A 57,229-nucleotide genomic window follows, 5' to 3' on the forward strand; every position below is an offset into this window, starting at 1 on the left:
TGAACATCTCGTACGTGACCGGGTGGGGCGAGCACGCGGCGGAGAACCAGCACAGCCGGATCTTCGGCCACCAGCTCGACCCGGACCTGCCGAAGCCGCCCGCCGGCTCGCTGGCCGGTGGCCCGAACGCCGCCCTCCAGGACCCGTTCGCCGCGAAGCTGCTCGCCGGCTGCAAGCCGATGTTCTGCTACGTCGACGACATCAACTCGTACGCCACCAACGAGGTCGCCATCAACTGGAACTCGGCGCTGGCCTGGATCGCCTCGTTCCTGGCCGACCAGGGTGACTCGGCGGCGGTGCCGGCGCCGACCTGCGCGGCCACGTACACCAACCACGGCGCCTGGCAGGGCGGCACCGGATTCACCGCCCAGGTGACCATCCGCAACACCGGCACCAGCACCGTCGACGGGTGGACGGCCCGCTTCGCCTTCACCGGCGACCAGAAGGTACGCGAGGCGTGGCTGGCCAGGGCGACACAGGCGGGGGCCACGGTCACCGCGAAGAACGAGTCGTACAACGCCAGGATCGCCCCGGGCGGCACCGTCACCTTCGGCTTCAACGCGGTGACCGGCGGCGGCGCCAACCCGGCACCCGGCCTGATCACCGTGAACGGCGCGGCCTGCACGCTCTCCTGACGGTCCGGTCCGGGCGGTCCGCCGCCCCGGGCCGGCGAACACCCTCGCGAGCCGGGGGAGGCGGGCCGCCGCCTCCCCCGGCGAGCGGTCGCCTCGACCGCACCCGTCCGGATCGTCCCGGTGCCGCCGCGCCGCTCGCATGGTGGCCTCCCCGGGTCCGGGGAGGCCACCACCCCGGTCGGACCTCGTCGCGCGGGACGGGCCGCGCGGCCGGCAGCCTCCCAATCCCGGTGGACGGCGTCCCGGGACGTACGACAGGGTGGCCGGCATGGACGACGCGGAGCGGCGGGTCTGGTCGCGACTGCCCGACGGCACCCGGAGCGCCCTGGCCGACCTGCCCCCGGCGGACCTGCGCACGCTGCTGCTGGCGGTGGCCCGGGACCGGGCGGCGGCGGTACGCCCCGCGGACCTGGTCCGCCGCTGGCGCACTGACCGCTTCACCCGGCCGGCGGCGGCCGACCCCCGCGCGCTGGCCGCCGTCGAGGCCCGCCTGTGGCAGCTGCTGCCCGCCGAGTTCGCCGGCGTCGACCTCTCCCCCGTCGCGCCGCTCGGCACCTGCTCGGCCGTCACGCCGATGAGCCAGAACCGCGTCGTCACCACTTTTCGCGCCACCGAGGTGCTCAGCGACCCCACCAACGCGCTCGCGATCGAGGCCGCGGTACGCCGCCGGGAACAGCCGGCCGGCGGCGCCGTGCACCTGGCCGCCTGCCACCGGGTGCTGCGGGCGCAGGACTTCGGGCCGGGCTGGTCGGCGCGCTTCCGGCTCTTCACGCTGATCTCCAGCGCCCGCGACGGCGGCTCGGGGCGCACCGAGGCACGGCTGCTCACCCTGCCCCTGGCGTACTGGCGGACGGTGCTCGCCACCCTGCTGCCGCAGTCGGCGGCGGCCCGGGTGCGCCTGACCGTGCTCGACAACCCCGTCGTCGGGGAACGGATCGAGGACACCGTCCGGCCGGCGCTGGGCCCGTCGGGCGTACCGCTGGTGGACGAACCGGAGCGCCGACGCGGCCGGGGCTACTACGTCAGCGCGGCGCTGCGGATCACCGCCGGGCACGGCGCGGACGAGGTCCCACTCGGCGACGGCGGCTTCACGAACTGGACCGCCCGGTTCACCAGCGACGCCAAGGAACGCTGCCTGACCTCCTGCCTGGCCACGGAACGCCTGACCCCCCTCACCCCCTAACCCGCCCCGCCCCCCTCCCCCGTCCCGCCCCCGCCCCCCACCCCCCAGCGCGGTCGATCATGCAGTTGTGGTGGGCGGCGCGCCCTGGATCGCACCTTTTGCGGGGCACCACAACTGCATGATCGACGGGGCGGGCGGGTGGGTGGGGGCGGGCGGGGCAGGCGGGTGGGGGCGGGTGTAGCAGCATGTTCGTCATGAGCGATCAGCGGAGCCCCGGCGTGCGGCCCGGCGGGTTGACGGACGCGCCCGCCGTGCTGCGGCTGCTCGACGACGCCACCGCCTGGCTGGTGGCGCGGGGTCGCACCGGCCAGTGGGGCACCGAAGCGGCCTCGACCGACCCGCGGCGGATCGCGCAGGCCGAGGCCTGGGCGACCGGCGGCGGGCTGTGGCTGGCGACGCTCGCCGAGCGCCCCGTCGGCGCGCTCGTGGTGGGGACGGCGACGGAGTACGTGCCGCCCGCCACCGAGCCCGAGCTGTACGTGAACCTGCTGGTCACCGACCGCGCACACGCCGGGTCGGGCATCGGCGGCCGGCTGCTGGCGCACGCCGCCGAGCTGGCCCGGGAGCGTGGGCTCGGCCTGCTCCGGGTGGACTGCTACGCGGGCGGCGACGGCGCGCTGGTCCGCTGGTACGAGCGGCAGGGCTTCACCGCCACCGACCCGTTCACGGTCGAGCGCCCCGGCCGTGACCCGTGGCCCGGGCAGGTCCTCGTCCGCCGCCTGACCTGACCCACCCGCCCGTCGACACGGCACGTCCCGACGGCGGGCGAGGGCGCCACCGCTCAGCCGGCGCTGCGCAGCTTCGGCAGCACCTCGGCGCCGAACGCGTCGATGAAGTCCCGCTGCTCCTGCCCGACGTGGTGCAGGGCGATCTGGTCGAAGCCCAGCTCCAGGTACTCCTCCAGCCAGCCGACGTGCCGGCCGAGGTCGGCGGAGACGTTCACGACGTCGTGGACCTTCTCCATCGGCACGTCCTGCGAGACCGCGTCGAAGTGCTCCGGGGTCTCCAGGTCCCAGCAGATCGGCGGGGCGAAGACGTTGCTGCGCCACTGCTCGTACGCGAGCCGCTCGGCCTCGGCCTGCTCCGGCGCCCAGCTCACGTGCACCTGGAGGTGCAGCGGGCCGCGCCCGCCGGCGTCCCGGTACGCGTCGATCACCTGCCGCAGGTGCGCGGTCGGGGCGTTCACGGTGATCAGCCCGTCCGCCCACTCGGCGCACCAGTGGGCGGTGGCCACGCTGACCGCCGCCCCGATCAGCGCCGGCGGCTGCTCCGGTCGGGTCCACAGCTTCGCCCGGTCCACCCGGACCAGGCCGTCGTGGCTGACCTCCTCGCCGGCCAGCAGCGCGCGGATCACGTCCACGCACTCGCGCAGCCGGGCGGCCCGGATGTCCTTGCGCGGCCAGCCGTCGCCGGTGATGTGCTCGTTGCTCGCCTCGCCGGTGCCCAGCGCGGCCCAGAACCGGCCCGGGTACATCGCCCCCAGCGTGCCGATCGCCTGCGCGATGATCGCCGGGTGGTAGCGCTGCCCGGGGGCGTTGACCACCCCGAACGGCAGCTCGGTGGCCTGGAGCGCCGCGCCGAGCCAGGACCAGGCGAAGCCGGACTGGCCCTGCCGCTCACTCCAGGGCGCGAAGTGGTCCGAGGACATGGCGGCGTCGAAACCGGCCCGCTCGGCGTGGATCACCGCCTCCAGCAGGGCGCGGGGATGGATCTGCTCGTGGGACGCGTGGAAGCCGAACACCGTCATGACGTCACTCCGTACCCATGACGGCGTCCGGCTACGCCGACGAGGCCGGACGGGGCTACTCCGCGTGCGCCCCGGCGCCGGCCGAGGCGGCCCCCTCACCCACCCAGACGGTCTTGGTGTTGCAGAACTCCCGCATGCCGAGCGCGGAGAGCTCGCGGCCGTAGCCGGAGTTCTTCACCCCGCCGAAGGGCAGTTCCGGGTAGGACGTGGTCATCCCGTTGACGAAGACGTTCCCGGCGTCGAGATCGGCGGCGAAGCGCTCCTGCTCCTGCGGGTCGCGGGTCCAGGCGTTGGAACCCAGGCCGAAGGAGGTGCCGTTGGCCACCTCGATCGCCTCGTCGTACGACGACACCCGGTAGAGGCCCGCGACGGGCCCGAAGACCTCCTCGGACCACATCCGCATCTCCGGCCTCAGGTCGGTGACCACGGTCGGCGGGTAGAACCAGCCCGGGCCGGCGGGCGGCTCGCCGCCGCAGAGCAGCGCGGCGCCCTTGTCGACCGCGTCCCGCACCTGGGCGTGGATCTCGTCGCGCCCGCCCTCACTGGCCAGCGGGCCGACGTCGGTGTCGGGGTCCATCGGGTCGCCGACCCGCAGGGCCGACATGTTCGCGGCGAACCTCTCGGCGAAGGCGTCGAAGACGTCGGCGTGCACGATGAACCGCTTGGCGGCGATGCAGGACTGGCCGTTGTTCTGGCAGCGGGCGGTGGTCGCGACCTCGGCGGCCCGGTCCAGGTCCGCCGAGGGCATCACCACGAACGGGTCGCTGCCCCCGAGCTCCAGCACGGTCTTCTTCAGCTCCCGACCGGCGATCTGGGCGATCGACCGGCCGGCGCCCTCACTGCCCGTCAGCGTCGCCGCGCGCACCCGCGGGTCGCTGAGCACCCGGTCGACCTCGGCCGAGCCGACCAGCAGGGTGGTGAACGCCCCCTCCGGGAAGCCGGCGCGGCGGAACAGGTCCTCCAGCAGCAGCGCGGTCTGCGGCACGTTGGAGGCGTGCTTGAGCAGGCCGGTGTTGCCGGCCATCAGGGCCGGCGCGGCGAAGCGCAGCACCTGCCACAGCGGGAAGTTCCAGGGCATCACCGCGAGCACCGGCCCGATCGGCTGGTAGCGGACGAAGGCCCGGGTGGCCTTGACCGCCCCCGCGTCGGCGGGCTCGTCGGCGAGGAAGTCGGCCGCCTTCGCCGCGTAGAAGCGGCAGGCGCTGGCGCACTTGGTGACCTCGGCCTTGGCCGACGCGTACGTCTTGCCCATCTCGGTGGTCATCAGCCGGGCGATCTCGTCGCGCTCGGCCTCCAGCAGGTCGGCCGCCGCGTTCAGCCAGCGCCCGCGCTGCTCGACCGTGGTGCCGCGCAACTGTCGGTACGCCAGGTCGGTCCGCTCGATCGCGGCGTCGATCTGCTCCGGCGACATCGGGTCGTAGGTCTTGAGCGTATGTCCGGTGGCGGGATTGGTGGTCGCGATGGGCATCTCGTACTCCTGTCACTCGAAGAGTGAGTGGCGGGCTCCCGGCTCCTCCCGGCGGCGGGCGGCGCGGCGGCGCTGGATGATGACCAGGTCGACCACGGCGACCACCGCGAAGACCACGCAGAGGACCCCCAGCCACACCAGGTCGGCGTTGAACGCCAGCACCGCGAAGACGGTCATGGTCACCAGCCCGAACCCGGCCAGCAGGAGCCGCATGTTGAGCGCGCTGTAGGCGTGGCCGACCGTGCCACGGGCACGCCGGGGCTGCGATCTCGTCATTGCACCGACCTACCCCCGATCGCCCCGCTTAACCCGCCCCGGGCGGTCGGCTCCCCTGGGCGCCCTCGTCGGTGCGCCAGGCGCCCCGGGCCGCCGCGTCGGCGGCGTACGCCGTGAAGTCCTTCGGCGCCCGCCCCGTGACCTGCCGGACGGTGTCGGTCGGCTCGGCGTCGCCGAGTTCCCGCAGGGCGGCGAAGGCGCGGATCTCCGCCTCGATCTGCGCGGGCGGGAGGCCCAGCGGGGTCATCGCGGCCCGGTAGTCCTCGGCGGTGCCCAGGTGGCGGACCGGGCGCCCGGCGGCCCGGGCGACGATGTCGACCGCCTCGCCGAAGGAGAGGGCGCGGGGCCCGGTGATCTCGTGGACCCGGCCGTGGTGGCCCTCTCCGGTGAGCGCCGCCACGGCCACCGCCGCGATGTCGTCGGCGTCGACGAAGCCCTGGCGGACCTCGCCCACCGGCACGGCCACGGTGCCGGCGAGGACGGCGTCGCGGAAGACGCCCTCGTCGAAGTTCTGGTCGAACCAGTCCGGCCGGAGGATCGTCCACTCGACGCCGCAGTCGCGCACCAGCGCCTCGGCGGCCAGCAGCCGCTCGTCACGCATCGCCTCGATCGCCCGGCTGGACAGCAGGACGACGCGTCGCACGCCACCCTCCACGGCGAGTCGGACGAACGCCGGGTCGACCGGCACGTCGTGCGGGGCCATCAGGTAGAGGCGGGAGGCGCCGGCCACGGCCGGCTCCCAGGTCGCCGGCAGGGCCCAGTCGAAGCGGACGGCGCCCCGGCGCGACGCGGCCCGGACCGGCAGGCCGGCGTCCGACAGCCGGCGCGCCACCCGCCGGCCGGTCGAGCCGGTGGCGCCGAGCACGAGGATGTCGTCTGCACTCATGGACCCAGTCGACCACCGACGTCCGACAGTTTCCGCGCGCGCGAACCGGTCGACCGCCACCCTGCCGGTCGACCCCGTCGTCCGCCCGCATCGGCTCCGTGGGTGCGCTGCCGTCAGCCCTACCGGTCGACCCCCGTCGGCCCCCGCCGGCGCACCGCCGTCGGCCCTGCCGGTGGGCCGCGTCACGCCGCTGGTGGGGTGCGTTACACCGGCCGCCGGTGAGCCGGTCGAACCGGCTCCGACCGGAGAGGATGACCGGTATGACGATGACCCACGCGCTGCCGGTGACCGTCGCCGTCGCCCGGCGCACCGACCCCGCCCGGACCAGCGAGATGGTGGCCTGGATGCGGGCCGGCACGGCGCTGGCCGAGGCGTTCCCGGGGTTCCTCGGGTCCGGCTGGGTACGCAGCGCGCCCGGCTCCGGGGAGTGGCACATCATCTACCGCTTCGCGGACCACGACACGCTGCGCCGCTGGGAGGAGTCCCCGCAGCGGCACTGGTGGCTCTCCTCCGCGCAGGGCATCGTCGAGCACACCCGGGTCGAGCGGCGTACCGGCGTCGAGGGCTGGTTCGACCCGTCGCGGGAGCACGTCGTGCAGACCGTGCCGGTCAGCGCCGAGCCGACGGTCCCGCCGCCCTCCCCACCGCGCTGGAAGCAGGCGGTGACCATCTGGCTGGCGTTCTTTCCGCTCAGCCTGACCGCGACGTTGCTCACCAGCCGGTTCCTCCCGGACGTGCCGCTGGCCGCCCGGGTGCTGATGATGACCCTCACGCTGACCCCGCTGATGACGTACCTGGTGCTGCCCCGGATCACCCGGACCCTGCACTGGTGGCTGCACGGCCAGCCCGCGCCCTGGCGCCTGGCGCGCTGACCGCCGCCTGCCGCGCCGACCGCCGCTCTGACACACTGGTCCCGCCCGGCGCGCCGACCGCTGCCTGGCGCGGGATCCGCGCCTAGCACGCGGAGCCGCGCCGGAACAGACCTCTGCCACATAGTCGACAGCGGCGGGCTGCCCCACCGGGCCCGCGCTTAGAGTTACCGCGCTGTCGCTCTCCGCTGCGGGACTGGGGATGGTATGCCTCGACGTTGGGTCACCGTGGCCGCCTGCCTGCTGGCGCTGGTCGCGCTCGCCTGCGAGGGCGGCGGGGAGCCCGGCTCCCGCCCGCCACGGGAGACGCCGTCGCCCGGCTCGCCCGGCGGCATCGCGGCCCTCGGTGACTCGATCAGCACCGGCTTCGGCTCCTGCCTGGTGCTCGTCTCGTGCCAGCGCAACTCCTGGTCCACGGGGGACGGGCTGCGCGTCGACAGCCTCTACCGGCGGCTGCTCGACCGGAATCCGGCGATCCGGGGCAAGGTCCACAACCACGCCAGCCCCGGGGCCCGCGCGGCGTCGCTGGAAGGGCAGGCCCAGCGGGCGGTACGCGACCGCGTCGACCACGTCACCGTGCTGATCGGCGCCAACGACGTGTGCCGGGGCGGCATCGAGGCGATGACCCCGGTGAGGCAGTTCCGCGCCGAGGTCGACCGCGGCCTGCGGGCGCTGCGGCAGGGGCGACCGAAGGCCAGGGTGCTGGTGGTGAGCGTGCCGAACCTGCACCGGCTCTGGGAGGTCGGGCACACCGACGCACGGGCGGTGCGGGCCTGGAAGCGGGGCGTCTGCCCGGCGCTGCTGGCCAACCCCACCTCGACGGATCCGCTCGACCGGGCCCGCCGGGCGGCCGTCCGGGAGCGGATCGCCGACTACAACGCCCAGCTCGCCGCCGCCTGCAAGGCCTACGGCTCACGCTGCCGGTACGACGGCGGGGCGGTGCACCGGGTGCGGTTCGACCTGGAACTGGTCAACCCGCTGGACTGGTTCCACCCCAACGCCGCGGGGCAGGACCGGCTGGCCGACGTGGCGTGGCGCGCCTCGGGCCTCGGCTCCTGACCCGCCGACCGACCGCACCGGCTCCTGGCCAGCCGACCGACCGCCTCCGCTCCTGAGCCGCCGACCGACCGCACCGGCCCACAGGGACCGGGCGGCGGGATCGGCGTACGGCGGCCGGCGTCAGGGCCGGCGGGGCTCGGGGACGGTCGGTCCGCCGTACTGGCGGTAGAGGGCGTGGGAGCGCACGGCGAGATCCTTGGTGGCCGACGAGTTGGCCCAGGTGCCGAGGACGATCGCCGCGCCGGGCACCACCTTGGCGAAGACCCGCTTCGCCGCGCGCACCCCGGCCATCTGGGCCAGGCGTACGCCGAGGCGCAGCATGACCTTGCCGAGCGGGTTCTGCCCGCCGCTGCCGAAGAGGGCCCCGGCGCGTTCCCGGCCGGCGGCCACCCCGAGCGCGAGCCGGGCGCTCTCGGCGACCTTGTGCACCTTCTGCAGCACCAGCAGGTCGGTGGCCCGGTCGCCGTGCAGCGGGTCGACGCCGTACGCGGCGGCGACGTGCAGCACCATCCGGGCCTGGGTCCAGGCCAGCACGCCCACGTCGATCACGGCGCCGGGCAGCCCGGCGGCGCCCGACACCGCCCCCGAGAGCCGGGCGTGGTTGACGAACTTGCGTACCGCCTGCTCCGCCAGGGCCTCGGCGGAGACGCCGGGCTGCTCGGCCCGGGCCCGCGCGGCCCACTGCGCCGCCTCCGGCCCCAGCCGGCGTACGGCCTCCAGGGCGAGGTGCTCCGGGGCGTACTGCGGGTCCTCCCGCATCCGGTCCCAGAGCTTCAGCGGCGGCGCCTCGGTGGCCTCCTGCGTCGGTGCCGGAACCACGGCCGGCGGCTGCGGTCCTCCGGCGACGTGCTGGTCGTCGGCGGGCGCGGAATCGGTCACAGGGTCTCCCGGGGGTCGGAGAGGTCGGCGGTGACGGGTCAGCGGCGGTTCTGGAACTTGGCCGCGAGACCCCGGAGCTTCTGCTGGGTGCCGGGCTTGGCCAGCTCGCGACGGCCACGGTCGACCATCTGCTGACCCTTGGGCGAGCGCAGGAAGGTGCTGATCCGCTGCATCAGTGACATGTCGTCCTCCAGTCGGTGGTGCCTGTTCCATGTGTACCTCGGAGCGACAACACATGTACCCCGGATGCCCGAACCGCAACCGTCCACTGTGGCTGGTGCAAGCCTACTGCCCGGCCTCCAGGCACGCGGCGACGACCTTGGTGGCGCGCCACTCGTGCTTGGCGTAGTGCTCCGGGTAGGCGGAGATCTGCACCGCCTGGGCGGCGTCGGTGAGCCGCATCCGCTGCCAGCCCGGCACCTGGGCCAGCGCCGAGAGGAACTGCCGGGTGGCGAACTCCGGGTCCATCAGCTCACCGACCTCGCCCCAGCCGCTGCTGGAGCGCTGCTGGAACAGCCCGACCGAGTCGTGGTCCCACCCGATGCCCTGGTGCGGGTACTCGCGGGACTCGGGAAGCACCCCGCTGGCGACGTTGTAGAGGTTGCTCTCCTGCATCGCGGTGGCGACCGCGATCACCAGCGCCCGCCGGGGCATCCCCATCTCGCGCCCGGTCCGCACGATCTCCTCGGCGTTCTCCAGCTGGGCGTCGTCGAGCCCGACGACCGGGGCGGGATCGACCGGCTTGCGGGTGGTCTTCTTCGGCGCCGGGGTGGTGGTGTCCGGGTCGGCGGCGCGGGTGGGGCTGGCGGAGGCGGCGACGCGCTCCACCCTGCGGGAGGCCGGGTCCGGCTCGGCACGCTCGGCGAGCGCGGAGGGGGCGGCGGCGGGGGCCGGGTCGGCGGAGCCGTCGCGCGCGCCCTGGGCGACGGCGGTCAGTCCGAGGCAGCACAGCACGCCGGTGGCGAGGGCGATCCGGGCCCGGACCGGCCCGCGCGTCAGCAGGTGGGCGTACGCCCCGGCGGCGCGGAGGACGGTTGACCGAACGTACGAGGGGGTATCGTTCGAACGGTCAATCGGGTCACCGGGGGCGGTCTGGTCGTCGAGGGTGGGGTCGTCACGCATCAGCCGAGGCTAGGCAGGCCCACCCGCCGATCACCCGGGGTGATCTCGTGGCTTTCCTCACGATATGGGCTGGGCCGGGTGGACGCCCCCGCCGCCCGGGCAGCCGCCGGCACACACCTCGCGGACCGGTCAGACCTCCGGGTCGACCCGGGCCGCCCCTGTGCGGCCGGAACGCGGACAAACCCCCGAGGTCCGGCCCATGATCCCCAAACTCCCCCGTTCGACCGATAGCCTGGTCGTACCGACGGTCATCCTTCGCCGTCCGACGGCGGGCTTGCGGGCATACGCCCGATTACTGGTCAGGTGACGACCCGCGGCGGGGCGCGGCGAGGAATGCACGAGGATGGCGGGTACGTTCCCCGAACCGGGTGCCGTCGCGCGCGGCGACCCGTACGCACGACCAGGGAGGTCCGCACCGGTGCTCGACCCACACGAGCTCTACGAGCTCACCGACGATCTGCCCGACCTCGGTCAGCCGGTGCTGATCCAGACCCTCACCGGCTTCGTCGACGCCGGCAGCGCCACCCGACTGGCCAGGGAGCAGCTGCTCACCTCCCTGGACGCCCGCCCCATCGCCCGGTTCGACGTCGACCAGCTCTTCGACTACCGCTCGCGCCGCCCGGTGATGACCTTCGTCGAGGACCACTGGGAGGCGTACGACGCCCCGGCGCTGGAGCTGCACCTGCTCCGCGACGACGACGAGACCCCCTTCCTGCTGCTCACCGGCCCGGAGCCGGACCTGCAGTGGGAGCGCTTCGTGGCCGCGGTGGCCGGGATCTCCGCACGGCTGGACGTCCGGCTCACCGTCGGGCTCAACTCGATCCCGATGGCCGTGCCGCACACCCGGCCCGCCGGCGTGACCGCACACGCCACCCGCCGTGAGCTGATCGCCGGCTACGAGCCGTGGTTGCAGCGGGTGCAGGTGCCGGGCAGCGTCGGGCACCTGCTGGAGTACCGCCTCGGCGAGCTGGGCCGCGACGCCCTCGGCTTCGCCGCCCACGTGCCGCACTACGTGGCGCAGACGGAGTACCCGGCCGCCGCCGAGGTGCTGCTCGCCTCCGTGTCCCGCAGCACCGGGCTGCTGCTGCCCCGCGACGGGCTGCGTTCGGCGGCCGAGGTGGTCCGCGTGGAGATCGACCGGCAGGTCGCCCAGACCGACGACGCCGCCCAGCTGGTGCAGGCCCTGGAGGAGCAGTACGACGCGTTCGCGCGCGGCCGGGGCGAAAAGAACCTGCTGGCCGCCGAGGCCGGGCCGCTGCCCACCGCCGACGAGCTGGGCGCCGAACTGGAGCGGTTCCTGGCCGAGCAGACCCGCCCGGGCGACACCCCGGGCAGCTGAACCGGCGCGGCGCGCGGGGATGGGGCAGGCTGGTCACATGCGTCTGGCGACCTGGAACGTGAACTCGGTGAAGGCCCGCCTGCCCCGGCTGCTGGACTGGTTGGCCGGCACCGGGCCGGACGTCGTCTGCCTCCAGGAGACCAAGTGCCCGGACGGCGCCTTCCCGGTGGCCGAGGTGGGCGAGCTGGGCTACACGGTGGCCAGCCACAGCGACGGCCGGTGGAACGGGGTGGCCATCCTGTCCCGGGTCGGCCTGGCCGACGTGACGGTGGGATTCCCCGGCGAACCGGGCTTCCCCGATCCCGAGGCCCGGGCCATCTCGGCGACCTGCGACGGGGTCCGGGTCTGGTCGGTGTACGTGCCGAACGGTCGGGCGCCGGACGACCCGCACTACGCGTACAAGCTCGCCTGGTTCGCGGCGCTGCGGGACGCGGTGGAGGCGGAGCTGACCGGCGGCCTGCCGCTGGCGGTCTGCGGCGACTTCAACGTGGCGCCCACCGACGCCGACGTCTGGGACCCGGCGGTGTTCACCCACTCCACGCACGTCACCCCGGCGGAGCGGGCGGCCCTCGCGGCGCTGCGCGACCTCGGGCTCTCCGACGTGGTGCCCACGCCGATGAAGGGCCCGCACCCGTTCACCTACTGGGACTACCGGGCGGGCATGTTCCACCAGAACAAGGGCATGCGGATCGACCTCGTGTACGCCTCGGCGCCATTCGCCCGGGCGGTCCGCTCCGCGTACGTGGACCGGGAGGCGCGCAAGGGCAAGGGGCCCTCCGACCACGCGCCGATCGTGGTCGACGCCGACCTGGTTCCGGCCGTCGAATCGTTCTGAGCCCCGACCCCGTCGCTAGGGTGGAGCCATGGCAGTCGTGAAGATCAACGCGATCGACGTCCCTCCCGGCGCGGGCGAGGAGCTGGAGAAGCGGTTCGCCGCCCGGGCCGGGGCCGTGGAGAACTCCCCCGGCTTCCTCGGCTTCGAGCTGCTGCGCCCGGTGGCCGGGGAGAACCGCTACTTCGTCTACACCCGCTGGGAGACCGAGGAGGCCTATCAGGCCTGGGCCGCCGGCCCCTCCCGCGCCGCCCACGCCGGCGAGAAGCGTCCCCCGGTCGCCTCCGGCGCCACCCTCCTGGAGTTCGAGGTCGTCCAACAGGTCCCGGGCCGATCCTGACCCGCCCACCCCTCCCGCCCGCCCTCTCCGAAGGCGTCGATCATGAGGTTGGCGGCGAAGTGGATCTCCCTGACCGCCGCCAACCTCATGATCGACGGAACGGGCGCACCGGAGGGGCCGGGGGCAGGGAGCGGGGTGGGGTGGAGTCAGGGGCCCAACAAAACCAGGACAGGCCCCCGGCACTCGCCAGTGGCCTGTTCGTGCCGCCGCAGTCAGCCGACCGCGCCGATCTCTTTCGCCAACGTCACGAAACCGCGCCACGCATTCCGACCGAAGGTGAGGGTCCCGCCGTCGCGGTCCTTCGTGTCGCGAACCAGCACGACATCGCGCAGGTTGTCCGCGACCTCGACACATGATCCGCCGTTGTTGCCGCTCTTCGTGCTCTTACGCCACTGCGCGCCGGCCAGATCCATGATGCTCTGCTGCTTTCGTGATGAGGTCTAGTGACTGTGCCCGCGAGAGGGCCTCGCCCCGAATTCGTTCCCACCGGACAACGAGCTTAGCAACGTCCGCGGTCTCGGAAATGACCTCTGCTCGCGCCTGGCTGTCGACGTGGGCGACCTGTTCGCCCTCGGGTAGCTCGGCGAGAATCAGCGGCCCACCGAGACCCGGGTACATCCCCACCGACGAAGGAACCACAAATACCTGCACGGACGGCAGCCGCGCGCACGCCGCAAGGTGTTCGCACTGTTCGCGCATCAGGTCACGATCGCCGTCGACGGCTCGCCAGAGGACCGCTTCGTCAATGACTGCGATCAGCAGCGGTGGCCGCTCGCGGTGCAGCACGGTTTGTCGACTCAGACGCGCCTCGACCAACTCATCCACCTCGCTGGTGGACAAGGGTTCACCGGCCAACGTCGCTCGCGCGTACGCCTTGGTCTGAAACAGACCCGGCACCCAGGCCAGCTCGAACCACCTCAGCGCGACCGCAGCGCGTTCCCAGTCCACCCACTGTCGGAGCCACACCGGTTCCCGCCGCTTCAAACGCTTGGCCAGAGGTCCAGCACTTCGCGGCCGAGAAGATCAGCGACCTTCGCCCGATGACGGGAGTGCGGGATATGTCCCGGGTTTGCCCACCGGGCCGCCGTCTTCGGATCAACGCCTTTCTCGGCTGCGAGGTTGTCGGCAGTGAGACCGGCCGCAGTCATCGCCTCGATCACCGCATAGTTCATCCAGCGTCCTTTCCGGACATTTCGCTGCACCGTCGGTTCATCTTGCTACGCAGTGTTATTCGCTGGCAACTGTCTGGAGAGTTCCGGGTGACATGGGCGCCCAGACCAGCGGCGAGCGGGCCGCCACCGGCAGGAGAGCTGTCAGGGGCAGATATGTCGGTCGGTGAGAAACCGCAGCGCGGCCCTGCGCCCACCGACCCGGGCCCGCGCCAAACCGGCCCGCCGTCCTGAGGCCGGTCCCGTACGACCCGCCGATGGCAACCTGACGAGAGTGGGAGCCTGCGCTCAGGCGGGACGGGAGGAGAGCAGGGTGGCGAAGGCGATGATGTTGTCGGCGTAGCCCGTCCGGCCGCCGAGCCAGTCGCCGCCGCAGGTGATCAGGCGCAGGCCCGGCGGGCCCTCGTCGCCGTAGACCCGCTCCGCCGGCAGCCGCTCCTTGGGGAAGTGCTCCACGGAGTCGACCCGGAACACCACGACCGAGCCGTCCGCCCGGGCCACCTCGACGGTGTCGCCCGGGCGCAGCTTGTGCAGGTCGTAGAAGACCGACGGGCCACGCTTGGTGTCCACGTGCCCGACGATGACCGACGGGCCCGGCTCGCCCGGGGTGGGCCCCCGGTCGTACCAGCCGGTCTCGTCGGCCCGCTCGAGCGGCGGGACGGCGATCGAACCGTCCCGGGCCTGACCGACGGGAGCCACCGGGGCGGACACCTTGATCGCGGGAATCGACAGGCGCACCGGCCGGCTGGCCGCCAGCGCGCCGCTCTCGCTGCGCGCCGGCCGGTCCCGTCCCCCGCCGGCGGCCCAGTCGAACGGACCGGCGGTGCGCCCCAGGCCCGCGCCGGTGGCGAAGACCCCGGCCAGCACCAGCACCACGGCCAGCGGCACCGACCAGGGGCGACGTCCGGGCGGCCGGGGGCTCCGGGCCGCTGCGGCGGCCGGCTGCGGGGCGGGCGTCGTGGCCATGACCGGGCTCAGCGTCGGGCGGCGCCACGGACGGTACGCGGGCGGCGCGCCGCCCGGACCGCGAGCACGATGCCGGTCACGATCAACGCGAGGCCACCCGGCAGCAGCAGCCCGCCCGGGACGCCACCGGCGCCCCCGCCGAACCCGGTCGCCGGACCGCGACTCGGCTTCACGGCCTTGACGACCTGGAGCATGGTCGAGGCGGTCTCACCGTCGCGGCACTCCAGCTTGATCCGGTAGTTGCCGGGCCGGGTGCGCTCCCGCACCATCGGCGCGGCGGTCAGCGTGCCGTTCTGCGGCTGCACCTGCACCCGGCCGAAGGCGTCCGAGACCACGGTGGCGGGGACGGAGTTATCCCGGCAGTTGGCCCGGATCCCCACCAAGAAGCCGGGCTCGACAGTGCTCGGGCTGACCTCGACGAAGACGTGCGGCCCCGGCGGCCCTGGCTGTGGCGCGCCGGCCCGGACCAGCGAGGCGACGCCGGACTCCAGGACGACGCCGGACGACAGGGCGGCCGTGGGCGGCAGAGCGGCGAGGGGCGGCACGGCGGCGAGGGCCGGCGGGGCCGCGAGCAGGGGACCGGCGAGCACGGTCGCGATCGCCAGCGCCACACCGCCGCGGTGCACCGACACGACGCCCCCTCCCGGCGCGTTGGGGCAGTGCCGGGCAACACCAGGCACCCGGTCTGCCGTACGGGATGGATCCTCTCATCCCCGGGCGAACATCACATCCGATTCGGCGCGGTCGTCGCGTACCCTCGGGTCGTTGTGACCTTCACCGACTCCCCCGCCGCCGTCCCCGCGCCCGCCGCCCGGACGATTCGGACCTTCCATCCGCGCCGTGGCCGGATGAGCAGCCGCCAGACGGACGCCCTCGACCGGCTCTGGCCGGTCTACGGCCTGCACGTGCCGGAGCGGCCCGGCACGGCGGTGGATCTCGCCGGCCTGTTCGGCCGTCGGGCCCCGCTGGTGCTGGAGATCGGTTCCGGGATGGGCGACACCACGGCCGAGATGGCCGCCGCCGACCCCGGTCGAGACTATCTGGCGGTCGAGGTGCACACGCCCGGAATCGCCAACCTGCTGGACCTGGTGGACCGGCATGGCCTGCGCAACGTACGGGTGGCGCAGGGCGACGCCCTGGACCTGGTCGCGGGCCTGCCGGCAGGGACGCTGGACGCCGTGCACGTCTTCTTCCCCGACCCCTGGCCCAAGTCCCGGCACCACAAGCGGCGGATCATCCAGCCGGCCCACGTCGCGCTGCTGCGCTCCCGGCTGGCGCCCGGCGGCACCCTGCACTGCGCGACCGACTGGGCCGAGTACGCCGAGGCGATGCGCCAGACCCTGGACGCCGACCCGGGGCTGGTCGACGCGCACGACGGCTTCGCCCCCCGCCCCGCCCACCGCCCGGTCACCAAGTTCGAGCGCCGGGCCCTGCGGGCGGGCCGCCCGATCTTCGACCTGATCCACCGCCGGTCGTGAGAGGAAGGGCCCGGTCGACGGATCCCGTTGCCCGCAGGGCCCTTCCCACACCTCGCCCGGCCGGGCCGGTTGGCGCTCGGGGGTCTGATCCAGGCACCATGGACGCGCTATGACGCTCACCGCCGCGCTGCCGACAAGCGCCGACCCCGACACCCTCTTCGACGCGTTCGCCGGCTGGGCGAAGGAGCGCGGCCTCGACCTCTACCCCCACCAGGAGGAGGCGGTCATCGAGATCGTCTCCGGCGCCAACGTGATCATGAACACGCCGACCGGGTCCGGCAAGAGCCTGGTCGCGATCGCGGCGCACTTCGCGGCCCTGGCCGACGACCGGACGACCTTCTACACCGCCCCGATCAAGGCGCTGGTGTCGGAGAAGTTCTTCGCCCTCTGCGAGGTCTTCGGCGCCGACAACGTCGGCATGCTGACCGGCGACGCCAGCGTCAACGCCGACGCGCCGATCATCTGCTGCACCGCCGAGATCCTCGCCAACCTCGCGCTGCGCGAGGGCGAACGCGCCGACGTCGGCCAGGTGGTCATGGACGAGTTCCACTTCTACGCCGAGCCGGACCGGGGCTGGGCGTGGCAGGTGCCGCTGATCGAGCTGCCGCAGGCCCAGTTCGTCCTGATGTCCGCCACGCTGGGCGACACCACCCGCTTCGTCGACGACCTGGCCCGGCGCACCGGCCGGTCCACCGCCGTCGTCCGCTCCGCCGAGCGGCCGGTCCCGCTGATCTTCTCGTACGCGATGACGCCGCTGCACGAGACCCTCGAGGAGCTGCTGGAGACGAAGCAGGCACCCGTCTACGTCGTGCACTTCACCCAGGCCGCCGCCCTGGAACGCGCCCAGGCCCTGATGAGCGTCAACGTCTGCACCCGCGCCGAGAAGGACATGATCGCCACCGCGATCGGCAACTTCCGGTTCACCTCCGGGTTCGGCAAGACCCTGTCCCGGCTGGTCCGGCACGGCATCGGCGTGCACCACGCCGGGATGCTGCCCAAGTACCGCCGGCTGGTCGAGACCCTGGCCCAGGCCGGCCTGCTCAAGGTCATCTGTGGCACCGACACCCTCGGCGTCGGGATCAACGTGCCGATCCGCACCGTGCTGTTCACCGGCCTGTCCAAGTACGACGGGGTGCGTACCCGGCTGCTCAAGGCCCGCGAGTTCCACCAGATCGCCGGTCGCGCCGGGCGGGCCGGGTTCGACACCGTCGGCCGGGTGGTCGTGCAGGCGCCCGAGCACGTCATCGAGAACGAGAAGGCGCTCGCCAAGGCCGGCGACGACCCGAAGAAGCGGCGCAAGGTGGTGCGCAAGAAGCCGCCGGAGGGGTCGATCGGCTGGGGCCAGCCCACCTTCGACCGCCTGGTCGAGGCCGAGCCGGAGCCGCTCACCTCCAGCTTCCACGTCAGCCACTCGATGCTGCTCAACGTCATCGGCCGCCCCGGCGACGCGTTCGCCGCGATGCGGCACCTGCTCACCGACAACCACGAGGACCGCGCCGCCCAGCGCCGGCACATCCGGCGCGCCATCGCCATCTACCGGGCGCTGCGCGCGGGCGGGGTCGTCGAGCAGCTCGACGAGCCCGACGAGGCCGGGCGGCGGGTCCGCCTCACCGTCGACCTCCAGCTCGACTTCGCCCTCAACCAGCCCCTCTCCCCGCTGGCGCTGGCCACGATCGAGCTGCTCGACGTCGAGTCCCCCTCGTACGCCCTCGACGTGCTCTCGGTGGTCGAGTCGATCCTGGACGACCCGCGCCAGGTGCTCTCCGCGCAGCAGTTCAAGGCCCGCGGCGAGGCGGTCGCCGCGATGAAGGCAGAGGGCATCGAGTACGAGGCCCGCCTCGAACTCCTCGACGGCGTGACCCACCCGAAGCCGCTGGCGGAGCTGCTGGACTCGGCGTACGAGATGTACCGGCAGGGGCACCCGTGGGTGGCCGACCACCAGCTCTCCCCCAAGTCCGTCGTCCGGGACATGTACGAGCGGGCGATGACCTTCACCGAGTACGTGCAGTTCTACGGGCTGACCCGCTCCGAGGGACTCGTGCTGCGCTACCTCGCGGACGCGTACAAGACGCTGCGGCAGACGGTGCCCGAGGACGCCAAGACCGAGGAGCTGGTCGACCTCATCGAGTGGCTCGGCGAGTTGGTCCGGCAGGTGGACTCCAGCCTCATCGACGAGTGGGAGCGGCTGCGCAACCCCACCGACGCCGCCGAGGCCGCGGAGGCGCTGGACGACCGCGTCCCCGCGGTCACCCGCAACGCCCGGGCCTTCCGGGTGCTGGTGCGCAACGCCCTGTTCCGCCGGGTCGAGCTGGCCGCCCTGCGCCGCTGGTACGACCTCGGCGAGCTGGACGGCGCGTCGGGCTGGGACGCGGACGCCTGGGCCGACGCGCTGGAGCCGTACTTCGAGGCGTACGGGGAGATCGGGGTGGGCCCGGACGCGCGCGGGCCGGCGCTGCTGATGATCGAGCAGGGTCGGGAGCGGTGGACGGTCCGGCAGATCCTCGACGACCCCGACGAGGACCACGACTGGGGCATCAGCGCCGAGGTCGACCTCGCGGCCTCCGACGAGGCGGGCGCGGCGGTCGTCCGGATCACCTCGGTCGGCCAGCTCTAGCCACCGCCGCGACCGTGGGGGCCGGCTCCGGTCGGCCCCGCCGCGCTGCTCCGGGTGCCCGCACCCAGGTATCGCGTTGCCGGGGTGAGCCGCCCTGGACTAGGTTCACCCCGTGCCCGCCTCGGACAGGGTGCGCCGCCCGTAGCGGCGGCGCGAAACCCCAGACCCTCGAACGCTCTGCGTTTCCGCTCCGCCGCATCAGCGACCCTTCGCCGGTGTGGCCGTCCGGGCTGCCCGGTTCCGTCTGCGATGTCCGGAGCCCTTCGTGCACAGTTCTGCATTCACCTGTCCCGTCCCCTGTGACGCCCCCTGCTCCCGTCTCCTCGCGACCGTCGCCGTCCCCGGTGGGTGGTCGCGGTGAACGCGCGCGCCCGCACCCTGACGGCGGTGCTGTTGTCGTCGCTGTCGTTCCCGCTGACCATCACCGGGGCGTCCGTCGCGCTGCCCGGCATCCAGCACGACCTCGACACGCCGCTCACGACGGCGCAGTGGGTCGTCAACGGCTACAACCTCTGCTTCGCGGCGTTCCTGGCCTTCGGCGGCTCGCTCGCGGACCTGCTCGGCAAGCGCCGCCTCTTCGCCGCCGGGGTCGCGGTCTTCTTCGCCGGCAGCGTGCTGTGCGTGCTGGCCGGGGACGCCACGGTCCTGAACCTCGCACGCGTCCTCGCCGGCACGGGTGCGGCAGCGGCGACGGCGACCGGTCAGTCGATCCTCGCGGCGTCCTTCGCCGGAACGGCCCGGACCCGGGTGTTCGGCGCGCTCGGCGCGGCCCTCGGCGTCGGCCTCGCGTTCGGACCCACGATCTCCGGCCTGCTCGTGGACGCGCTCGGGTGGCGCGCCGTCTTCGCGGTCCCCGCCGCGCTGGCGGGAGTCGTGCTGCTGCTGTGCCCCTTCCTGCCCGTCCTGCCCGGTGCCGGGAGGCGGATCGACTGGGGCGGCGGCGCGCTGTTCACCGCCGCGCTCGCGCTCCTCATCTGGGCCTTCGTCGAGGCACCCGCCCTGGGCGCCGCGCATCCGTCGGTGATCGCCGCGCTGCTCGCCCTCGTGGTCTGCGGGACCGGGTTCGTACGGGTCGAGAAGCGCGTCACCGACCCGATGTTCGACCTCGGCCTCCTGCGCAACCGGCGCTTCGTCGGGTACTCCCTGGTCGCCGCGACCATGATGGGACTGCTCGTACCCCTGCTGGTCTACCTGCCCTCCTACCTCATCGACGTCGCCGGCCTCGACGCCGGTCGAGCCGGGCTGTGGATGCTCATGCTCACCCTGCCCTCGGTCGCCCTGCCCCCGGTCGGAGCGGCGGTCGCGCGTCGCTCGCCCCGCCTGCTGTCGGTCGGGGCGATCACCCTCGGCGCGGCCGGCATGTTCGCCCTCACCACCGTCGGACCCGGCAGCACACCCCGTTCCCTCCTGCTGCCGCTGCTGCTGATCGGGACCGGTGTCGGCGCCACCACGGGCGTGATCGACGGGCTCGCCATCTCCAGCGCACCCGTCCGCCAGGCCGGCGCCGTGGCCGGGCTGTTCAACACGGGCCGGCTCGTCACCGAGACCATCGCGCTCGCGCTCGTCGGCTCCACCCTCGCCGTCGTCAGCGGCGGACACCTCGCCGGCGACGGCTTCACCAGCGCGCTGCACGTCGTCGCGGTGGCGCTCGGCTGCTTCGGCGGCGTCTGCGCCGTCGCCGCCGGTCTGCTCCTGCGGCGACCCGATGCCGGGCGGCCGCAGGCGTGCCGCGTCAGGAGGTGGTGAGGACGACGAGCTGCTGGGTCGCCCGGGTCATCGCGACGTAGCGGTCGACCGCGCCTTCGACGCCGTCGCCGAACGCCTCCGGGTCGACGAGGACGACCAGGTCGAACTCGAGCCCCTTCGACAGCTCCGGGGTCAGCGACCGGACGCGGGGCGTCGCCCGGAACGTGGGGTCGCCGATGACGCAGGCGACCCCCTCGGCGTGGGCGGCGAGCCAGGTGTCGAGGATCGCGTCCCGGTCAGCGGCGGATCCGCGTACGACGGGAACGCCGCCGCTGCGGATGGAGGTCGGCACGTTGGCGTCCGGGAGAACGGCCCGGATGACCGGCTCGGCCTCCGTCATGACCTCCTGCGGCGTCCGGTAGTTGATGCTCAGGGAGGCCAGGGTGATCCGGTCGAGCCCGATCCGCTCCAGCCGTTCCTGCCACGACTCGGGGAAACCGTGCCGGGCCTGGGCGCGGTCGCCGACGATGGTGAAGCTGCGGGACGGGCAGCGGAGCAGCAGCATCTGCCACTCGGCGTCGGTCAGCTCCTGCGCCTCGTCCACGACGATGTGCGCGAACGGGCCGGCGAGCAGGTCCGGCTCGACGTGGGACAGGGCGGTCTCGTCGACCAGGGCGTCCTGGAGGTCCAGTTGGCGCAGGCTCGACAGCACACCCTCGCCGTCGTCGTAGGCATCGGCCGCGATGAGGTCGTCCACGACCGTCGCCATGCGGGCGCGTTCGACGGCGACGACGGCCTCGTGCCGGCGTCTGCGCCCGGACGCCTCCGGGTCGCCGAGCCGCTGCCGTGCCGCGTCCAGGAGCGGCAGGTCGGACACCGTCCAGGCCTGGGCGTCGCGGCGCTGCAACCTGCGGACCTCGTCGCCGCTGAGCCAGGGGGCGCACGTGCGCAGGTAGGCGGGCACCGACCACAGGTCGCCGACGAGGTCGGTCGCCTCGATCAGCGGCCAGGCGCGGTTGAAGGTCGTACGCAGCTCCCTGTTGCGCAGCAGCGACCTGCGGACCAGGTCGTCCGGCTCGTCGCCGTCGTACCTGTCCGTCAGGATCGTGAGCAGCTCCTCCCAGACCTCGTCACGCGCCTCGTTGTGCGGGGTACCGGCCCCCGGTGCCTCGAACGCCGCGGCCCAGTCGTCGGCGCTGAGCCAGATGTCGGACTCGTCGGTCGCTACCGTCATCCCCTTCGTCGGCGGCTCCTCGTAGAACCTGACCGCCGCCTCGATCGCCCGCACCAGTTCCGCGGACGACTTCAGGCGGGCCACCTCCGGGTCGGTCTCGACGGTCGCCGCGGCACCCTCCGGTACGAGGTCCCGCAGGGTGCACGTCTGCACGTCCTCCTCGCCGAGGCTGGGAAGGACGTCGGCGACGTAGGCCAGGTAGGGCTGGTGCGGCCCGACGAACAGCACGCCGCCCCGGCGGTGACCGAGGCGGGGGTCGGCGTAGAGCAGGTACGCGGTGCGGTGCAGAGCGACGACCGTCTTCCCCGTACCGGGACCGCCGTCGACGACGAGCGCGCCGCGCGAGCCCGCGCGGATGATGGCGTCCTGGTCGGCCTGGATCGTGCTGAGCACGTCGCGCATCCGGCTCGACCGGCTGCCACCCAGGCTGGCGATGAAGGCGGACTGGTCGTCGAGCGCGGCGGCGTGCCCCTCGAACCCGTCCGGGGTGAACACCTCGTCCCAGTAGTCGGTGATCCGGCCACGGGTCCAGCGGTACCTGCGACGGCTCGCCAGACCCATCGGGTTGGCATGGGTCGCGCCGAAGAACGGCTCGGCCGCGGGGGAACGCCAGTCGAGCAGCAGCCGACGCCCCGCGCCGTCCGTCAGGCCACGCCGTCCGACGTACACGGGCTCGGGGTCGTCCGCACCGACCATGTGTCCGAGGCACAGGTCCATCCCGAAGCGACGCAGTGTGCGCAGTCGGGCGGTCAGCCGACGGATCTCCGTGTCCCGGTCGACCGCCTGCCGGCCCTTGCCGCCGGGCGCCCTGCGCTCGGCGTCGAGGCGGTCGGACAACTCGGTGGTCAACTGACCGAGGCTCTCCGCGATGGCCGCGAAGTGCCGCTCGTCGCCGGCGATCAGCGTCGGGTCCGCCTTGGCGGAGAGATGGTCGGGAAGGTCGAACGCACTGGTGGTCAGAGGGCTCACGCGGTCAGCTCCGATCTCGTTCTGATTATGGCTCGGCGACACCGGTCAGCCGCGCCGGGAACTGCTCGTCCGAGACGCGTACGGCCGCTTTCGCGCGCCGGATGCCCGCGGTCGTGCCGCGAGTTCCACCAGCGGTTCGACGTCCCCCGTTCGACGACGACACACGCGTTCAGTGAGTTGTCGTTTCCGCTGGTCCTGGCCTCGGCAGGTGATTCTGCGGCACGACCCGGGTCTTGCCGCAAGCCCCCCGGTGCGCTATATGTTGAGAAGGGAAAGGAGCGGATGCTCCTTTCCCTTCGTCGTTTCCGGGGCGAATAACATTCGCGGACCGAACGCCGTCGACAGCGCCGCCGCACACCGCACGGTAGGTCCGCTTCTCCTCGAAGCCCGCCGGTGTGTCGACCGGTCCCAGCCGGAGCAGCGGTGCCGTGGCAAGGGTCTCGCAGTCGAGGAAGCTCGACCGCAGTGCCGCCTCATCCGGCAACCGGCCACCGCCGAGCTGTTGTATGCGATCTCGGCGCCGCTTCGATCGCTCGGCACCAGCCGGGTGAGCGACACCGGATCCGTGCGCGTGACCCGGCTGAAGGACGCACAGCTCAGCCAGCGAGGGTCTTCAGCCCTCCAAACCGCGGCGAACAGGCCCACCGTCACGAATTCCTGGTCGCGTAGGAACTCTTCGGAGAAGGATGCCCTCGGGTCGGGGTAGCGACGAAGGCCTCACAAACCCTGGGAGATGTCACACCCGTCGATTAGAATGTATGTACTAATAGAGGTCCTGACCTGGGAGGACGCCCGTGACCACGCCCGCCTCCGCGCCACCCACCCCCTACGCCACCCTGCTCGGCTTCACCCGCTACGTCGACCGCACCGGCCCGACGAAGGCCACCTTCGTCGGGGGCCTGCGCAAGCAGCGGGTCAGCCGCTCCGGCTTCAACCCGCACGGCCAGTTCGTCAAGGCGCTCAAGGCCGACATCGCCTTCCACACCGGCGGCACCCACCTCGACCAGGTGGTCGACGTGGTCAAGCCCCGCTGGCGACCGCTCTACCAGGCCCTCGTCCCCGGCGCGACGGCCTGGCTGCGCTCCCTCGGCGAGCCGAGGGACGTCGACCTGGCCCAGACCCGCGACGCGCTCGCGATGCTGGGCGACCTGCCCGTCAAGGTCAACCCCCAGTTCGGCGTACGGCACGCCGACGGTCGCGTCGAGGCCGTCCGACTGCACTTCGACGAGGCGCCGCCCAGCGAGGAGGCGACGCTCGCCACCCTGCACCTGATGGCCCGGCACATGGACGCGGTGCTCCCGCACGCCGAGCCGGTCCTGGTCGACGTCCGTCGCGGCGAGGCCCACCGCATGCCCACCGACGCCCGCCCGGAGCACATCGAGCGCTGGCTGGCCGGCGAGGCGGCGGCCTTCCGGGCCATCTGGGCCACCGCCGCCTGATCCCTTCCCACCACCCGATCCGCTCGCCCGGTCCGGCCGACACGGCCGGGCCGGGCGCCGACGAAAGCCCACATCCCGGGCGGCGGATCGACACGGCGCCCAGCATCGTGAATCATCTATCTTCATGACCACCGGGTCCACGGACGCCCGTCCGCCCGCCGAGATCGCCGACCACGACCAGGTTTCCGCTCCCAGGGACCCCGGCCGGCGGGAGCGGTGGAGCTGGCTGCGCCACGAATGGACGCTGGCGGTGCTCGGCGGGCTGCTGCTCGCGGTGGTGCTGACCTGGCCGACGATGCGGCATCCGGCGAGCACCATTCCCGGCGACATCGGCGACCCCACGTTGCAGGCGTGGCAGATGGCCTGGGCCGGGCACGCCGTGCTCAACAACCCGGCCGGTCTCTGGCACTCGAACACGTTCTTCCCCGAGACCCACACGTACGCCTACAGCGACACCCTGCTCGGATACGCCCCGTTCGGGATGCTCGGCTCGGGCTTCGAGGCCGCCCTGGTCCGCTACAACGTGATGTACGTGCTGGTGCACGCGCTGGCCTTCGTCGGGGCGTACGCGCTGGTCCGGCAGCTCGGCGCGGGCCGGCTGGGCGGGGCGGTCGCCGGGATCGCGTGGGCGTACGCGCCCTGGCGGCTGGCGCACTCCGGTCACCTGAACATCCTGTCCAGCGGCGGGATCGCGTTGTGCCTGGCGATGCTGGCCCGCGGGCACGGCTGGTCGCTGCGGCACGGCTACCGGCCGGAGCGACGGCGTCCGGGCTGGGCCCTGGCGGGGTGGCTCGTCGCCGCCTGGCAGATCAGCCTGGGCTTCGGCATCGGGCTGCCGCTGGTCTACTTCCTGCTGGCCGCGGTGCTGGTCGGGGCCGGCGGATACGGCTGGTCGTGGTGGCGGCGCGGGCGACGTCCCGCGTTCGGCCGGCGGCTGCTGGTCGCCGACCTGGCCGGCGGGGCCGTCTTCGGCGCGGTGACGCTGCTGCTGGGCCTGGTCTACCTGCGGGTCGTCGACCTCAACCCGCAGGCCGAGCGGTCGCTGGCCTGGACGGAGATGTTCTCGCCGCCGCTGATCGGCTTCGTCACCGCCCCGGCGGACTCGTGGTGGTGGGGCGAGCGGCACGCGGCGGCCCGGGAACAGCTGTCCTGGCCGCCGGAGATGGCGTTGCTGCCCGGGATGGTCCTGCTCGCGTTGGCCGCGGCGGGGCTGTTCGTCTCGGTGTTTCCGGCCCGGCACCGGGTCGCGTTGGGGCTCGGCGTGCTCGGCACGGTGCTGCTGGGCCTGGGTGTCACCCTCGGCGGCGACGGGGACCCGGGCTACCTGACGCTGTCGAAGCACCTGCCGGGCTGGGACGCGTTGCGCACGCCGGGCCGGATGATGCACTGGACCAGCCTGCTGCTGGCGGTGCTGGCGGCGGGCACGGTGACGGTGTTCGCCACGGCGGTGCGGCGGTGGTCGTCCCGGGGCTGGGCCAGGTTCCTCGCACCCGTGCTCCTGCTGGTGCCGCTGGCCCTGGTCGGGTTGGAGGGGGTCAACCGGACGGCGCATCCGGTGGTGCCGACGCCGCCGGCCGCGATGCGTACGGCGGGGGAACCGATGCTGGTGCTGCCCGCCGGTGGCGCGGTCGACCTGATCTTCATGTTGTGGACGACGGACGGGTTCCCCCGGGTGACGAACGGGCTGGCCGGGTTCGAGCCGGTCACCCAGGCGCAGACCCGGGCCGCGACGGCCGCCTTCCCCGATCCGGGCAGCGTGGCGTACCTGCGGGGCATCGGGGTGCGGTCCGTGGTGGCCCTGCCGGGCTGGACCGCCGGGACGCCCTGGGAGGGCATCGCGGACCGACCGTTCGACGGGCTCGGCGTCACCCGGGAGGAGATCGATGGTGTGCTGGTCTACCGCCTCTGACCGGGGTGGCGCGGGGCCGCGCGGCGCGGGCCGGGGATCCTCGGGCACCGGCCGGGCGGGGTGACGGAGGTGCTCCTGTCGCTGGTGGTGCCCTGCTTCAACGAGGAAGCCTCGGTGGAGCGGCTGCACACCGCGGTGACCGCCGCGGTCGCGGAGCTGTCCGACGTCGACATCGAGGTGGTGTACGTCGACGACGGCAGCTCCGACGGCACCCTCGTGGCGCTGCGCCGGCTCGCCGCCGCCGATCCCACCGTGCGCTACACGTCGCTGAGCCGCAACTTCGGCAAGGAGGCGGCGATGCTGGCCGGGCTGGAGCGGGCCACCGGGGACGCGGTGGTCATCATGGACGCCGACCTCCAGCATCCGCCACGGCTGCTGCCCGACATGGTGGCGTTGTACCGGCAGGGTTTCGACCAGGTGATCGCGCGCCGGGACCGGCGTGGTGACCGGTTCGTCCGGATGCTGGCCTCGCGGTCCTTCTACCGGGTGGTCAACTGGTGGATCGACGTGCGGCTGCTGGACGGGGCGGGTGACTTCCGGCTGCTGTCCCGGCTCGCGGTGGACGCGGTGCTGGCGATGCCGGAGTACAACCGCTTCTCGAAGGGGCTGTTCTCCTGGATCGGCTTCCGGACGGTGGTGGTCGCGCACGGCAACGAGACCCGGCAGACGGGCCGGAGCAGGTGGACGTTCGGCAAGCTGTTCAACTACGCCTTCGACGGGCTGCTGTCGTTCAACAACCGGCCGCTGCGGCTGGCGATCTACGGCGGCCTGTTCCTCACCCTGATCGCGGTGGTCTACATGGCCTGGGTGGTCGCGGACGCCGTCGACAAGGGGATCGACGTTCCCGGCTACACCACCATCATCGTCAGCGTGATCGGCCTCGGCGGCATCCAGATGACGATCCTGGGCGTGATCGGCGAGTACATCGGCCGGATCTACTACGAGACCAAACGGCGGCCGCACTACCTCGTCCAGGAGACCGAGGACCTGGTCACGGAGAGCGGGGAGGCGCCCCGGGTGCCGGACCAGCCGGCGGTGCGCCCGGCCGAGCGGGTCCGGCGGGGCGGGCCGGCCCGCGAGGACCTCCCCCGCTACCGCTCGCTGCGGCGCGCCGCCGGCGAGTCCGTGGCGGGTGACGCGCGGCAGCCGTAGCGGCTGCCGCGCGCGGCCGCGTCAGGCGGTGAGGTACTTCTCCAGGTCGTCGAGGATCTTGTCGGCGGCGCCGATACCGATGCCGGTCATCCAGATCTCGTCGGAGACGACGTGCGACTTGCCCGCCTTGACCGCCGACAGCCCCTTCCAGAGCGTCCCGCCGGTGACCTTGGCCTGCTCGGCGGCGGCCTTCTCGCCGTACGCGGTCACGAAGATGACGTCACCGTCGACCTCGCCGATCCGCTCCGGGCTGACCCGGTCCATCCGCCGGTCCTCCTTGCCGGTGAGCTGCTGGCGCTCGGGGCGGCCCAGCCCGGTGTCGCCGATGACGATGCCGGAGAACGAGTCCGGCCCGTACACCCGGATCTCGGTGGGCATGAAGCGGACGATGGAGACCTCGCGCGTGGCGGCGTCGCCGAGCTTGGCGCCGAACTCCCTGGCCCGCGTCTCGTACGTGGCCAGCAGGTCCTTGGCCTGCTGCTCCTTGCCGAGCGCGGCGCCGTCGAAGAGGAAGTTCTCCTTCCAGGTGATGCCGACCTTCTCGGTGAAGACGGTCGGCGCGATGGCGGCCAGCTCGTCGTAGAACTTCTCCTGGCGGAACTTGCTGCCCAGGATCAGGTCCGGCTTGAGGGCGTTGATGGCCTCCAGGTCGGGCTCGGTGAGCACCCCGACCTCCTTGATGCCGGCGAGCTTCTCCTCGCCGAAGTAGGTCGGCCAGCTCCGCGCCTCGCCGGCGGTGGCGGCGCCGACCGGCGTGACGCCGAGGGTCAGCGCGGTGTCGATCTTGTCGGTGTCGAGCACGACGACGCGCTTCGGTTCCGTCGGCACCTTCGTGGTGCCCATGGCGTGGGTGATCTCCCGGGTCTCCCCGGTGGTGGTGCCGGCGACCGGGTCGCTCTCACCGCAGGCGGTGAGACCGACGCCGAGGGCCAGCGCGGTGAGGGCGGCGGCGAGACGACGCATCAGATTCCTTTCGAAGGGTGCGAGCCGGTCAGCGGCGTCGCCGCGTCCCCGGCGGGCAGGCGGGTCAGGGAGGGGCTGGTGAGCGCGGGCACCACCAGGGGCGCCCCGGTCACCGGGCAGGGCACGACCACGCAGTCGAGGCCGAAGACGTCCCGGACCAGGTCGGCGGTGAGGATCTCCCGGGGCGGCCCGGCGGCCACCACGGCGCCGGAGCGCATGGCGATCAGGTGGTCGGCGTACCGGGCGGCCTGGTTGAGGTCGTGCAGTACGGCGACGACCGTACGGCCCCGCTCGACGCGCAGCCGGTGCAGCAGGTCCAGCACCTCCACCTGGTGGGCGAGGTCCAGGAAGGTGGTCGGCTCGTCCAGCAGCAGCGCCTCGGTGTCCTGGGCGAGAATCATGGCGATCCAGACGCGCTGGCGCTGGCCGCCGGAGAGGGTGTCGACCGGCCGGTCCGCCAGCGCCGTCACGTCGGCGAGCGCCATGGCCCGGTCGACGGCGGCGCCGTCGGACTCCGACCACTGCCGCCACCACCGCTGGTACGGCTGCCGGCCCCGCCCGACCAGGTCGGCGACGGTCACCCCCTCCGGCACCAGCGGGCTCTGCGGCAGCACGCCGAGGCGGCGGGCGACCTCGCGGGTCGGCAGGTCCCGGATGGCGGTGCCGTCCAGCAGCACGGCGCCACTGCGGGGGGTGAGCAGGCGGGCCATGGTGCGCAGCAGCGTGGACTTGCCGCAGGCGTTCGGCCCGACGATCACCGTGAACGCGTCGCCGGGCAGCTCCAGGTCGAGCCCGTCCAGCACGGTCCGCTCGTCGTAGCCGACGACCAGGTCGCGGGTGGAGAGCATCACGCCTCCTTGCCAGGGTGGGACATCACGAGGACCGCCGCCGGCCACGGAGCAGCAGGAAGATCAGGTACGGGCCGCCGATGGCGGCGGTCAGCACGCCGGCCGGCAGCTGGGTGGGGGCGAACAGCCGCCGGCCACCCAGGTCGGCCAGCACCAGCAGCAGCGCCCCGAGCAACGCGGCGCAGACCAGCGGCGGGCGCTCGGCGCGGACCAGCCGGCGGGCCAGCTGCGGGGCGACCAGGGCGACGAAGTCCACCGCGCCCACCTGCGCGGTGACCATCGCGGCGGCCAGCACCCCGGTGCCGGCGAGGCCGACCCGGCGGGCCACCGGGCGCAGGCCGATCCCCCGGGCGGTGTCGTCGTCCAGGGCGGTGCTGTTCAGCGCCCAGCCGGCCCAGGCCAGCACCGGCAGGAGCGCGACCAGGGTGAGGGCGATCCACAGGCTCTCGGTCCAGCCCTTGCCGGCGAGCGTGCCGATCAGCCAGATCTGCGCGCGCAGCCCGTCGATCGGGTCGGCGGTGAGCATGACGACCTCGGTCAGGGCCCGCAGTGCGAAGGCGACCGCCACGCCGGCGAGCACGAACCGCTGGGCGGCCAGCCCGTGCCGGGCGCCGAGGACGAACAGCAGCACGGCGGCGACCAGCCCGCCGACCAGCGCCGCCGGCGCCACGAGGACGGCGGCGACGCCGCCGGTCAGGGCCACCGTCGCGGCGAGACCGGCGCCCTGGGTGATGCCGACGACGTCGGGGCTGGCCAGCGGGTTGCGGGCCACGCTCTGGATCAGCGTGCCGGCCACCCCGAAGGCCGCGCCGGCCACCGCTGCCAGCACCAGCCGGGGCAGTCGCAGGTCGAGGACCACCAGGTCGTACGGGGTGCCGGCGCCGGAGAGGGCGCGCAGCACGTCGGCCGGGGCGACGTACGGGGTGCCCAGCGAGAGGCTGAGCACCCCCGCGCCGAGCAGCAGCACGACCAGCGCGGCGGCGACCAGCACCGAGCGGCGGCGGACCTGCACGCTGACCGGACCGATCCGCACCAGCGACCGCCCGGGCAGCGCGGTGACGCCCAGCCGGGGGCGGCCCGCCGACCGCCCGACGGCCGGGGTCGCGGGGGCGGTCACGCCGTCACGACCTTCGCGCGGCGGACCAGGAAGGCCAGCAGCGGGGCGCCGATCAGCGCGGTGACGATGCCCGCGGGCACCTCCCCGGGCGGCGCGACGAGCCGGCCGACGACGTCGGCGCCGAGCAGCAGCGCGGGCCCGAGCAGCGCCGAGACCGCGAGGGTCCAGCGGTGGTCCGCGCCGACCAGGGCGCGGGCCAGGTGCGGCACCGCGAGCCCGACGAACGCGATCGGCCCGGCGGCGGCGACGGCCGCCCCGGTGAGCAGCACCGCGGCGACGCCGCCGCCGAGGCGGACCAGCCCGATCCGGTGCCCTAGGCCCCGGGCCACGTCGTCGCCGAGGGCGAGCGCGTCCAGGCCCCGGGCGACGAGCGCGGCCAGGACCAGCCCGGCGAGCACGAACGGCAGCACCTGGGCGGCCACCGTGAGGTCCCGGCCGGTCAGCCCGCCGACCACCCAGAAGCGGTACTCCTCGAAGGTGCGGGCGTCCATGCTGAGCAGCGCGTACACCACGGAGGCGAGGCTGGCGTCGAGGGCCGCGCCGACCAGCGCGAGGGTGACCGGGCTGGCGCCCTCGCGGGCCTTGGCCGCGACGGCGAAGACCAGCACACCGGCCCCGAGCGCGCCGGCGATGCCGAACCAGACGTACCCGGCGAGGGTGCCCACGCCGAAGACGGAGATGGCCAGCACCACGCCGAACGAGGCGCCGGCGCTGATGCCGAGGATCCGCGGTTCGGCCAGCGGGTTGCGGGTGAGGGCCTGGAAGAGGACCCCGGCGACCGCGAGCGCCAGCCCGACGGCGAGGCCGAGCGCGGTGCGCGGCATCCGCAGTTCCCGCACGATGGTGGCGGCCTCGCCGCCGTCCGGGGCGACCAGTGCGCGCCACACCTCGTCGACGGCCAGCGCCCGGCTGCCGAGCGCGAAGCTCGCCAGCACGGCCAGCAGCAGCACCGACGCGGCGGCGACCGTGACCGCGAGCCGACGGCCGCCACGCGCCCGGGGCCGGGTGCCGGCCGGGGCCGGTCGGGTGGCGAGGGTGGTCACGAGGCTCCTGCACGTTCGCGCTTAGGGTCGCCTTACCGTAGCGGAACGCCCTGGCCCGGCCTAACTCGCCGTCGTCGATCCGGGCGGCGCTGACCAGGGCGGACAGCGCCGGATCCGGTCGGTCGGCGGCCCCGGCCGCCCTAGGGTGTGGGCATGCGATTCGACCAGCACACCGTGGTGCTCCTGGTCCGGCCGTCGGACGCGCCGGAACTGCCGCTGGACGGCTGCGCGGATTCGTCGTGCTCTCCGTCTCCGCGCAGGAGGCCCGCGAGCTCTACCACAACGACCCGGCCGTGCGGGCGGGGCGGCTGAGCGTGCAGGTGATGAGTTGGATGGTGCCAGAGGGCATCGTGCGGTTCGAGAGCGTGCCGCTGCCCCGGTCGATCCTGGAGGCCGCCGCCGGCGACTGACGGGCCGTGCCGTCGGCACCGCCGACGGGTGTCGGGGCGGGGCCGACGGCGTCGGGCCGGGCCGCCGACCGGCGCCGGGGGCGGGGGTGCCCGGGGTCGCTACCGTCGCGGTCATGGCGGGTGGGAGAAGCGATGGCCGGAGGTACCGGGTCGCCGCGCTGCTGACCGGCGCGGTGGCGCTGGGGCTGGTGGCGCTGGGCTGGTGGCTGCGCGACGGGGAGTACCGCGCCGACCGGGGACGGTTCCTCGACCCGGGCTGGTGGATCGGCGTCGCCACCAGCGGCCTGGGCCACCTCGCCTTCGGCCGGACCGGCTTCAAGATCGCCCTGGTGGCGCTCGGACTCATGGCCGCCGGGCTGGTCGGCCTACGTCGACGGCGCGCGGCCGGGGCGGCACCGCCGGAGGAGCGGGGGCCCGGCTCCGACGCTCCGGACTGACCGGCCGGCGGGTCGGCGGCCCGCACGGGCGGGCGGCCGGTCGTTGACGCCCGGGCCGGCGCGGCGTGGAGTCGGCCGGTCGACGACCGGGACGTCAGTCGGCCGGTCGCGGCGTGGGGACCGGGCCGGCCGGCCCGTCGAGCTGCTGGTCGGCCCAGACGTAGGTCTCCGGCAGCAGCTCGGCCACGTGCACCACCCGCAGCGCGTCCATCGGCCCGACGATGACCCGGATGGTGGGGAAGTAGTCGCGCAGCACCTGCCGGCAGCGCCCGCAGGGCGGGATCACCCCGCGCCCCCGGTCGCCCACCGCGACGATCGTCTCCAGCTCGGTGACGCCCTGGGTGGCGGCGGCGCCGACCGCGACCACCTCGGCGCAGGGGCCGCCGGTGAAGTGGTAGACGTTGACCCCGGTGAAGACCCGGCCGTCGGGGGTGCGCGCGGCGGCGGCGACCGTGTGGTTCTCGCTGCGGCAGCGCAGCTTGGCGACCGCCGTGGCGGCCTGCACCAGGGCCCGGTCGGTGTCGCGCATCGTCATCCCATCCCCCGTGGCCAAGGTCGGTCGGCGTCCCACTCTAGACCGGCGGGCCGCCCGCGCGCTGGCCCTGACCGCAGCCGTCGGCGGGCGCGACCGGGGGCGGGCGCGGGCGGGCCGGGGCGGTGCGGCGGTAACCCGGGGGCGGTCCGGCCGTCGGCTGCCTATCCTTGGCGACGACATGCAGAATCCAGCCGCACCCGCCGCGACCGACCCCGTCCGCGAGCTGCACCGCCGCCTCCGTCCCCTGATGTTCCGCGACCAGCGCCGCCTGCAACGACGCCTGGACGGGGTACGCCGGCTGCGCGACCCGCAGCGCCGGGAGTCAACGCTCGGCGAGATCGCCGCCGACGTGGCGCGGGCCGAGGCCGTGTTGGAGACCCGGCGCGCCGCCGTGCCGGTGGTCACCTACCCGGCCCAGCTGCCGGTCAGCGAACGCAAGGACGACATCGCCGCCGCGATCCGCGACCACCAGGTGGTGATCGTGGCCGGCGAGACCGGCTCCGGCAAGACCACCCAGCTGCCGAAGATCTGCCTGGAGCTGGGGCGCGGGATCACCGGGCTGATCGGGCACACCCAGCCGCGCCGGCTGGCCGCCCGTACGGTGGCGGACCGCATCGCCGAGGAACTCGGCACCGAGCTGGGCGACGTGGTCGGCTACAAGGTGCGCTTCAGTGACCAGGTGAGTGACCGTAGCCTGGTCAAGCTGATGACCGACGGCATCCTGCTCGCCGAGTTGCAGACCGACCGGATGCTGCGCCAGTACGACACGCTGATCATCGACGAGGCGCACGAGCGCAGCCTCAACATCGACTTCATCCTCGGCTACCTCCGGCAGCTCCTCCCCCGCCGGCCCGACCTCAAGGTGATCATCACCTCGGCGACCATCGAGACCGAGCGGTTCGCCCGGCACTTCGCCGGGCCGCCCACCGCCGACGAGCCGGAGGGCGTACCGGCGCCGGTGGTCGAGGTCTCCGGGCGCACGTACCCGGTCGAGGTGCGTTACCGCCCCCTGGTCGAGGTGGCCGAGGGTGAGGACGACGGGGAGGACGAGGAGAACGTCCGCGACCAGGTCCAGGCCATCGGCGACGCCGTCGAGGAACTGGCCGCCGAGGGCCCCGGGGACGTCCTGGTCTTCCTCAGCGGCGAGCGGGAGATCCGCGACACCGCCGACGCGCTGGGCAAGCTGGTGGAGAAGAAGCGGGCGCTGCGCGGCACCGAGATCCTGCCGCTGTACGCCCGGCTCTCCACCGCCGAGCAGCACCGGGTCTTCGCCCCGCACGCCGGGCGCCGGGTGGTGCTCGCGACCAACGTCGCGGAGACCTCGCTCACCGTGCCCGGCATCAAGTACGTGGTGGACCCGGGCACGGCCCGCATCTCCCGCTACAGCAGCCGGCTCAAGGTGCAGCGGCTGCCCATCGAGCCGGTCTCCCAGGCGTCGGCCAACCAGCGCAAGGGGCGCTGCGGGCGCACCTCGGACGGCATCTGCATCCGCCTCTACGACGAGCAGGACTTCCTGTCCCGCCCGGAGTTCACCGACCCGGAGATCCTGCGTACCAACCTCGCCTCGGTCATCCTCCAGATGACCTCCATCGGGCTGGGCGACATCGCCGCGTTCCCGTTCATCGACCCGCCGGACCGGCGCAACGTCGCCGACGGCGTCAACCTGCTGCACGAGCTCGGCGCGCTGGACCCGGCCGAGGCCGACCCGGCGAAGCGGCTCACCCCGCTGGGCCGGCGGCTGGCCCAGCTCCCCGTCGACCCGCGGCTGGCCCGGATGGTCGTGGAGGGCGAGCGTAACGGCTGCGCCACCGAGGTGATGGTGATCGCCGCCGCGCTGTCGATCCAGGACCCCCGGGAGCGGCCCGCCGAGAAGCAGGCCCAGGCCGACCAGGCGCACGCCCGGTTCACCGACCGCGAGTCGGACTTCGTGACACTGCTCAACCTGTGGCGGCACCTGCGCGAGCAGCAGCGTGAGCTCTCCTCCAGCGCGTTCCGCCGGATGTGCAAGGCCGAGTACCTCAACTACCTGCGGGTACGCGAGTGGCAGGACATCGTCAGCCAGCTGCGCCAGGTGCTGCGTACCCCCGAGGAGGGGCGACCGGCGCGCGACGGCGACGGCGGCCGGCGCCGGGGCGGCGCGGACCTGCCGGAGGAGATCGACACCCCGAAGGTGCACCAGTCGCTGCTGCCCGGCCTGCTGTCCCACGTCGGGCTCAAGGACGCGCAGAAGCACGAGTACCTGGGCGCCCGGGGCGCGAAGTTCGCCCTCTTCCCCGGCTCGGCGCTGTTCAAGAAGCCACCGCGCTGGGTGATGGCGGCCGAGCTGGTGGAGACCTCCCGCCTCTGGGGCCGGGTCGCCGGCCGGGTCGAGCCCGAGTGGGTCGAGCCCCTCGCGACGCACCTGGTCAAGCGCAGCTACAGCGAGCCGCACTGGGAGAAGAAGCAGGCGGCCGTGATGGCCTACGAGAAGGTGACCCTCTACGGCATCCCGCTGGTCACCTCGCGCAAGGTCAACTTCGGCCGGATCGACCCGACGCTGTCCCGCGAGCTGTTCATCCGGCACGCCCTCGTCGAGGGCGACTGGCAGACCCACCACCGGTTCTGGGCCGACAACCAGCGGCTGCTGGCGGAGATCGAGGAGCTGGAGCACCGGGCCCGACGCCGCGACATCCTCGTCGACGACCAGACCGTCTTCGACTTCTACGACGCCCGCATCCCGGCCGACGTGGTCTCCGGACGGCACTTCGACGCCTGGTGGAAGAAGACCCGCCGGGAGCAGCCCGACCTGCTCACCTTCACCCGGGAGCTGCTGGTCAACGCCGGCCGCACCGGCGTGGACGAGGCCGACTACCCCGACGAGTGGTCCGCCGACGGGGTGACCCTGCCGCTGACCTACCGGTTCGAGCCGGGCACGCCGACCGACGGCGTGACCGTCGACATCCCGCTGCCCCTGCTCAACCAGGTGCCGGCGGAGAGCTTCGACTGGCAGGTGCCCGGGCTGCGCGAGGAGCTCGTGATCGCGCTGATCCGCTCGCTGCCCAAGGCGGTGCGCCGCAACTTCGTCCCGGTGCCGGACTTCGCCCGTGCGGCGCTCGCCGCGATGCCCGCCGGCGAGGAGCCGCTGCTGGACGCGCTGACCCGGCAGCTACGCCGGATGACCGGCGTCACCGTGCCCCGCGACGCGTGGGAGCCGGAGAAGCTGCCGCCGCACCTGCGGGTCCGCTTCCGGGTGCTCGACGAGGAGAACAAGCCGGTCGCCGAGGGCAAGGACCTGCCGGCCCTGCAACGCCGGCTCAAGGCGGAGGTACGCCAGGTCGTGGCCGCCGCCGCGCCGGACGTGGCCCGCACCGGGCTACGCGAGTGGGGCATCGGCACGCTGCCGCGCACCATCGAGCAGGTCCGCGCCGGATACGCCGTGACCGCGTACCCGGCCCTCGTCGACGAGGGCGACACGGTCGGGGTGAAGGTCTTCGACTCGCCGGCCGAACAGGAGGCCGCGCACTGGGCGGGTACGCGGCGGCTGCTGCGGCTGACCGTGCCGTCGCCGGCGAAGTTCCTCCAGGGGCGGCTCAGCAACGAGGCGAAGCTGGCGCTGAGCCGCAACCCGCACGGCGGCGTGCAGGAGTTGATCTCCGACGCGGCCGGGGCGGCCATCGACAAGCTGATCGGCGAGGCGGGCGGCCCGGCGTGGGACGCCGAGGGCTTCGCCGCCCTGCGGGAGAGGGTCCGCGCCGACCTGGTCGACGTCGTGGTCGAGGTGATGGACCGCGTCCGCCGGGTGCTCGCCGCCGCGTACGCGGTGGAGCAGCGGCTCGGCGCCACGAGGAACCTGGCGGTGGTGGCCGCGCTGGCCGACATCCGGGCCCAGCTCAATGGCCTGGTGCACAAGGGGTTCGTCACCGAGACCGGGTACGCGCGCCTGCCCGACCTGCTGCGCTACCTCACCGCGATCGAGCGGCGGCTGGACCGGCTGCCGGGCAACCCGCAGCGCGACAAGCAGCAGCAGGACCGGGTCGCGGTGGTGCAGAAGGAGTACCAGGAGATGCTCGCCGCGCTGCCGCCGGGCCGCCGGCAGTCGGCGGCGGTCCGGCAGATCCGCTGGATGATCGAGGAGCTGCGGGTGAACGTCTTCGCCCAGGCGCTGGGCACCCCGTACCCGGTGTCGGAGCAGCGGATCTACCGGGCGATGGACGAGGCCGAGGGCAGGTAGGGCGGCCCGCCCGCCCCCGTCAGGAGGCGCGCGTCGGCGCCCGCCGCGGCAGGGGCACCGACGCCGGGGAGCCGCGCAGCACCCGGAACAGCACCGGCGGGGCGAGCAGCCGCGTCGGCGGGTCGACGAGGTTCACCACCCGCAGGAACGCCGCGCCCAGCGCCGGGTCCCGGGTCGCCGCCGCGTGCAGCCGGCCCACGTACGCGTTGACGAGGCGTACCCGCGGAGAGCGCCGGCCGGGCACCTCGGGGAAGCGCAGGTCGGTGCCGACCGCGATGGACCACGGCCCGTCGATCAGCCGCGCCGCGCCCCGGAAGAACCGCCGGGCGAGCCGGTCGGACGACCGCCGGAGCAGTCCTCGCAGCAGCAGCGCCTCCAGCCCGGCCACCGTCATGCCCTGCCCGTAGACGGGGTTGAAGCTGCACACGGCGTCGGCCACCACCAGGTAGCCGGCCGGGAAGCGGCGCAGCCGCTCGTAGCGCCGCCGCACGCTGGCCGGGAACTTCATCGTCGCCGGCGGGCTCTCCGGCTGCGCCGTACGCAGCAGGTCGGCGATCTGCGGGGCGGCGAGGGTCTCGGCGAAGGCGGTCATGCCCTCGTCGTCGGCCGGCGGCTCCTCGCCGAGCATGCCGCTGAGCGCCACCGCGAACCGGCCCTGCTCCTGCACCGCGACGATGCCGCCCCGGGGCTGGCCGGGCACGGCGTTGGTGAGCGCGCCGAGCAGCCCCTCCAGGTGGTGCGGCTCCCGGCGGTAGGTGCGGGTGAGGTAGGTGACGCCGACCTTGACCCGTTCCTCCGGCGCCGGCCGGTAGCCCAGCTCGGCCAGCCACACCGGGCTGCGGGTGCCCCGGCCGCCGGCGTCGACCACGAGGTCGGCCGCGACGGTGGTCGGGTCCTCGTCGCGCAGGCGCAGCCGCACGCCGGTGACCCGTCCCCGGTCGAGGGTGGTGGTCAGCCCCTCCACCTCGCAGCCTGCCACGATCCGCACCCCGGGCAGGGCGGCCACCCGCTCCCGGACGACCTGCTCCAGCAGCGGCCGGCTGACCCCGAGGGCGAAGAGCGGGGACGGCGCGCGCCGCATCCGGTGGCCGTTGTTGTACCAGTGGACCTGCTCGTGCAGGTCGACCGAGGGCACGCCTCGCGCGGTCAGCTCCGCCGAGATCCCGGGCAGCAGTTCCTCGAACGCCTGCCGGCCCCGCGTCAGCAGGACGTGCAGCTGCCGCCCCTGCGGTACGCCCCGACGGCTCTCCGCCCGCTCGGGCAGCAGGTCCCGGTCCACGAGGGTGACCCGCTCGTACGCCTCGGTGAGTGCGCAGGCGGTCAGCAGTCCGCCCATGCTGGCGCCGATCACCACGGCGCTGCCCGTTGCCATGCCGGCAGCGTAGGCAGGCCGGCGGGGGCCGGTCGTCTTCCGTCGTGCGCAGTCCTGCCGGTGCGGCCGGCGCGCGGCGGCGGCCTCAGAGCGGCTCGACGCCCGGCGGCAGGTCCCCGCCGGTGGTGGCGTCGCGGACGTAGTCCAGCAGTATCCGGCGCAGCTCCCGCCCGGCGTGGGTGGGCACCACGTCGCGGCGCCGGGCGACCGCGATGGTCCGCCGGACGCCGGGCGGGGCCAGCCGGGTGACGCACACGCCGGGACGCCGGGCCACCACGATGCCGGGGACCAGCGCGACGCCCAACCCGGCCTCGACGAAGCTCAGCACGGCGTCCATCTCGCCGCCGTCGACGGCGATGGTCGGCTCGAAGCCGGCCTCCCGGCAGGCCTGGATGGTGGCGTCGCGCAGGTCGTAGCCCTCCCGGAACATCACCATCGGCTGGTCGCGCAGGTCGGTGACGCGCAGCTGCCCGCTCTCCGGGGCCACCGACAGCTCCTCGACGGAGGCGACCACCAGGCTCTCCCGCAGGATGGGGTCGGCGCGCAGCCCGGGGTCGGTGCCCTGGGCCGGCATGATGATCAGCGCCAGGTCGAGGTCGCCGCGGAGCAGCCCGCGGACCAGGTCCTGCGAGCCGCTCTCCTCCACCCGCAGGTCGATGGTGGGGTGGGCGTCGCGGAACCGGCGCAGCACCGGCGGGGCGAGCGAGGTGGCGAGGCTGGGGGTGGCGCCGAGCCGGACCCGGCCACGGCGCAGACCGACCAGCTCCTGCACCTCACGGGTCGCGGTGTCGACGTCGGCCAGGATCCGCTTGGCCAGCGGCAGCAGCACCTCGCCGGCCGCGGTGAGCGCGATGTTGCCCCTTACCCGCTCGAACAGCGGGGCGCCGAGACCGTCCTCCAGGGCGTGAATTTGCTTACTCAAGGACGGCTGCGTGATGCCGACGATGTCGGCGGCTTGGGTGAAATGTCGTACTTCCGCCACCGCCACGAAGTACTTCAGCTGATGGAGCTGCATCTACATAGCCTACAGCTATCAAGACTGCGAGTTCGATGCATTGGACGACTGAATCAAGTGCTCCTAGCGTCGATCGCGTGGTAGTCACGAGAACTCGGTCGCCCATCCGCTCCAGCGTCGGCCTGAAGGCCGTCATGGCGGTGACGGGCATCATCCTGGTGCTGTTCCTGATCGCGCACATGCTCGGCAACCTGAAGATCTTCACGGGGGCGACCTCGTTCGACCACTACGCGCACTGGCTGCGCGAGATCGGCGCCCCGATCCTGCCCGGCGTGTGGTTCCTGTGGATCCTGCGGGTCGGCCTGCTGCTGTCGGTGCTCGGCCACATCTGGGCCGCGACCGCCCTCGCCGTGCGCGCCCGCGCCGCCCGCCCGGTGCAGTACGCGCACCGCAAGAAGGTCCAGGGCAGCTACGCGGCCCGCACCATGCGCTGGGGTGGCGTGATCATCCTGCTCTTCGTGATCTACCACATCCTGGACCTCACCACCGGCACGCTGAACCCGGTCGGCGACCCGAGCCGGCCGTACGCCAACGTGGTGGCCGACTTCGCCCCGGAGCGCTGGTACGTCACGCTCTTCTACACCCTGGCGGTCGTCACCCTCGGCTTCCACCTGCGGCACGGCCTGTTCAGCGCGGTGCGCAGCCTCGGCCAGCAGAGCCCGCGCGGCGAGCGGCGGGCCCGAGCCGTGGCCCTGGGCTTCTCCGTCGCGCTCTGCGCCGGCTACCTGGCGGTCCCGTTCGCCGTACTCACCGGATTGGTGTCCTGACATGGATCTCTACACCGAGGGCGACCCGATCGCCGACACCAAGGCTCCCGACGGCCCCATCGAGACCCGCTGGGAACGCCGCCGCTTCGAGGCCAAGCTGGTCAACCCGGCCAACCGACGCAAGATGACCGTGATCGTGGTCGGCACCGGCCTGGCCGGCGGCTCGGCCGCCGCCACGCTCGCCGAGCAGGGCTACCGGGTCAGGTCCTACTGCTACCAGGACAGCCCGCGCCGGGCGCACTCCATCGCCGCCCAGGGCGGCATCAACGCCGCCAAGAACTACCGCAACGACGGCGACTCGGTGCACCGGCTCTTCTACGACACCGTCAAGGGCGGCGACTTCCGCTCCCGGGAGTCGAACGTGCACCGGCTGGCCGAGGTCTCGGTCAACATCATCGACCAGTGCGTCGCCCAGGGCGTCCCGTTCGCCCGCGAGTACGGCGGCCTGCTGGACACCCGCTCCTTCGGCGGCGCGCAGGTGCAGCGCACCTTCTACGCCCGGGGCCAGACGGGCCAGCAGTTGCTGCTCGGCGCGTACCAGGCGCTGGAGCGGCAGATCGGCCTCGGCAACGTGGAGATGAACGCCCGGCACGAGATGCTGGAGCTGATCGTCGTCGACGGCAAGGCCCGCGGCATCGTGGTCCGGGACATGGTCACCGGCGAGATCACCACCGAGTTCGCGGACGCGGTCGTGCTCGCCTCCGGCGGCTACGGCAACGTGTTCTACCTCTCCACCAACGCCAAGGGCTGCAACGTCACCGCCACCTGGCGGGCCCACCGCAAGGGCGCGTACTTCGCCAACCCCTGCTACACGCAGATCCACCCGACCTGCATCCCGGTCTCCGGCGACCACCAGTCGAAGCTGACCCTGATGAGCGAGTCGCTGCGCAACGACGGCCGGGTCTGGGTGCCCAAGGCCAAGGGCGACACCCGCAGCCCGAAGGACATCGGCGAGGACGAGCGGGACTACTACCTGGAGCGGATCTACCCCTCCTTCGGCAACCTGGTCCCCCGCGACATCGCCTCCCGCGCCGCGAAGAACGTCTGCGACGAGGGGCGCGGCGTCGGCCAGACCGGGCTCGGCGTCTACCTGGACTTCGCCGACGCGATCAACCGGCTGGGCCGCAAGGCCATCGAGGCCAAGTACGGCAACCTCTTCGAGATGTACGAGCGGATCACCGGCGAGGACCCGTACGAGGTGCCGATGCGGATCTACCCCGCCGTGCACTACACGATGGGCGGGCTCTGGGTCGACTACGACCTCCAGTCGTCCATCCCGGGTCTGTTCGTGATCGGCGAGGCGAACTTCTCCGACCACGGCGCGAACCGGCTCGGCGCGTCGGCGCTGATGCAGGGCCTGGCCGACGGCTACTTCGTGCTGCCGAACACCATCGCCCACTACCTGTCGTCCGGCCCGTTCGAGAAGGTCGACGCCACGCACCCGGCGGCCGTGCAGGCCCGCGCCGACGTCGAGGACCGGATCCAGCGGCTGCTGGCCGTCAACGGCGACCGGACCGTCGACTCGTTCCACCGCGAGCTGGGCCAGATCATGTGGGAGCACTGCGGCATGGAGCGCAGCGAGGCCGGGCTGCGCAAGGCGATCGACGAGATCCGTGCCCTGCGCGAGCAGTTCTGGCAGCGGGTCCGGGTGCCGGGCAACGGCGAGGGGCTCAACCAGTCGCTGGAGAAGGCCGGCCGGGTGGCCGACTTCTTCGAGCTGGCGGAGCTGATGTGCATCGACGCCCTGCACCGCGAGGAGTCCTGCGGCGGTCACTTCCGGGCCGAGCACCAGACGCCCGACGGTGAGGCGGAGCGCGACGACGACCGCTTCGCGTACGTGGCGGCCTGGGAGTTCACCGCCACCGGCGAGCCGGCGGTGCTGCACAAGGAAGACCTGAACTTCGAATACGTCCACCCCACGCAGCGGAGCTACAAGTGAACCTGACCCTGCGCATCTGGCGCCAGTCCGGCCCCGAGGACAAGGGTCGGATGGTGACCTACAAGGTCGACGACGTCTCCCCGGACATGTCCTTCCTGGAGATGCTCGACGTACTCAACGAGCGGCTGATCCTCGCCAGCGAGGAGCCGGTGGCGTTCGACCACGACTGCCGCGAGGGCATCTGCGGCATGTGCGGCCTGATGATCAACGGCGACGCGCACGGGCCGCAGCGCGGCACCACCGCCTGCCAGCTGCACATGCGGCAGTTCTCCGACGGCGACACGATCGACATCGAGCCGTGGCGGGCCCGCGCCTTCCCGGTCATCAAGGACCTGGTGGTCAACCGGGGCGCCTTCGACAAGATCATCGCGGCGGGCGGCTACATCACCGCGCCGACCGGCAGCGCCCCCGAGGCGCACTCGACCCCGGTCGCCAAGGCCAACGCGGACGCCGCCTTCGAGGCGGCGGAGTGCATCGGCTGCGGCGCCTGCGTGGCGGCCTGCCCGAACGGCTCCGCCATGCTCTTCACCGCCGCGAAGGTCACCCAGCTCTCGCTGCTGCCGCAGGGCCAGCCGGAGCGCTACACCCGGGTGATCGGCATGGTCGACGCGCACGACGAGGCCGGCTTCGGCGGCTGCACCAACGCCGGTGAGTGCACCGTGGTCTGCCCCAAGGGCATCCCGCTGAACACCATCGGCCGGCTCAACCGCGACTTCCTGATGGCCACCTCGAAGCGGGGCGACACAACCCCCGGTTCCTGACGACACCGGTTTCCGAGGACACCGAATCCTGACGACCGGACCGGACGTGCGGGCCGCCACACCCCTGCGGGTGCGGCGGCCCGCACGCTTTCCGGAACCGGAACCGGAACCGGAACCGGAACCGCCGGCCGCCGGCCACCGGCCGCCGGCCGGTGGCCGGTGGCCGGTGGCCGGTGGCCGGTGGCCGGTGGCCGGTGGCCGGTGGCCGGTGGCCGGTGATGGGGCCTGGCGGTTCCACCGCGCGGCCGTGCCGGGTCGGGACCCCTCGACGGCCCCTGTCGAGCTGCCCCGTCCATAGGACCGCCCCTCCACCCGACCACCAGCCGCCCGCCCGGCCGTGCGACCGCCACCCGCCCGGCAACGCGACCGCCCACCCGCCCGGCCATGCGACCGTCGGCACGGCGGGCAGCTCGGCAAACGAACGCACCGCCTGCCCACCGCACGGCTGCCCACCTATCGGTCACGTCGTGCGGGCCCGAACAGGGACGCGACGCACCGCCTGCCCCACCCCGTGGGGCAGCTCGACAGCGTCCACGGGACGCACCCGGCCTACCCGGGCAGAACCAGAACCACAGCCCAGCGGACTGGACGGATGGGACGACGGCCAGGCCGGACGGGGAGGGACGACGGCCGGGCCGACGGATGGGAGCACGGCCGAGCCGGACGGAAGGGGGCACGGCCGAGCCGGACGGATGGGAGCACGGCCGAGCCGGACGGAAGGGGGCACGGCCGAGCCGGACGGAAGGGGGCACGGCCGAGCCGGACGGAAGGAGCGACGGCCAAGCCGGACGGAAGGGGGCACGGCCGGGACGGGCCGTCCGGTGGTGGCCGGTTCAAGTCGGCACGGGCGGGTAGCACTCCTGGGAGCCAGCACAGGAGGGACGACGGGACATGAAGGCGCTGACCTGGCAGGGCAAGCGGGACGTACGGGTGGAGGAGGTGCCCGATCCCCGGATCGAGGAGCCCACGGACGCCGTCGTCCGGATCACCTCGACCGCGATCTGCGGCTCCGACCTGCACCTGTACGAGGTGCTCGGGCCGTACCTGAAGCCCGGCGACGTCCTCGGCCACGAGCCGATGGGCATCGTCGAGGAGGTGGGCCCGGGGGTGACCCGGCTCAAGGCGGGCGACCGGGTGGTGGTGCCGTTCAACATCTCCTGCGGCTCCTGCTGGATGTGCGACCGGCAGCTGTACGCGCAGTGCGAGACCACCCAGGTCACCGCCGAGGGCAAGGGCGCGGCGCTGTTCGGCTACACCTCGCTCTACGGCTCGGTGCCCGGTGGGCAGGCAGAGTACCTGCGGGTGCCGCACGCCCAGTTCGGCCCGATCAAGGTTCCCGACACCGGGCCCGACGAGCGCTGGCTCTACCTGTCCGACATCCTGCCGACCGCCTGGCAGGCGGTGAAGTACGCCGACACCCCGCGCGGCGGCACCCTCGCCGTCTTCGGGCTCGGGCCGGTCGGCCAGTTCTGCGCCCGCATCGGCCGGCACCTCGGCGCGGACCGGGTCATCGGGCTGGACCTGGTGCCGGAGCGGTTGGCGATGGCCCGCCGGCACGGCATCGAGGTGCTCGACGTCAGCCAGCTCGACGACGTGCCCGGCGCGCTGATCGACCTCGTCGACGGGCGCGGCCCCGACGCCGTCATCGACGCGGTGGGCATGGAGGCCCACGGCGCGCCCCTCGGCAAGCTCGCCCAGACCGCCGCCGGGCTGCTGCCCGACAAGCTCGCCCAGACCATGACCGACAAGGTGGGTGTCGACCGGCTGGTCGTACTCAAGGCCGCGATCAAGGCCGTCCGCCGGGGCGGCACGGTCTCCATCTCCGGCGTCTACGGCGGCGAGGTCGACCCGATGCCCCTGATGGAGATGTTCGACCGGGGCATCCAGCTGCGGATGGGGCAGTGCCACGTGCGCCGGTGGACCGACGAGATCATCCCGCTGCTCTCCGGCGACGACGACCCGCTGGGCGTGGCGGACCTGCGTACCCACCGGGTGCCGCTGTCGGAGGCGCCGCAGGCGTACGAAATGTTCCAGAAGAAGGAGGACGGCTGCGTCAAGGTCGTGCTGGCACCGTGACCCGGACGGTGGTCGTGACCGGCGCGACCAGCGGGATCGGCCGGGCGGCGGCCCGGGCCTTCGCGGAACGCGGGGACCGGCTCGTGCTCGCCGCCCGCTCCCCCGCCGCCCTCGCCGCGGTCCGCGACGAGTGCCGGGCCGCGGGCGCGCAGGTGCTCGAGGTGCCCACCGACATCACCGCCGACGGCGCCCTGGCGGCGCTCGCCGACGCGGCCCTCGACCGGTTCGGCGGCATCGACGTCTGGGTGCACACGGCGGCGGTGATGGCGTACGGCCGGTTCGAGGAGACCCCGGAGCGGGTCTTCGAGCAGGTGGTGCGCACCGACCTGCTCGCCGCCGCCGCGGTCGCCCGGGTGGCGCTGCGCCGCTTCCGGGCGGACGGCGGAGGCACGCTGATCCTCACCGGGTCGGTGCTGGGCCACATCACCGCGCCTTACATGAGCGGCTACGTGGCGAGCAAGTGGGGGTTGCAGGGGCTGACCCGCACGTTGCAGCAGGAGGCCCGGGAGACCCCGGGGGTGCACGTCTGCATCGTCAACCCGGGCAGTGTGGACACCCCGGTCTACCAGCGGGCCGCTAACTACCTCGGCCGGACGGGCCGGCCCCCGCCGCCGATCACCACGCCGGAGCGGGTGGCGCGGGCCATCGTGGACTGCGCCGACCGGCCCCGCCGGGAGGTGTCGGTGGGCCGGGTCAACGTGGTCATGCGGGTCGGCTTCACGCTGCTGCCGGGCGTCTACGACACTCTCGTCGGGCCGTTGATGCGGCTGCTCGGGCTGACCGACCGGCCGGTCGCGCCGCACGACGGCACGGTGTTCGCGCCGGACCCGGCCGCCGCCTCGGTACGCGGCGGCTGGCTGCCCGACCTCGGGCGGGTGGCGCGGACCGTCGGGGAACTGCCCGGCCCGGTCGTGGCGGCCGTCCGGCGTCGGCTGCCGTGAACCCCGCGCGGGATCACCGGCGTCGATCGTTTCGCCTAGGGTGGTGGGCCGGCCCACCACGACGGGAGAGACGATTGACTATCCGGGTGAACCGCAGGACCGCGCTGGGACTGGGCACGGTGGCCACGGCGGGAACGGTGCTCGGCGCCGCCGCGCCGGCGTCCGCCGCCCCCGAGGTCGCCGAGCCGGCTCCGGCGACGCCCCGGCAGGCCGCCCGCCGCGTGGCCGCGATCTACGAGCGGCAGACGGTGACAGCGGGGGGCAACTGGCAGGCGTACGTCAGCGTCGCCGACCCGGCCGGCGCCCCGGTGGTGGCGGTCTCCGACGAGCCGGACCGGCGCATCGAGGCGTACAGCGTCAACAAGATCGCGGTGGCCGTGGCGGTGCTCGACAAGGTCGACCGGGGGCTGCTGACGCTCGACCAGCGGGTCGAGGTGACCGAGGCGATCGTGGTGCCCGGCGGGGACGGCATGTTCAGCCTCGACGGGGCGTACCCGAGCTCCGTGACGCTCGGCCACGTGCTGGCCAACCTGCTGACCGTCTCCGACGACACGGCGGTGCGGCTGTGCGGCCTGGTCTGCCCGGCCGCCGAGCTCAACCAGATCCTGCGCGGCAAGGGCTTCCCGAACACGCAGGTGCAGCCGGTCGCCAACCCCAACCGGTTCTTCCTCGGCACCAGCACCCCCCGGGAGACCCACGACCTGTTGCGCGCGCTGGTGGCCGGCACCCTGCTCTCGCCCACCGGCACGGCGTTCGTGCTCCGTCTGCTGCGCGCCCCCGTCGCGTACACCGACGGGATCCGGCGGGTCATGTCCTCGACCGACCGGGCCCGGGTCGCCACGAAGGCCGGCTGGTTCGCCGACGCCCGGCACGAGGCCGGGGTGATCTTCGACACGGCCGGCGCGCCCGTGCTGACGTACGCCCTCTTCGCGGACGGGCAGGCCGAGCCGGACGACTACGGCGCGACGCACCCCGCCGTCGAGGCCCGCGCCCGGATGGGCCGGCGCTTCCTGGCCTCGGTGGACCGCCTCACCGGCACCGGCGTCACCCACCGGCCGACCGCCCAGCGGCCCAGCAACGGCGGCTGAGTCGCCCCGCGACGTGCGGGCCCGCCGACCCGGCGGGCCCGCCGACCTCCCGCCGGTCCCCTGGTGGCCGGGCTACCGTGTACGACGGGACACGGCGGAGGGACGACGATGGGCGCACCACCGGAACGCGCGGGACTCGACCGGGCACTCGGGCGGCGGCTACGCGGCGCGGCCGGGCTGGCCGCGCTGGCCGGGCTCGCATGGGTGGCCCGGGACGTGCCGGCGGCGCTCGGCGGCCGGCTCACCGGCGCCCGCGCGGAGCGGGCCGCCCGCTCGCCCCGGTTCCGCGACGGCACCTTCCACAATCCGGGCGGCACCCGCTCGATGGCCGGCGCCCCCGACCGCAACCTGGTCCGTGAGCTGATCTTCGGCAAGCAGAAGCGCCGGCCGGGCGCCGCCGTGCCGCTGGCGCGCCCGGGCGCCGCCCCGGCCAACGACGTCGGGCGGGAGCTGAGCGTCGTCTGGTACGGCCACGCCTCCGCGCTGATCGAGATCGAGGGCCGCCGGGTGCTGCTCGACCCGGTCTGGAGCGACCGCTGCTCGCCGTCGCCCCTGGTCGGGCCGCGCCGCCTGCACGAGCCGCCGGTACGTCTCGACGAACTGCCCCCGGTGGACGCGATCCTGATCTCGCACGACCACTACGACCACCTCGACATGGCGACCGTGCGGGCGCTGCTGGGCAGCCAGTCGGCGCCGTTCCTGGTGCCGCTCGGGGTGGGCGCGCACCTGGACCGCTGGGGCGTACCGGCGGAGCGGATCGTCGAGCTGGACTGGGCGGAGAGCCACCGGGTGGCGGGGCTGGAGATCACGGCCACCGCCGCGCAGCACTTCTCCGGCCGGGGGCTGCGCCGCGACGGCACGCTCTGGAGTTCGTGGGTGGTCGCCGGCGCACACCGGAAGGTCTTCTACACCGGCGACTCCGGCTACTTCGACGGCTACGCCGAGATCGGCGAGCGGCACGGGCCGTTCGACGTCACGCTGATGCAGATCGGGGCGTACGACCGGGCCTGGCCGAGCATCCACATGTTCCCCGAGGAGGCCGTCGCCGCCCACCTCGACCTGCGCGGCGGGCTGCTCGTACCGGTGCACTGGGCGACGTTCAACCTCGCCCTGCACGACTGGTCCGAGCCGGTGGACCGGATCTGGGCCGAGGCGAAGGCGCGGGACGTACGGCTGGCCGTGCCCCGACCCGGGGAGCGGGTGGTGGTGGACGACCCGCCGGCCGTCGACGGCTGGTGGCAGGCGGTGGCCTGACCTGGGCGGACGTGCTGCCGCACCGGGCGCCGCCCTCAGAGGACGAAGGCGTCGGTCCAGAGCGCCCCGGAGCGGCCCGACAGGGCGTCCAGCATGGCGACCGCCTGGCCGTCGGTGAGCTGGGCGACGAAGTCGACGATCGCCCGCCCGCGGGCCTTGCCGATCCGGTCCGGCGTACGCGGGTGCAGCTCCGCCTCGGCCAGCTCCACCAGGTCGTGCAGGCGGCGCGGCAGCCGGGACTCCTCCTCGGGGTCGAGCAGCCACTCCAGCAGCGCCTCCACCAGGGTGCCCAGCAGCCGGGCCTGCCCGCGCTGGTGCAGGGCCAGGTCCGGCCGGGCCAGCACGAACCGGTGGTGGACGAACTTGAGCACCTGCACCTCGTGCCACTGCGCCGGGGCGAGCAGCACGTGGCCGGAGCGGACCGCCGGCTGCTCGACCACGGTGATCGCGTCGACGAAGCGGGTCGTCCACCGGGCGGAGAACCGGGCCACGTACTGCTCCGCCTCGATGGAGCCGTCGAAGGGCATGGCGAGCAGGCCCTCCACCAGTTCCTCGCGGACGTGCTCGACGGCGGCGGCGAACGCCTCGTCGTCGGCGATCCAGGCGTCCTTGCGGTGCAGTTGCCGGCGCAGCCGCTCGATCGCCGAGCCGGGCCGGCGGGCGGCGGTGGCCAGGGCCGCGTCGGTGATGGCCCGGAAGTGCCCGCTCTCGCGCTGCCAGGCCATCAGCTCGGCGGCCACCGCGCCCTGCTGGAGCACCCCGACCCGGTAGAAGTCCTCCACGTCGTGGATCGCGTACGCGACGTCGTCGGCCGTGTCCATCACCGACGCCTCGACGGTCTGCTGCCAGTCCGGGATCCGGCCCACGAACGGCTCCCGGGCCTGCCGCAGGTCGTCGACCTCGGTCCGGTACGCCCCGAACTTCGACGAGCCGCTGTCCGGGTCGTCCGGCGGCGGGGTGGCGCCGCGCGGGGGCGGGTCCATCAACCGGGGATGCGGGTCGGGATGGTCCAGCCGCGTCCACGGGTACTTCAGCAGCGCCGCCCGCACCGCCGCCGTGAGGTCCAGGCCGGTGGTCGCCGCCCCGCGGATCTCGGTGCTGGTGACGATGCGGTACGACTGGGCGTTGCCCTCGAAGCCGTCGGTCAACCCGAGCCGCTGCCGGGCCAGCCGGTCCAGCACCCGCTCCCCCAGGTGCCCGAACGGCGGGTGGCCGAGGTCGTGCGCGAGCGCGGCGGCCTCCACCACGTCCGGGTCGCAGCCGCCCAGCTTCTCCAGCAGGTCGCGGTGCCGGTCGTCGGCGGTCAGCCGCTCGGCGATGGCGCGCGCCACCTGCGCCACCTTGAGGCTGTGGGTCAGCCGGTTGTGCACGAGCAGGCCGGAGCCGCCGGGGCTGACCACCTGGGTCACGCCGTTGAGCCGGGCGAAGAACGGCGAGGCCACGATGCGGTCGCGGTCGGCCCGGAACGGGCTGGCGGCGAGGTCGCCGAGCGCCCGGGCGCTGCCGCCGAAGAGCCGCCGGGCGCGCGGGTCCACGGGAGGTTCCATGATCGCCACGCTAGCGCAGCGCGGGCCGGAGCGCCGACGGGTCGCCGCCGGCTCGCCGGGCCGGGGGCGGCGACGGCGCCACGGGGCGAGGTGCCGGCTCGCCGGGCCGGGGGCGGCGACGACCGTCGGTCCGGGCCGGCACAATGCACAGCGGAACCCACACCGAAGGCGGATCGAGATCGTGACCCTCTCTGTTCATCAGCGGATCGCCGAGGAACTCGGCGTCGCCGAGCGTCAGGTACGGGCGGCCGTGGAGCTGCTCGACGGCGGCGCGACCGTGCCGTTCATCGCCCGCTACCGCAAGGAGGCCACCGGCCTGCTCGACGACACCCAGCTGCGCACCCTGGAGGAGCGGCTGCGCTACCTGCGCGAGCTGGACGAGCGGCGCGCGGCGGTGCTGGAGTCGATCCGTGGTCAGGGCAAGCTCGACGAGGCCCTGGAAGCACAGATCATGGCGGCCGACTCGAAGTCCCGCCTGGAGGACATCTACCTGCCGTACAAGCCCAAGCGCCGGACCCGGGCGCAGATCGCCCGCGAGGCCGGGCTGGAGCCGCTCGCCGAGTCGCTGCTGGCAGACCCGGGTCAGGACCCGCGCCAGGCCGCCGCCGGCTACGTCGACGCGGAGAAGGGCGTGGCCGATGCCGCCGCCGCCCTGGAGGGCGCCCGCGCGATCCTCATCGAGCGCTTCGCCGAGGACGCCGACCTGATCGGCACGCTGCGCGAGCAGATGTGGTCGCGGGGCCGGCTGGTCTCGCGGGTACGCGACGGGCAGGAGTCGGCCGGCGCGAAGTTCGCCGACTACTTCGACTTCGCCGAGCCGTACCCGAAGCTGCCCTCGCACCGGATCCTGGCCATGTTCCGGGGCGAGAAGGAGGGCGTGCTCGACCTGACCATGGAGCCCGAGGAGGCCGGCGAGGCCGACGCGGTGCCGACCGGGCCGAGCCGCTACGAGGCGGCGATCGCCGGGCGGTTCGGCATCACCGACAAGGGCCGGCCGGCGGACCGGTGGCTGGCCGACACGGTGCGCTGGGCCTGGCGCACCCGGATCCTCATCCACCTCGGGGCGGACCTGCGGATGCGCCTGTGGCAGGCGGCCGAGGAGGAGGCGGTACGGGTCTTCGCCACCAACCTGCGGGACCTGCTGCTCGCCGCCCCGGCGGGCAGCCGGCCCACGATGGGGCTGGACCCGGGCCTGCGTACCGGCGTGAAGGTCGCCGTCGTGGACGCCACCGGCAAGGTGGTCGCCACCGACACGATCTACCCGCACGAGCCGCGCCGGCAGTGGGACGCCTCGATCGAGACCCTCGCCCGGCTCGCCGGGGCACACGGCGTCGAGCTGGTCGCCATCGGCAACGGCACCGCCAGCCGGGAGACCGACAAGCTCGCCGGCGAGCTGATCAAGCGGTACCCGCAGCTCAACCTCACCAAGGTGGTGGTCTCCGAGGCCGGCGCGTCGGTCTACTCCGCCTCCGCGTACGCCTCCCAGGAGCTGCCCGGGCTGGACGTCTCGCTGCGCGGCGCGGTCTCCATCGCCCGCCGGCTCCAGGATCCGCTCGCCGAGCTGGTCAAGATCGACCCGCGCTCGATCGGGGTCGGCCAGTACCAGCACGACCTGTCGGAGGTGAAGCTCTCCCGGTCGCTGGACGCGGTGGTCGAGGACTGCGTCAACGCGGTCGGCGTCGACGTCAACACCGCCTCCGCGCCGCTGCTGACCCGCGTCTCGGGCATCGGCGCCGGCCTGGCGGAGAACATCGTGCTGCACCGCGACGCGAACGGCCCGTTCCGCACCCGCTCGGAGCTTAAGAAGGTCGCCCGGCTCGGGCCGAAGGCCTTCGAGCAGTGCGCGGGCTTCCTGCGCATCCCCGGCGGCGACGACCCGCTGGACTCCTCCAGCGTGCACCCCGAGGCGTACCCGGTGGTGCGTCGGATCCTGTCCACCACCGGGCAGGACCTGCGGTCGCTGATCGGCAGGAGCGCCATCCTGCGGGGGCTGCGGGCCACCGACTTCGTCGACGACACCTTCGGCCTGCCCACCGTCACCGACATCCTCGCCGAGCTGGAGAAGCCGGGCCGTGACCCGCGGCCGGAGTTCCGCACCGCCACCTTCGTCGAGGGGGTGGAGAAGATCGGCGACCTGGTGCCCGGCATGGTGCTGGAGGGCGTGGTGACCAACGTCGCCGCCTTCGGCGCGTTCGTGGACGTCGGCGTGCACCAGGACGGGCTGGTGCACGTCTCGGCCATGTCCCGGACCTTCGTCAAGGACCCGCGCGAGGTGGTCAAGTCCGGCGACGTGGTCCGGGTCAAGGTGCTCGACGTCGACGTGCCCCGCAAGCGGATCTCGCTCACCCTCCGGCTGGAGGACGACGCGGAGGCGGGCGCCGGGCGCGGCGGCCCCGACGGCGGGCGCCGGGAACGCGGCGGGCAGGGCGGACCGCGCGGCGACCGGGGCACCTCCCGGGGCGGTCAGGGCGGGCAGCCCGGCCAGGGCGGCGCACGCGGTGACCGGGGCGCCCAGGGCGGCGGACGTGGCGGTCAGGGCGGCGGCGCACGCGGCGGTCAGGGCGGGCAGGCTGGTCAGTCCGGGCAGACCGGGCGGGGCGGGCGGGGCGGGGCGCAACGGCAGGGCCGTGGCGGGGCGGGGCCCGCGCCGGCGAACGACGCGATGGCGGACGCGCTGCGCCGGGCCGGACTCGCCTGACGTCACACCGCTCACGGAACACCGCTGACGGAGCGGCGCGGGACGCCCGGGCCATGCCCGGCCGGGTTCGGGCCGGGCCGCCCGGACCGAGCGGCACGGGACGCACGCACGACGCTGTCGAGCTGACGTCGCAAACGATCCGGATGACGGTTCGGGCGACTCGCCTGATGTCGCATACGACTCAGCTCGACAGCGTCGTGCGGAACTCCCGCCCGCCAGCGGGCTCACCGGCCACCAGCGCCGGGTGGTGCGCCTGTCGACCGACCGGACCGGCGACGGAGCGCGCCGGTGCTTCCCCCTGGCGCGCCCACCGGTCGGCGGTGCGGCGTGGTGGCCGGTGCGTTCCGGAGCGCGCCCATCGCCGGACGGGACCGGCGGGGGCGGCGCGCCGGAGCGTCCCGAGGCGCGCCCGCCGACAGACCGGAGCAGCCGGATGACGCTCGCACTGGTGCTTTCCGGTGGCGGGCGTCGCCGTGGCGCACCGGTCGCTGGACAACCTCCTCGCCTGGTGCCGGCGGCGGGGCGTACCGTCGCGGTCGTGGATGTGGGCGACGGCCTGGAGTGGCGGGAGCGGCAGCGGCGGGCGGTGCGGGCGCACGCGGCGGCCGACGAGCGGCGACGGGCGGCCGAGCGCGCCGAGGCGGCGGAACTGGTCGCCTGGTTCGTCGCCGAGGCCACCCGGCGCGGGCTGCCCACGGAACGGCTCACGGCCCGGGGGCTCGACGGGCGCGGGAGCTACCGGACGAGGCTGCGCGGCTGGTACGTCGACCGGGCCCGCACCCGGGCGGTCGACGTCGACGGCCGCTTCCACCTGCTGACCGTGGCGGGCGGCCCGCGCGCCCTGCTGCTCGGGGCCGAGCCGCAGCCCAGCCCGCCGCCGCTCGTGGTCGGCGCGGGCGGTCGCGACGGCGAGTCGATCCCCCTGCGCACGCTACTGCTCCGCCGGCTGGAGGCCGATGACACGGCGCCCTGAGCGGGGCGCGGCGCCCTGAGCGGCGCGCGGGCAGGCGCGCCGGGCTGGGCGCGCCGGGGGGCCAGGCGGCCCCGGCGGGTCAGCGGGTGACACCGCCCGGCCGGCGGAGCCGGCGCCGCCGGCCCAGGTGCCTCCACCACGCCTGCTGCACCAGCAGCGTGGCCAGGCCGGCGAGCAGGATCGCGCAGAGGTTGATCACCAGTTGGAGCGCCGAGCCGGACGCCTCGTGCCAGACGCCGTAGGCGACGGCGACGGCCGCGTTCGCGGCGGCCGGCACGGTGGTCACCGAGATCAGCACGCCGACCAGGCTGCCGGACTTCTTCGAGGTCAGGGAGAGCATGCCGGCGACTCCTGCCAGCAGGCCGACCACCCAGGACAGCGCGTCGGGCCGCCAGATGAAGTCGGTCAGCGGGCGTTCGGACTCCAGCATCCCGCGCTCGACCAGCCCCACCGCGTCCAGGCCCCAGGTGCTGAGGACGGTGACCACCATCGCGGCGAGGAAGCCGACCACCAGGGCCTGCACCGACCTGCCGATGACCGGCGGGTTGCGGCGCAGCAGCGCGACGCAGAGCGCCGCCAGGGGGCCGAACTCGGGGCCGACCACCATCGCGCCGACGATGAGGATCGGCTGGTCGAGCAGGACGCCGACGCCGGCGAGCATGGTGGCGACGGTGAGCAGCACGAGGTACGTGGCGGAGAGTTCGGTCTGCTCGCCGGTCTTGGCGGCGATCTCGTCCCAGACCACCGCGTCCGCCCCGCTGCCCGGCGCCTTCTCGGCCGCCCGGCCGGCCGCCGAGGAGATGGACAGCTCGACGTCGTCGGCCGAGATGGCGCCGCGCTCCTCCACACCGAGCTGCTGGAGCGCGTGCAGCACGCCGTCGGCGCTCTCCCGGACCACGTCGCAGAGGATGAGGTCGCCCGCCGGTTGACGGGCGGCGCCGGGGAACACCGCCAGGTGGGTCACCCCGGGATCGGCGGCCAGCAGGTCCGCCACGGCGGAGGACAGGTCGCTCGGCGCGATGACCCTCAGATGCAGCACCGGCTCTCCCCCGCGTCGTGAACCGTCGAGCACTCTACTGCCGGCGCGGGCGGGCCGAGGTGCCACGTCTTCGGCACCGGGCCGCGTCCTGACGGGCCGTTACGCGGTTGACCTGTCGGGATCGGCGTCGAGTGTGGCGGTTTCGCACCGGCGACACGTTCATCCCTGTTACAACGTGATTGTCGTTTGGTGCCCGACTCTGCCTGGAGGTCGAAGCCTTGCCTGGTTCCGTGAACACGCCGGGAAACCTCGCGGAGCGGCCCCAACCGGAGGCCCTCAAGCGGGCGATCGACGTGCTGGCGGCCGTGGTGCTGCTGGTCCTGACCGCGCCTCTGATCCTCGTCGTGGCGGTGCTGGTGGCGGCGGGACTCGGCCGGCCGGTGCTGTTCCGGCAGCCCCGCGCGGGACGGCACGGCCAGGTGTTCGAGCTGGTCAAGTTCCGCACCATGCTCCCGCCGGATCCGCTGCGGGGACGGGTGCGCGACGGGGACCGACTGACGCCGCTGGGGCGGTTCCTGCGCTCCACCAGCCTGGACGAGCTGCCGACGCTGTGGAACGTGCTGCGCGGCGACATGAGCCTGGTCGGCCCCCGTCCCCTGCTCACCGAGTACCTGCCGCGCTACTCCCCCACCCAGGCCCGCCGGCACGAGGTCCGGCCGGGCGTCACCGGGCTGGCCCAGGTGCGTGGCCGCAACAGCCTGGGCTGGGAGGAGAAGCTGGACCTGGACGTCTGGTACGTCGACCACCGCAGCCTGCGGCTGGACCTGTCGATCCTCGCCGCGACCGTCCGCACCGTGCTGCGCCGCGAGGGGATCTCCGCGGCGGGCTCGGCCACCGCGCCCGAGTTCCTCGGCACGCCCCCGCTGGTCCCCGCCGCGCCGGGACCGGACGCCTCCCTGACCGTCCCCGCCGGAGGTGGCCGATGAGCGGGACCATCCACCTGTCCCCGCCCGACGTCGGGCCACTGGAGGAGTCGTACGTCGTCGCGGCCCTGCGGTCCGGCTGGGTCGCGCCCGTCGGCCCGGACCTCGACGCGTTCGAGCGCGAGGTCGCCACGCGGGTGGGCACCCGCGGCGCCGTCGCCGTGAGTTCCGGCACGGCCGCGCTGCACCTGGCCCTCCTCGGGGTGGGGGTCGGCCCCGGCGACGCCGTCATCGTGCCGACGCTGACGTTCGTGGCGACCGCGAACGCGGTCCGCTACGCCGGCGCGCGGCCGGTCTTCGTGGACTGCGACCCGCACTCCGGCAACGTCGACGTGGCCCTGGTCGACGAGCTGATCCGGGCACTCGTCCTCCGGGGACAGCGCGTCGGCGCGGTCGTCCCCGTCGACCTCTTCGGCAGCTGCGCCGACCACACCGCGCTGGCCCCGGTCTGCGCGGCGGCGGGCGTACCGGTCGTCGAGGACGCCGCGGAGGCCCTCGGCGCGACCCACCACGGCCGGCCCGCCGGCTCCTTCGGGCAGGTGGGCATCCTCTCCTTCAACGGCAACAAGATCATGACCACCTCGGGCGGCGGGATGCTCGTCTCCGACGACACGGCCCTGCTGGCCCGGGCCCGGTTCCTGTCGACGCAGGCCCGCGAGCCGACGCCGCACTACGAGCACCGCGAGACGGGCTACAACTACCGGCTGAGCAACCTGCTCGCCGCGCTGGGCCGTGCCCAGCTCGTCCGGCTGGACGGGATGATCGCCCGGCGCCGGCACCTGCGCGACCAGTACGCCAAGCTCTTCGCCCCGATCCCGGGTGTGCGGCTGCTCGGCGTGGAGGACCCCGGCTCCAACTGCTGGCTGACCACCATCGCGGTCGACCCGGAGCGGGCGGGCTGGCGGGCCGCCGACCTGGCCGCCCACCTGGCGGGGCGGGACATCGAGACCCGCCCGGTCTGGAAGCCGATGCACCTGCAACCGGCGTACGGCGACGCCGAGTGCCTCGTCACCGGGGTGGCCGAGCGGCTGTTCGCCGACGGGCTGGCCCTGCCCAGCGGCAGCGCGCTGAACGAGCGGCAGGTCGGCCTCGTCCTCGCCGCCGTCGACGAGTTCCTGGCGGCCCGCACGGGAGCGTCGACGGCGTGACGATCCCGCTGGTGGTCGTCGGCTGCGGCGGGCACGGCCGGGAGGTCCTCACGATCGCCCGGGCGATGGACGCCGCCGCCGGCCGGCCGCGCTGGCACCTGCTCGGGTTCGTCGACGACCGGCCCGCCGAGGAGAACCTCAAACGGGTGCAGCGGCTCGACGTGCCCTACCTCGGCGGTGTCGCCTGGCTGCGCGACGCGCCCCCGGACGCGCACCACGTCATCGGCATCGGCGACCCGCGCGTCCGGCGGGCGGTCGCCGCGCGGGTCGACGCGTACGGCACGCCGGCGGCGAGCCTCGTGCATCCGGCGGCGACGATCGGGCCGGACACGGTGCACGGGCCGGGCTTCGTCGCCTTCGCCGGGGCCCGCGTCACCACCAACGTCACGCTCGGCCGGCACGTGCACCTCAACCAGAACGCCACGGTCGGGCACGACTGCGCCCTCGCCGACTTCGTGTCGGTCAATCCGCTGGCCGCCGTCTCCGGCGACTGCCACCTGGCGGAGGGGGTGCTCGTCGGCACGACGGCGGCCGTGTTGCAGGGCCTGCGGGTGGGCCGGGACAGCACCGTCGGGGCGGGCGCCTGCGTCGTCCGCGACGTGCCGGATGGTGTCGTCGTCAAGGGCGTACCCGCCCGTTGAACCGACGGGCCATCGGCCCGACGGACGAAAATTCGGTCATCAAACCTGAAACGCTCCAAACATTACTCTCGGGCATGTATCAACTTAAAGAGCCCAAAGCTCCTTCCGCCCTGCGGCGGAAGCGGTCGGAGACGGACAGGGAGCACAGATGCCGCCGGAAACAGAGACCACCCGACTCGGTGAGCAGAGGTCGCACCGGGCCAGGGCCCGCCGCCGCACCATCGGATTCCTCG

Annotated in this window: 50 protein-coding genes and 1 pseudogene (2 of these 51 only partly in view); 30 read left to right on the top strand and 21 right to left on the bottom strand. The window is 73.9% G+C overall.

Annotated elements, in window-relative coordinates:
- The 3 genes from ACFHW0_RS12205 to ACFHW0_RS12215 form a co-directional block, all read left to right on the top strand.
- Positions 1 to 635 carry the 3' portion of a glycoside hydrolase family 9 protein gene (locus ACFHW0_RS12205; protein WP_416607397.1) on the top strand. It extends 1,978 nt beyond the left edge of the window, so the window shows 635 of its 2,613 coding nt (coding positions 1,979–2,613); the start codon falls outside the window, past its left edge; its stop codon occupies positions 633 to 635.
- 268 nt (positions 636 to 903) lie between these two features.
- The gene (locus ACFHW0_RS12210; RefSeq protein WP_416607398.1) at positions 904 to 1,818 is read left to right on the top strand and encodes a hypothetical protein; all 915 of its coding nucleotides are present in this window, start codon (positions 904 to 906) and stop codon (positions 1,816 to 1,818) included.
- A 194-nt stretch (positions 1,819 to 2,012) separates the two neighbouring features.
- Positions 2,013 to 2,546, top strand: a complete 534-nt coding sequence (locus ACFHW0_RS12215) for a GNAT family N-acetyltransferase (protein ID WP_416607399.1) — start codon at positions 2,013 to 2,015, stop codon at positions 2,544 to 2,546.
- A gap of 53 nt (positions 2,547 to 2,599) precedes the next feature.
- On the opposite strand, the gene ACFHW0_RS12220 is transcribed toward ACFHW0_RS12215, so the two are convergent.
- From ACFHW0_RS12220 to ACFHW0_RS12235, 4 genes are read right to left on the bottom strand one after another with little or no spacing between them, the layout of a single operon-like run.
- Positions 2,600 to 3,565, bottom strand: coding sequence for a TIGR03885 family FMN-dependent LLM class oxidoreductase (locus ACFHW0_RS12220; protein WP_416607400.1), 966 nt, complete (start codon positions 3,563 to 3,565; stop codon positions 2,600 to 2,602).
- A gap of 55 nt (positions 3,566 to 3,620) precedes the next feature.
- Entirely contained in the window at positions 3,621 to 5,033 is a 1,413-nt protein-coding gene (locus ACFHW0_RS12225) for an NADP-dependent succinic semialdehyde dehydrogenase (RefSeq protein WP_416607401.1), read from the bottom strand.
- Positions 5,034 to 5,045: 12 nt separating this feature from the next.
- The gene (locus ACFHW0_RS12230) at positions 5,046 to 5,309 is read right to left on the bottom strand and encodes a DUF6343 family protein (protein ID WP_121395528.1); all 264 of its coding nucleotides are present in this window, start codon (positions 5,307 to 5,309) and stop codon (positions 5,046 to 5,048) included.
- Positions 5,310 to 5,337: 28 nt separating this feature from the next.
- Entirely contained in the window at positions 5,338 to 6,195 is an 858-nt protein-coding gene (locus ACFHW0_RS12235; protein WP_416607402.1) for an NAD(P)H-binding protein, read from the bottom strand.
- A gap of 260 nt (positions 6,196 to 6,455) precedes the next feature.
- Here ACFHW0_RS12235 and ACFHW0_RS12240 point away from each other — a divergent pair, with 260 nt between their 5' ends.
- Positions 6,456 to 7,067 (top strand): antibiotic biosynthesis monooxygenase, encoded by a 612-nt coding sequence (locus ACFHW0_RS12240; protein ID WP_416607403.1) that lies wholly within the window; start codon positions 6,456 to 6,458, stop codon positions 7,065 to 7,067.
- A gap of 204 nt (positions 7,068 to 7,271) precedes the next feature.
- Entirely contained in the window at positions 7,272 to 8,123 is an 852-nt protein-coding gene (locus ACFHW0_RS12245) for a GDSL-type esterase/lipase family protein (RefSeq protein ID WP_416607404.1), read from the top strand.
- Between the two features lie 120 nt (positions 8,124 to 8,243).
- On the opposite strand, the gene ACFHW0_RS12250 is transcribed toward ACFHW0_RS12245, so the two are convergent.
- The 3 genes from ACFHW0_RS12250 to ACFHW0_RS12260 form a co-directional block, all read right to left on the bottom strand.
- Positions 8,244 to 9,002, bottom strand: coding sequence for an EcsC family protein (locus tag ACFHW0_RS12250; protein WP_416607405.1), 759 nt, complete (start codon positions 9,000 to 9,002; stop codon positions 8,244 to 8,246).
- A 38-nt stretch (positions 9,003 to 9,040) separates the two neighbouring features.
- Positions 9,041 to 9,184: a hypothetical protein gene (locus tag ACFHW0_RS12255; protein WP_311412885.1), complete on the bottom strand. Its 144-nt coding sequence runs from the start codon at positions 9,182 to 9,184 to the stop codon at positions 9,041 to 9,043.
- Positions 9,185 to 9,287: 103 nt separating this feature from the next.
- A complete protein-coding gene (locus ACFHW0_RS12260) occupies positions 9,288 to 10,124 on the bottom strand; it encodes a peptidase M23 (RefSeq protein ID WP_416607406.1) in 837 nt (278 codons plus the stop codon).
- 418 nt (positions 10,125 to 10,542) lie between these two features.
- Between ACFHW0_RS12260 and ACFHW0_RS12265 the strand changes: the two genes are divergently transcribed.
- Genes ACFHW0_RS12265 through ACFHW0_RS12275 form a run of 3 tightly spaced genes read left to right on the top strand, consistent with a single transcriptional unit; the run spans position 10,543 to position 12,635 of the window.
- Positions 10,543 to 11,463, top strand: coding sequence for a proteasome assembly chaperone family protein (locus ACFHW0_RS12265; RefSeq protein ID WP_210834457.1), 921 nt, complete (start codon positions 10,543 to 10,545; stop codon positions 11,461 to 11,463).
- 37 nt (positions 11,464 to 11,500) lie between these two features.
- Positions 11,501 to 12,298 carry an exodeoxyribonuclease III gene (locus tag ACFHW0_RS12270; protein ID WP_416607407.1) on the top strand — a complete coding sequence of 266 codons (798 nt, stop codon included), beginning with the start codon at positions 11,501 to 11,503 and terminating at the stop codon, positions 12,296 to 12,298.
- Between the two features lie 28 nt (positions 12,299 to 12,326).
- On the top strand, positions 12,327 to 12,635 hold the full coding sequence (locus ACFHW0_RS12275) for an antibiotic biosynthesis monooxygenase family protein (RefSeq protein WP_357719301.1): 309 nt from the start codon (positions 12,327 to 12,329) through the stop codon (positions 12,633 to 12,635).
- A 212-nt stretch (positions 12,636 to 12,847) separates the two neighbouring features.
- Here ACFHW0_RS12275 and ACFHW0_RS12280 read toward each other — a convergent pair whose 3' ends face one another.
- From ACFHW0_RS12280 to ACFHW0_RS12295, 4 genes and pseudogenes are all read right to left on the bottom strand, one after another.
- Positions 12,848 to 13,042, bottom strand: coding sequence for a DUF397 domain-containing protein (locus ACFHW0_RS12280; RefSeq protein WP_416607521.1), 195 nt, complete (start codon positions 13,040 to 13,042; stop codon positions 12,848 to 12,850).
- A pseudogene (locus tag ACFHW0_RS12285) lies at positions 13,020 to 13,807 on the bottom strand (DUF5753 domain-containing protein). The gene ACFHW0_RS12280 and the pseudogene ACFHW0_RS12285 overlap by 23 nt, the downstream one beginning before the upstream one ends.
- A 285-nt stretch (positions 13,808 to 14,092) precedes the next feature.
- Positions 14,093 to 14,770 (bottom strand): class F sortase, encoded by a 678-nt coding sequence (locus tag ACFHW0_RS12290; RefSeq protein ID WP_416607408.1) that lies wholly within the window; start codon positions 14,768 to 14,770, stop codon positions 14,093 to 14,095.
- A gap of 8 nt (positions 14,771 to 14,778) precedes the next feature.
- The gene (locus tag ACFHW0_RS12295) at positions 14,779 to 15,396 is read right to left on the bottom strand and encodes a hypothetical protein (protein ID WP_416607522.1); all 618 of its coding nucleotides are present in this window, start codon (positions 15,394 to 15,396) and stop codon (positions 14,779 to 14,781) included.
- 222 nt (positions 15,397 to 15,618) lie between these two features.
- On the opposite strand from ACFHW0_RS12295, the gene trmB reads away from it, so the two are divergent.
- From trmB to ACFHW0_RS12310, 3 genes are all read left to right on the top strand, one after another.
- Positions 15,619 to 16,248, top strand: coding sequence for a tRNA (guanosine(46)-N7)-methyltransferase TrmB (trmB, locus tag ACFHW0_RS12300; protein WP_416607523.1), 630 nt, complete (start codon positions 15,619 to 15,621; stop codon positions 16,246 to 16,248).
- Positions 16,249 to 16,357: 109 nt separating this feature from the next.
- Positions 16,358 to 18,862, top strand: coding sequence for a DEAD/DEAH box helicase (locus ACFHW0_RS12305; RefSeq protein WP_416607409.1), 2,505 nt, complete (start codon positions 16,358 to 16,360; stop codon positions 18,860 to 18,862).
- Between the two features lie 357 nt (positions 18,863 to 19,219).
- Complete coding sequence (locus ACFHW0_RS12310; protein WP_416607410.1) at positions 19,220 to 20,608, top strand: MFS transporter; 1,389 nt, start codon at positions 19,220 to 19,222, stop codon at positions 20,606 to 20,608.
- Here the strand turns inward: ACFHW0_RS12310 and helR are convergent.
- Positions 20,595 to 22,742, bottom strand: coding sequence for an RNA polymerase recycling motor ATPase HelR (gene helR, locus ACFHW0_RS12315; protein WP_416607524.1), 2,148 nt, complete (start codon positions 22,740 to 22,742; stop codon positions 20,595 to 20,597). The two genes, ACFHW0_RS12310 and helR, sit on opposite strands and share 14 nt — an antisense overlap.
- Positions 22,743 to 23,545: 803 nt before the next feature.
- On the opposite strand from helR, the gene ACFHW0_RS12320 reads away from it, so the two are divergent.
- The 3 genes from ACFHW0_RS12320 (at position 23,546) to ACFHW0_RS12330 (ending at position 27,251) form a co-directional block, all read left to right on the top strand.
- Positions 23,546 to 24,190, top strand: a complete 645-nt coding sequence (locus ACFHW0_RS12320; protein WP_416607411.1) for a hypothetical protein — start codon at positions 23,546 to 23,548, stop codon at positions 24,188 to 24,190.
- A gap of 124 nt (positions 24,191 to 24,314) precedes the next feature.
- Positions 24,315 to 26,099, top strand: coding sequence for a hypothetical protein (locus ACFHW0_RS12325; protein WP_416607412.1), 1,785 nt, complete (start codon positions 24,315 to 24,317; stop codon positions 26,097 to 26,099).
- A gap of 60 nt (positions 26,100 to 26,159) precedes the next feature.
- Complete coding sequence (locus ACFHW0_RS12330) at positions 26,160 to 27,251, top strand: glycosyltransferase family 2 protein (protein ID WP_416607413.1); 1,092 nt, start codon at positions 26,160 to 26,162, stop codon at positions 27,249 to 27,251.
- 21 nt (positions 27,252 to 27,272) lie between these two features.
- Here ACFHW0_RS12330 and ACFHW0_RS12335 read toward each other — a convergent pair whose 3' ends face one another.
- Genes ACFHW0_RS12335 through ACFHW0_RS12350 form a run of 4 tightly spaced genes read right to left on the bottom strand, consistent with a single transcriptional unit; the run spans position 27,273 to position 31,222 of the window.
- Positions 27,273 to 28,214 carry an ABC transporter substrate-binding protein gene (locus ACFHW0_RS12335; protein WP_416607414.1) on the bottom strand — a complete coding sequence of 314 codons (942 nt, stop codon included), beginning with the start codon at positions 28,212 to 28,214 and terminating at the stop codon, positions 27,273 to 27,275.
- The gene (locus ACFHW0_RS12340) at positions 28,214 to 29,062 is read right to left on the bottom strand and encodes an ABC transporter ATP-binding protein (protein WP_416607415.1); all 849 of its coding nucleotides are present in this window, start codon (positions 29,060 to 29,062) and stop codon (positions 28,214 to 28,216) included. Before ACFHW0_RS12340 ends, ACFHW0_RS12335 begins: the two co-directional genes overlap by 1 nt.
- A gap of 25 nt (positions 29,063 to 29,087) precedes the next feature.
- Positions 29,088 to 30,179 carry a FecCD family ABC transporter permease gene (locus ACFHW0_RS12345; RefSeq protein WP_416607416.1) on the bottom strand — a complete coding sequence of 364 codons (1,092 nt, stop codon included), beginning with the start codon at positions 30,177 to 30,179 and terminating at the stop codon, positions 29,088 to 29,090.
- Positions 30,176 to 31,222 (bottom strand): FecCD family ABC transporter permease, encoded by a 1,047-nt coding sequence (locus tag ACFHW0_RS12350; protein WP_416607417.1) that lies wholly within the window; start codon positions 31,220 to 31,222, stop codon positions 30,176 to 30,178. The genes ACFHW0_RS12345 and ACFHW0_RS12350 overlap by 4 nt, the downstream gene beginning before the upstream one ends.
- A 239-nt stretch (positions 31,223 to 31,461) precedes the next feature.
- On the opposite strand from ACFHW0_RS12350, the gene ACFHW0_RS12355 reads away from it, so the two are divergent.
- Positions 31,462 to 31,632: a hypothetical protein gene (locus ACFHW0_RS12355; protein WP_416607418.1), complete on the top strand. Its 171-nt coding sequence runs from the start codon at positions 31,462 to 31,464 to the stop codon at positions 31,630 to 31,632.
- A 113-nt stretch (positions 31,633 to 31,745) separates the two neighbouring features.
- Positions 31,746 to 32,069: a hypothetical protein gene (locus ACFHW0_RS12360; protein WP_416607419.1), complete on the top strand. Its 324-nt coding sequence runs from the start codon at positions 31,746 to 31,748 to the stop codon at positions 32,067 to 32,069.
- 94 nt (positions 32,070 to 32,163) lie between these two features.
- Here the strand turns inward: ACFHW0_RS12360 and ACFHW0_RS12365 are convergent, their stop codons facing one another.
- Positions 32,164 to 32,604: a cytidine deaminase gene (locus ACFHW0_RS12365; protein WP_416607420.1), complete on the bottom strand. Its 441-nt coding sequence runs from the start codon at positions 32,602 to 32,604 to the stop codon at positions 32,164 to 32,166.
- 178 nt (positions 32,605 to 32,782) lie between these two features.
- Here ACFHW0_RS12365 and hrpA point away from each other — a divergent pair, with 178 nt between their 5' ends.
- Complete coding sequence (gene hrpA / locus ACFHW0_RS12370; protein ID WP_416607421.1) at positions 32,783 to 36,814, top strand: ATP-dependent RNA helicase HrpA; 4,032 nt, start codon at positions 32,783 to 32,785, stop codon at positions 36,812 to 36,814.
- A gap of 19 nt (positions 36,815 to 36,833) precedes the next feature.
- Here the strand turns inward: hrpA and ACFHW0_RS12375 are convergent, their stop codons facing one another.
- Positions 36,834 to 38,186, bottom strand: coding sequence for an FAD-dependent oxidoreductase (locus tag ACFHW0_RS12375; protein WP_416607422.1), 1,353 nt, complete (start codon positions 38,184 to 38,186; stop codon positions 36,834 to 36,836).
- 85 nt (positions 38,187 to 38,271) lie between these two features.
- A complete protein-coding gene (locus ACFHW0_RS12380; RefSeq protein WP_416607423.1) occupies positions 38,272 to 39,201 on the bottom strand; it encodes a LysR family transcriptional regulator in 930 nt (309 codons plus the stop codon).
- A gap of 35 nt (positions 39,202 to 39,236) precedes the next feature.
- Here ACFHW0_RS12380 and ACFHW0_RS12385 point away from each other — a divergent pair, with 35 nt between their 5' ends.
- The 7 genes from ACFHW0_RS12385 (at position 39,237) to ACFHW0_RS12415 (ending at position 48,027) form a co-directional block, all read left to right on the top strand.
- Positions 39,237 to 39,968 (top strand): succinate dehydrogenase cytochrome b subunit, encoded by a 732-nt coding sequence (locus ACFHW0_RS12385; RefSeq protein WP_416607424.1) that lies wholly within the window; start codon positions 39,237 to 39,239, stop codon positions 39,966 to 39,968.
- Between the two features lies 1 nt (position 39,969).
- Positions 39,970 to 41,907 (top strand): fumarate reductase/succinate dehydrogenase flavoprotein subunit, encoded by a 1,938-nt coding sequence (locus tag ACFHW0_RS12390; protein WP_416607425.1) that lies wholly within the window; start codon positions 39,970 to 39,972, stop codon positions 41,905 to 41,907.
- Complete coding sequence (locus tag ACFHW0_RS12395; protein WP_416607426.1) at positions 41,904 to 42,668, top strand: succinate dehydrogenase/fumarate reductase iron-sulfur subunit; 765 nt, start codon at positions 41,904 to 41,906, stop codon at positions 42,666 to 42,668. Before ACFHW0_RS12390 ends, ACFHW0_RS12395 begins: the two co-directional genes overlap by 4 nt.
- Before the next feature lie 891 nt (positions 42,669 to 43,559).
- On the top strand, positions 43,560 to 44,744 hold the full coding sequence (locus ACFHW0_RS12400; RefSeq protein ID WP_416607427.1) for a zinc-dependent alcohol dehydrogenase: 1,185 nt from the start codon (positions 43,560 to 43,562) through the stop codon (positions 44,742 to 44,744).
- The gene (locus ACFHW0_RS12405) at positions 44,741 to 45,685 is read left to right on the top strand and encodes an SDR family NAD(P)-dependent oxidoreductase (protein ID WP_416607428.1); all 945 of its coding nucleotides are present in this window, start codon (positions 44,741 to 44,743) and stop codon (positions 45,683 to 45,685) included. Before ACFHW0_RS12400 ends, ACFHW0_RS12405 begins: the two co-directional genes overlap by 4 nt.
- An 86-nt stretch (positions 45,686 to 45,771) precedes the next feature.
- A complete protein-coding gene (locus ACFHW0_RS12410) occupies positions 45,772 to 46,773 on the top strand; it encodes a serine hydrolase (RefSeq protein WP_416607429.1) in 1,002 nt (333 codons plus the stop codon).
- A gap of 108 nt (positions 46,774 to 46,881) precedes the next feature.
- Entirely contained in the window at positions 46,882 to 48,027 is a 1,146-nt protein-coding gene (locus ACFHW0_RS12415; RefSeq protein WP_416607430.1) for an MBL fold metallo-hydrolase, read from the top strand.
- A 35-nt stretch (positions 48,028 to 48,062) separates the two neighbouring features.
- Here the strand turns inward: ACFHW0_RS12415 and ACFHW0_RS12420 are convergent, their stop codons facing one another.
- Positions 48,063 to 49,574, bottom strand: a complete 1,512-nt coding sequence (locus tag ACFHW0_RS12420) for a deoxyguanosinetriphosphate triphosphohydrolase family protein (RefSeq protein WP_416607431.1) — start codon at positions 49,572 to 49,574, stop codon at positions 48,063 to 48,065.
- A gap of 181 nt (positions 49,575 to 49,755) precedes the next feature.
- Between ACFHW0_RS12420 and ACFHW0_RS12425 the strand changes: the two genes are divergently transcribed.
- Positions 49,756 to 52,272, top strand: coding sequence for a Tex family protein (locus ACFHW0_RS12425; RefSeq protein WP_416607432.1), 2,517 nt, complete (start codon positions 49,756 to 49,758; stop codon positions 52,270 to 52,272).
- Positions 52,273 to 52,810: 538 nt separating this feature from the next.
- Positions 52,811 to 53,245, top strand: coding sequence for a hypothetical protein (locus ACFHW0_RS12430; RefSeq protein WP_416607433.1), 435 nt, complete (start codon positions 52,811 to 52,813; stop codon positions 53,243 to 53,245).
- A gap of 79 nt (positions 53,246 to 53,324) precedes the next feature.
- Here ACFHW0_RS12430 and ACFHW0_RS12435 read toward each other — a convergent pair whose 3' ends face one another.
- A complete protein-coding gene (locus ACFHW0_RS12435; RefSeq protein ID WP_416607434.1) occupies positions 53,325 to 54,284 on the bottom strand; it encodes a DUF389 domain-containing protein in 960 nt (319 codons plus the stop codon).
- Positions 54,285 to 54,514: 230 nt separating this feature from the next.
- On the opposite strand from ACFHW0_RS12435, the gene ACFHW0_RS12440 reads away from it, so the two are divergent.
- The 4 genes from ACFHW0_RS12440 to ACFHW0_RS12455 form a co-directional block, all read left to right on the top strand.
- Complete coding sequence (locus tag ACFHW0_RS12440) at positions 54,515 to 55,210, top strand: sugar transferase (protein ID WP_416607435.1); 696 nt, start codon at positions 54,515 to 54,517, stop codon at positions 55,208 to 55,210.
- Entirely contained in the window at positions 55,207 to 56,355 is a 1,149-nt protein-coding gene (locus ACFHW0_RS12445) for a DegT/DnrJ/EryC1/StrS family aminotransferase (RefSeq protein WP_416607436.1), read from the top strand. Before ACFHW0_RS12440 ends, ACFHW0_RS12445 begins: the two co-directional genes overlap by 4 nt.
- Positions 56,352 to 56,996 (top strand): acetyltransferase, encoded by a 645-nt coding sequence (locus tag ACFHW0_RS12450; protein WP_416607437.1) that lies wholly within the window; start codon positions 56,352 to 56,354, stop codon positions 56,994 to 56,996. The genes ACFHW0_RS12445 and ACFHW0_RS12450 overlap by 4 nt, the downstream gene beginning before the upstream one ends.
- 148 nt (positions 56,997 to 57,144) lie before the next feature.
- Positions 57,145 to 57,229, top strand: the start of a protein-coding gene (locus ACFHW0_RS12455) for a polysaccharide biosynthesis protein (RefSeq protein ID WP_416607438.1). It continues 1,787 nt past the right edge of the window; only the first 85 of its 1,872 coding nucleotides appear in the window; the start codon lies at positions 57,145 to 57,147; its stop codon lies off the right edge, out of view.

It is taken from the genome of Micromonospora sp. LOL_025 (assembly GCF_048060285.1).
Lineage (GTDB): Bacteria > Actinomycetota > Actinomycetes > Mycobacteriales > Micromonosporaceae > Micromonospora.

Coding starts and splice junctions, on each gene's coding strand:
- ACFHW0_RS12420 (WP_416607431.1), bottom strand. CDS start 49,574: ATGGAACCTCCCGTGGACCCGCGCGCCCGGCGGCTCTTCGGCGGCAGC.
- ACFHW0_RS12390 (WP_416607425.1), top strand. CDS start 39,970: ATGGATCTCTACACCGAGGGCGACCCGATCGCCGACACCAAGGCTCCC.
- ACFHW0_RS12445 (WP_416607436.1), top strand. CDS start 55,207: ATGAGCGGGACCATCCACCTGTCCCCGCCCGACGTCGGGCCACTGGAG.
- ACFHW0_RS12210 (WP_416607398.1), top strand. CDS start 904: ATGGACGACGCGGAGCGGCGGGTCTGGTCGCGACTGCCCGACGGCACC.
- ACFHW0_RS12290 (WP_416607408.1), bottom strand. CDS start 14,770: ATGGCCACGACGCCCGCCCCGCAGCCGGCCGCCGCAGCGGCCCGGAGC.
- ACFHW0_RS12245 (WP_416607404.1), top strand. CDS start 7,272: ATGCCTCGACGTTGGGTCACCGTGGCCGCCTGCCTGCTGGCGCTGGTC.
- ACFHW0_RS12385 (WP_416607424.1), top strand. CDS start 39,237: ATGCATTGGACGACTGAATCAAGTGCTCCTAGCGTCGATCGCGTGGTA.
- trmB (WP_416607523.1), top strand. CDS start 15,619: ATGAGCAGCCGCCAGACGGACGCCCTCGACCGGCTCTGGCCGGTCTAC.
- ACFHW0_RS12230 (WP_121395528.1), bottom strand. CDS start 5,309: ATGACGAGATCGCAGCCCCGGCGTGCCCGTGGCACGGTCGGCCACGCC.
- ACFHW0_RS12335 (WP_416607414.1), bottom strand. CDS start 28,214: ATGCGTCGTCTCGCCGCCGCCCTCACCGCGCTGGCCCTCGGCGTCGGT.
- ACFHW0_RS12235 (WP_416607402.1), bottom strand. CDS start 6,195: ATGAGTGCAGACGACATCCTCGTGCTCGGCGCCACCGGCTCGACCGGC.
- ACFHW0_RS12400 (WP_416607427.1), top strand. CDS start 43,560: ATGAAGGCGCTGACCTGGCAGGGCAAGCGGGACGTACGGGTGGAGGAG.
- hrpA (WP_416607421.1), top strand. CDS start 32,783: ATGCAGAATCCAGCCGCACCCGCCGCGACCGACCCCGTCCGCGAGCTG.
- ACFHW0_RS12270 (WP_416607407.1), top strand. CDS start 11,501: ATGCGTCTGGCGACCTGGAACGTGAACTCGGTGAAGGCCCGCCTGCCC.
- ACFHW0_RS12380 (WP_416607423.1), bottom strand. CDS start 39,201: ATGCAGCTCCATCAGCTGAAGTACTTCGTGGCGGTGGCGGAAGTACGA.
- ACFHW0_RS12340 (WP_416607415.1), bottom strand. CDS start 29,062: ATGCTCTCCACCCGCGACCTGGTCGTCGGCTACGACGAGCGGACCGTG.
- ACFHW0_RS12365 (WP_416607420.1), bottom strand. CDS start 32,604: ATGACGATGCGCGACACCGACCGGGCCCTGGTGCAGGCCGCCACGGCG.
- ACFHW0_RS12325 (WP_416607412.1), top strand. CDS start 24,315: ATGACCACCGGGTCCACGGACGCCCGTCCGCCCGCCGAGATCGCCGAC.
- ACFHW0_RS12305 (WP_416607409.1), top strand. CDS start 16,358: ATGACGCTCACCGCCGCGCTGCCGACAAGCGCCGACCCCGACACCCTC.
- ACFHW0_RS12215 (WP_416607399.1), top strand. CDS start 2,013: ATGAGCGATCAGCGGAGCCCCGGCGTGCGGCCCGGCGGGTTGACGGAC.
- ACFHW0_RS12255 (WP_311412885.1), bottom strand. CDS start 9,184: ATGTCACTGATGCAGCGGATCAGCACCTTCCTGCGCTCGCCCAAGGGT.
- ACFHW0_RS12360 (WP_416607419.1), top strand. CDS start 31,746: ATGGCGGGTGGGAGAAGCGATGGCCGGAGGTACCGGGTCGCCGCGCTG.
- ACFHW0_RS12275 (WP_357719301.1), top strand. CDS start 12,327: ATGGCAGTCGTGAAGATCAACGCGATCGACGTCCCTCCCGGCGCGGGC.
- ACFHW0_RS12220 (WP_416607400.1), bottom strand. CDS start 3,565: ATGACGGTGTTCGGCTTCCACGCGTCCCACGAGCAGATCCATCCCCGC.
- ACFHW0_RS12225 (WP_416607401.1), bottom strand. CDS start 5,033: ATGCCCATCGCGACCACCAATCCCGCCACCGGACATACGCTCAAGACC.
- ACFHW0_RS12375 (WP_416607422.1), bottom strand. CDS start 38,186: ATGGCAACGGGCAGCGCCGTGGTGATCGGCGCCAGCATGGGCGGACTG.
- ACFHW0_RS12240 (WP_416607403.1), top strand. CDS start 6,456: ATGACGATGACCCACGCGCTGCCGGTGACCGTCGCCGTCGCCCGGCGC.
- ACFHW0_RS12260 (WP_416607406.1), bottom strand. CDS start 10,124: ATGCGTGACGACCCCACCCTCGACGACCAGACCGCCCCCGGTGACCCG.
- ACFHW0_RS12415 (WP_416607430.1), top strand. CDS start 46,882: ATGGGCGCACCACCGGAACGCGCGGGACTCGACCGGGCACTCGGGCGG.